Here is a 57,671-nt window from a genome sequence, read left to right on the forward strand (position 1 = left end):
GGAAAAGTGAAACCGACAATTACAATTTTTAAGCAATATCAAGGTGAAGAAAATAATATACGAATTTATAATCACCAATTAATTCGATATGCAGGATATAAAACAGAAATGGGAGTGATTGGTGACTCTCATTCTACTGCGTTTACGGATTTTTGTCAGGAACTTGGCTGGCAAGGAGAAGGCACGAATTTCGATGTATTGCCACTGGTGTTTTCTGTTGATGGAAAAGGACCTGTATATAAAGAAATTCCTAAAAACGAAGTGAAAGAAGTACCAATTGAACATCCAGAGTACCCAATTTCATCTTTAGGAGTCAAGTGGTATGGAGTACCGATGATTTCAGATATGCGCTTAGAAATTGGTGGTATTTCCTATACAGCAGCTCCGTTTAATGGATGGTATATGGGTACGGAAATTGGGGCGCGTAACTTAGCGGATCATGATCGTTATAATTTACTTCCGGCAGTTGCGGAGATGATGGAGCTAGATACATCGAGAAACGGTACGTTATGGAAAGACAAGGCATTAATTGAATTAAACGTGGCTGTTTTACATTCCTTTAAAAAACAAGGAGTTAGTATTGTTGATCATCATACTGCTGCACAACAATTTCAGCAATTTGAGAAGCAAGAAGCTGCTTGTGGTCGTGTTGTAACGGGCAATTGGGTGTGGCTCATTCCGCCATTATCTCCAGCTACCACTCATATTTATCATAAACCGTATCCGAATGACATTTTGAAGCCAAATTTCTTTCATAAATAGTTTGTAGTATAGGGCATTTTCTATAAAAATATAATTTTTTTAATTACCGTTATGTAGCAAATGGAAGCCTTTACTATCGGTTATTTTTGGAAGGGGCTTTTTGAACCAAGGAGTTCCTTATGTTATAATCAAATTTCTGTTTCGAAGACCTTATAGAAATATAGGGTCTTTTGTTTTGCTTTTTTATGTAATAGGAATAGAAATTTCCTTTTAAATAAGGGATTTAGCATATTTTTAGGGACAACATAAGCGTGTGTGAAAATGAATGAATTATTATGCTTATATAATTATTATGTTTTGGGTGTAAACAATAAAACTTAATAAAGTTGTTTTTTTAGATTGCTGAGGAAGGAGGAAGTGTAAATGAGGATGAAGAGTCGAAAAACGGATTGGCCTGTATTTCTTATTAGTGGTGGCTCGCTTTTATTATTTGTAATTGCGGTTTTCTTAAATAAAAGTTACGTAGAAAGAGTCATTAATAGCAGTTTTGCAGCTTCAATTAAATATTTTGGTGCCTTTTGGCAGGTTTTGTTAATTGGTACATTTATTGTGGCAATGTGTATGGCGTTTTCAAAATATGGGAGAGTTAAACTTGGGGGATTAGAAAAACCTGAGATTAGTACGACAAAATGGCTTGCTATTATTATGTCTACATTACTTGCCGGAGGTGGTGTTTTCTGGGCAGCTGCAGAGCCGATGTATCACTTGATGACGGTGCCACCAATACATGAAGGTATAACTGCTGGAACGAAAGAAGCGGTAATGCCTGCTTTAGCACAAAGCTACATGCACTGGGGTTTCCTCGCTTGGACGATTTTAGGTACAATTAGTGCGGTAGTTATGATGTATGGGCATTATCATAAAGGCATGCCTTTAAAACCTCGAACGCTTTTATATCCTATTTTTGGAGAAAAATTGCGAAAGAGTTGGCTTGGAACAATGATCGATGTATTTGCCATTATTGCAGTAGCAGCAGGGACGATTGGTCCAATCGGATTTTTAGGGCTACAAGCAAGTTATGGCCTACAAGCATTGTTTGACATTCCTGATGTGTTTACTACTCAATTAGCAATTATCATTTGTGTAGTTGCGGTTTCTACTATATCTGCGGTAACGGGAATTGATAGAGGGATTCAAATTATAAGCGATTTAAATGTTAAATTAGCAATTTTATTGATGGTATTTGTATTATTATGTGGACCAGGTGGATTTATTATTGATTCATTTGTTTCTTCGTTTGGATTTTATATAAATGAATTTATTCCAATGAGCACATATCGTGGTGATATAGGTTGGTTAGGGTCGTGGACAATCTTCTTCTGGGGATGGTTTATTGGGTATGGACCGATGATGGCAATTTTAGTGAGCCGTATTTCAAGAGGAAGAACAATCCGAGAAATCATCGTTGCAATCGGAATTATTGCACCTATTATTACAACGTTTTGGTTTACTATACTAGGGGGATCAGGTGTGTTTTATGAGTTAATGAATCCTGGTTCTATCTCGAACGCATTAAGTGAATCTGGTATGCCAGCAGCTATGATTGCAATTACAGAGCAACTGCCACTCTCTTATATTATTGGACCGGCATTTCTTTTATTAACAGTCTTATTTGTAGTGACAACAGGAGATTCGATGGCTTATTCGATTTCAATGGCAGTGACTGGCGATGGAGATCCTAGAATTAGTTTGCGAGTGTTTTGGTCGCTTATTATGGGAACAGTTGCAGCGATTCTTTTATACATGGGTGAGGGCAGTATTAATGCGTTGCAATCATTCATCGTAGTAACGGCTGTCCCGGTATCCATTCTGTTATTCCCAATGCTATGGCTAGCGCCTAAAGTTGCAGGAGAATTAGCATTAAAACAAGGCATTGTAAAAGAAGAAGACAAAACTAGCTTCTTGTTCCAAAAAGCTAGTAGATCAAAATAAATAATTGTATTTATATAAAAAGAGGAAGCATTTCATTTGAGATGCTTCCTCTTTACTATTTATTTAACTACGATCATACGCTGTACAGTTTCAATCTATTCTAATACTTTATCTTTCGTCTCTGGGACACATAGTAGCATTGTAACTAAACCGATTGGATAGATAATGAAGATGAGAGATAGTGCTCCCATTAAATTTCCACCTGCAGCAAGCAAGCCGATAATAACAGGGCCAAATCCAGCTAAACCGCGTCCCGTTCCGAAAATAAAGTTCTCTGCTGTCGAGCGAGCTTCGGCAGGATAGTTTTCGGCTAAAACTGCTCCGAATCCTCCCATCATGCCATTTGCAAAGAATCCAAGTAATGCACTTCCCCATAACAATAATGTTGAGTCTGTGAATAAGAAGAAGTAAATGAGACAGTATATAGTACCACCAACATAATAGATTGTAAAAGCTTTACGTCGACCAATTTTATCGGCTAGAATACCAAAAGTTGCAATTCCAATTAGCATGCCAATTGTAGAAATAAACATCCAACCGCTCGCCTTTGCTAATGTGTAGTTATACTTATTTGCCAAAATAGTTGGCATCCATGTGAAAATCCCATAATATCCGAAGTTCTGGATGAATGACATAATAATAAGACCAATTGTTGTCATCGTTACTTTTTTATTTGCAAACAACTTTCGAAGTGGGAACTTTTTCATTTGCTTTAGTTGCTCTGCCTCAGTAGTGGTTAAATTACCTTCAGCTTCTTTTTGTAACAACTCTTTTTTGTATCGTTGTTTTTGTTCCCATATTTTTGGTTCACTTAAACTTTTGCGTACATAGACAGCTAGTAGAGCGGGAATGAGTCCAAATAAGAACACAGCTCTCCATCCGAAATGTGGGACTATAAATGCCGGTAGGAGTGAAGCGACTAGTACGCCAAATTGCCATCCAAGTGCCACAACGGATGTTGCCTTTGCGCGCATTTCTTTCGACCATGTCTCAGTTACGATGGCCATTCCAATCCCGAATTCACCACCAACCCCCATTCCAACTAAAAAGCGAAGAATTAATAATTGCCAATAATCTGTTGCGAAATAAATGAGTGCTGTTGCGAGTGAAAATAGTAAGATTGTGGAGGCCATCGTACGGATACGACCAAATAAATCAGCAATAAATCCAAATAAATAAGACCCGATTAGCATTCCTATTGTGGTAGCTAATGTTAAGTTTCCACCTTCAACAGGGCTTAAATGAAATTCTTTTAAAATGTAGACGAGTACGAAAGATAAGAGCAACATATCTAAACCTTCTGCTGCATATCCTAGCGCAGAACCAAATAATGTTTTATATCTTTTCTCTTTCGTCTCCTCTGTTGTTGATTGTACATCAGTAGTGACGTTCATCATTACTCCTCCTCATTTTCTTTCTACAGTCGCTATGGAAGAATAACAAAAGGCCTTCTCACCTGATATGATGAGAAGGCCAAAAATTTATACGTATCCCTAAAAAGGACCATACGTATAGAGTATATTCCGACTTCCTTCTCAACCTCACGGGGTTGGGTTAAAGGACTGTATTATATTACTTTATTTTTAGCACTCTTCTATTGCATTGTCAAATAATGAGGGAATTGTTATCTGTAATATATTTCAAAAGATATTCCATTCTTCTTGACGCACACTTCATTATTTTCCCATAATAAAACTAACTCATATAAAAAGGAATGAATCACAGATGCTAAATTTAGTACTTATGATGATTGAACGTGTCGGACTTATTGTTATTTTAGGATTTTTACTTTCTCATATTAAAACGTTCAGGCGCCTTCTTCATAAGCAAGATGGATATGTAGATAAGTTTAAGCTTATTTGTATTTTTTCAGTGTTTACAATTGTAAGCAATTACACAGGAATTGAAATTGCCGGGAATACAATTATGAAAGAAAATTGGCTACAAGGTGTTTCGTCAGCTAGTACAATTGCGAATACACGTATTATGGGTGTTGGAATTAGTGGGTTGCTTGGTGGTCCTATCGTCGGCATTGGAGTAGGATCGATTGCGGGTATTCACCGCTATATGCTTGGCGGGACGACAGCGTTAAGCTGTGCTATTTCGTCAATTTTAGCAGGTGTTATAACGGGATATATTGGATACATTTTCAAAAAATATAATCGTACAATTACGCCTAAATTTTCAGCGATTTTAAGTGTGTTTATTGTTTCTTTAGAAATGATTATGATCTTATTAATCGTAGAGGATGGGAGTAGTATCGTGAAAACAATTGCTATACCAATGATCCTTGTAAATAGTTTCGGGAGTTTTATTTTACTTTCTATGATACAAGCTATTTTGCGTCAGGAAGAAAATGCGAAAGCCCTACAAACGCATAAAGTATTACGAATTGCTGACAAAACATTACCATATTTTCGCCGCGGATTAACAGAAGATTCTTGTAAACATGTGGCACAAATTATTCACCGCTTTACGGGAACAGATGCGGTATCCTTAACAGATACAGAGAAAATATTAGCCCACGTTGGATTAGCATCAGATCATCATATTCCTTCACATAGTTTAATAACGGGTTTATCGAAAGAAGTGTTGAACACAGGAAAAATAATGAAAGCAAAATCGCGTGAGGTTATTAATTGTCAACATGAAAGCTGCCCTTTGCAAGCGGCGATCGTTATTCCACTAACTTCACATGGAAATACAATTGGGACATTAAAACTGTATTTTAAGAATTCTAACCAGTTAAGTCGTGTAGAAGAAGAATTAGCAGAAGGGTTAGCAAAAATATTCTCTACACAACTTGAATTAGGTGAAGCGGAGTTGCAAAGTAAATTATTGCAAGATGCAGAGATAAAAGCATTACAAGCACAAATTAACCCACACTTTTTATTTAATGCAATTAATACAGTATCAGCTTTATGCCGAACAGATGTAGAGAAGGCAAGAAAGTTATTATTACAGCTTAGCGTGTATTTCCGTTGTAATTTGCAAGGGGCACGCCAATTACTTATTCCATTAGAACAAGAGTTAAATCATGTACATGCATATTTATCTTTAGAACAAGCGAGGTTTCCAAATAAGTATGAAGTGAAAATGTACATTGAGGAAGAGTTAAAGACGACCTTAGTTCCACCATTTGTACTTCAGCTATTAGTTGAAAATGCATTGCGCCATGCTTTTCCGAAAAAGCAACCGGTGTGCCAAGTTGAGGTACATGTGTTTGAAAAGGAGGAGATGGTTCATTTTGAAGTACAAGATAATGGACAAGGAATTGAGAGTGAACGTCTAGGACAATTAGGAAAAATGGTAGTTCCCTCAAAAAAAGGGACTGGAACAGCTTTATATAATATTAATGAACGACTTATCGGGTTATTTGGGAAAGAGACAATGCTTCAAATTGAAAGTCAATTAGAGCAAGGGACAAAAATCTCCTTCGTAATCCCGAAAAAAGTAGGGGAGGAAAAACGGAGTGTTAAAAGTATTAGTAGTTGACGATGAAATGTTAGCACGTGATGAATTGAAATATTTATTAGAACAAACAAAAGAAGTAGAAATAATTGGTGAGGCTGATTGTGTAGAGGATGCATTAGAAGAGCTAATGCAAAACAAACCAGATATTGTTTTCCTAGACATTCAGTTATCTGATGATAACGGATTTGAAATCGCAAATATATTAAAGAAGATGAAAAATCCCCCTGCAATTGTGTTTGCAACTGCCTACGATCAATACGCATTGCAAGCATTTGAAGTAGATGCGTTAGATTACATTTTAAAGCCATTTGATGAAGAACGTATCGTCCAGACATTAAAGAAATATAAAAAGCAAAAACAAATAAAATTAGAAACAAAACAAGAAATAAAGAGTGTAGATGTAACGACGGAGATGCATAAACTAGCACTACCAATTGAGGAATCAATCGTACTTGTAAATATTGAAGATATTATATATGTAGGACTTGTGGACGGAAAAGTGACGGTAAAAACGATGAGGGAAACATATGTAACACACGATACACTTGTAATTTTGGAAAAGAAGTTGCCGCAAGCAAGTTTTATGCGTGTCCATCGTAGCTTTATTGCAAATATTAATCATATTACAGAAATACAACCGTGGTTCAACTCTACTTATAACTTAATTATGAAAGAGGGATCAAAAGTACCTGTTAGCCGAACATATGCAAAAGAACTCAAAAAGCTACTTCGTATTTAAGGAGTAGCTTTTTGCATTTCATCTGCCTATTTTTGTAACTAATTTTATATATTTGACGTTTTATTATGTAAACGCTTACAACTTTATTTATATCTTATACAATAAAGGTACCAAATCGAAAGAGGTGGCCAAAATGAGTACGAAAAAAGTATATAGTTTCTTATCACAAGCATTCATATTTTCAGCTATTATGTTAGTTTCTAATATTATTGCAACACATTTACCAATTCCAATGCCTTCATCGGTGATCGGGTTAGTCATTTTATTTAGCCTACTATGTTTAAAGGTTATTAAATTAGAGCAAGTTGAATCACTTGGAACAGCTTTAACAGGTATTATCGGATTCCTTTTCGTCCCATCAGGTATTTCAGTTATTAACTCTCTTGGTGTAATGGGACAGTATTTCGTACAAATTCTAACTGTAATTGTTGTAGCAACAATTATTTTACTCGCTGTAACAGGGTTATTTGCACAATTCATTTTAGGAAAAGACGATAAAGAAACAAAAGATACAAAAGAATTGAAAGTAGTAAATAAAGGACGCAAGCACGGAAAAGTTGCGTAACCAATTTAGTATATATTGTTTGGAGGGAATGAACATGGCAAGCACAATGACTCCATATTTCGGAATTGTCGTTTCGTTAATTGCATACGGAATCGGAACATTATTATTTAAGCATTCAAAAGGATTCTTCTTATTCACACCATTATTCGTAGCGATGGTATTAGGGATTGTCTTTCTAAAAGTAGGTAACTTTACTTTTGAAGAATATAATACTGGCGGAAAAATGATTAGTTTCTTCTTAGAGCCAGCAACAATCGCGTTTGCAATTCCATTATATAAACAAGTAGACAAGTTAAAAAAATATTGGTGGCAAATTTTATCGGCTATCGTAGTTGGCTCTATTTGCTCAGTAATTGTCGTATTCATTGTTGCAAAAGCAATTGGTTTAGATACAGCAGTAATGAATTCAATGTTACCACAAGCAGCAACAACAGCAATTGCATTACCAATCTCTGAAAGTATTGGTGGTATACCAGCAATTACATCATTTGCAGTTATTTTTAACGCAGTTATAGTATACGCGTTAGGAGCATTATTCTTAAAAACATTTAGGGTAAAACATCCAATTGCAAAAGGTTTAGCACTTGGAACAGCAGGTCACGCATTAGGAGTGGCAGTAGGAATTGAAATGGGTGAAGTAGAAGCAGCTATGGCAAGTATTGCTGTAACAGTAGTTGGGGTTGTAACAGTAGTTGTCATACCGATGTTTATGCCATTCATTGGCTAGTAAAACTTACTTGGAAAAATGAGAAAAGCAAGCTATTTGTAGGACAGATTTCTACTGATAGCTTGCTTTTTATGTTACAGTAGTGGTAAGACCTATTTTAACAAAATGTAAGTTTTCTTAAATCTTTATTAATACTGTGTAGAATACGTTTTGAATTAGGTCATTGTATTGTAAAATAAGAAGTAAGCTACTATAGGGTCTGCTAAGGAAGACATATAATAAGCTTATAAAAATCTTCATATGAATGAATAATTAAAGGTAGAGAAGAGAGAAAAAATCTACTTATTAACGTTTTACTTTATAGGACAGGAGAGAGTACTCGTCGATTATGCAAATAAAAAACCTGTTTCAAAGCAAAGGATTTCAGAGGTTACTCGTATTAGTAATACTTGCTCTCGTGTTATATGGGCTGCAAAGTATGTTGAATTTAATTTTAATTACGTTTATTCTTACGTATTTAATGGATCGATTCCAAAAGTTTATTTCCCGCAAATTAGATCATTTCATGCCCATTAATCGAAAACTCATTATAGCATTTCTATATGTCATGTTAATTGGCGGAATTGCTATTACGCTATTTAAATATTTACCAGTATTAACGATACAAATTTCACAATTGATTTATCAATTTAACGTATTCTTAAGAAATCCACCAGATAGTGAATTAATTAAGTATGCAGTTAATGCTGTCAATCATATGGAACTATCGAAGTATGTAGGACAAGGCGTAGACATTTTGTATAAATCGATTACGAATGTTGGAAAATTTGGCCTTCAAGTGTTACTTTCTTTAATTTTAAGCTTATTTTTCTTATTGGAAAAAGCTCGTATCGTTGCCTTTACCGCAAAATTTAAAGAAAGCCGACTTGCAATTTTCTATACTGAAATTGAGTACTTCGGTAAGAAATTTGCACGTTCATTCGGAAAAGTAATCGAAGCACAATTTTTAATTGCAGTTGTTAACTGTGTTCTATCCGTTATTGCACTATGGATATTAGGGTTCCCGCAATTATTAGGTTTAGCGTTAATGATCTTCTTACTCGGTTTAATTCCAGTAGCTGGGGTTATCATTTCGTTATTCCCGCTTTGTATGATTGCTTACAATATCGGCGGTATTATGTACGTTGTTTATATTTTAGTTATCGTAACAGTCATTCATGCGCTTGAAAGTTACGTGTTAAATCCGAAGTTTATGTCTCAAAAAACAAACTTACCGATTTTCTATACGTTTATGGTATTAATCTTCTCAGAACATTTCTTAGGTGTATGGGGATTAATTATCGGTATTCCAATCTTCATTTTCTTATTAGACGTCTTAGATGTGACAAGTGATGAAATGGAGAAGGAAATCGGGAAAAAAATAAAGTGAAGTAAGAAAAAGCACCGATGCTCGGTGCTTTTTCTTTTATAACATGATGTTCCTTATGCCATACTGTAAGAAGAACATAGAATAGGGGTGAAAGAATGACTGTAAATGAAAAGGTAGAGTTAGCTACATTTGCTGGAGGATGTTTCTGGTGTATGGTTTCGCCATTTGAAGAGATGGAAGGGATTATAAAAGTTGTTTCGGGTTATACAGGTGGTCATAAAGAGAATCCAACATATAAAGAAGTATGTTCAGAAACGACGGGACATTATGAGGCAGTACAAATTACATTTGACGCAAATAAAATGCCGTATGAGGAGTTATTAAATATATATTGGAGACAAATTGATCCGACCGATGTAGGTGGGCAATTCCACGACCGCGGACAGTCTTACGAAACAGTGATTTTTTATCATAATGAAGAGCAACATAAAAAAGCAGAGGCCTCAAAAGAAGATCTTGCAAAGAGTGGACGCTTTTCAAAGCCAATTGCGACAAAAATATTACCAGCTACTACGTTTTATCCGGCTGAGGAATACCATCAAGGATATCATAAGAAAAATACATTTCGCTACGAGTTATACCGTAAAGGCTCGGGACGAGATGCTTTTATTAAGCAACATTGGCCAAAGGATAACGCTCAGTTAAAAGAAAAACTAAATGAGATGCAGTTTTATGTAACGCAGGAAAATGGTACAGAACCACCATTTCGAAATGAGTATTGGAATCATAAAGAAGAAGGTCTTTATGTAGACATCGTTTCAGGAGAACCGTTATTTACTTCTTTAGATAAGTTTGATAGTGGGTGTGGATGGCCTAGTTTTACGAAGCCAGTTATGTCAGCTAGTGTGAAAGAAAAAATGGATGTGAGTCATAATATGACGCGTACAGAAGTGAGAAGTAAGGAAGGGGATTCACATCTTGGGCATGTATTTCCAGACGGTCCAGGACCAAATGGACTTCGTTACTGTATTAATTCTGCAGCCCTTCGATTTATTCCAAAAGAGGAATTAGAGAAAGAAGGATATGGTGATTTTCTAGTCTTGTTTGGAAATAAAAAATAACCTCGCTAACTGCGAGGTTATTTTTTGTTATTTTGCTTTTTTCTTTTTAAATTTGCTTAATACTTCATAAACGATTGGAACAATAAGAAGTGTTAATAACGTTGAACTTGTTAATCCACCAATTACGGTTACACCAAGTCCTTTAGAAATTAAGCCGCTACCTTCAAATCCTAATGCAAGCGGGATAAGAGCCCCAATCGTTGCAATTGCAGTCATTAAAATTGGACGAAGGCGTGTTGCACCAGCTTCTAATAAAGCTTCACGTGTTGATAGACCTTCATTTTCTTTATGAATAACTCGGTCGATAAGCACGATTGCGTTTGTTACAACGATACCGATTAACATAAGCGCACCAATCATTGCAGAGACACTTAACGTTTCACCAGAGATTAATAAGGCAACAAGAGCTCCGATAATTGTAAATGGTAGCGAGAATAAAATTGCGAATGGTGCAAGGGCACCGCCAAACGTAACGACAAGAACGAAGTATACAATGGCAATCGCAGCTAACATCGCTAAGCCAAGTTGCTTAAATGATTCTTCAATATCTTTTGTAACGCCGCCCATAGAAACATCTACGCCAGAAGGAAGATCCATTTTATCTACTTCTTTTTGAACAGCTGCAGATGCTTTTGAAACGTCATCAGATGTAAGTTTTGCACTTACTTCCGCATAAACACGGCCATCGCGGTGTTTCACTGTATTTGAAGTTTCCCCTTCTTTTACAGTCATCACATCTTTCACAGCCACTTCATTACCAAGTGGCGTTGTAAGTTTTCGATTTGTTAAGTCATCGATTGTTTCATAATTTTGTTTTTCAGCTTCTACATATACATTGACGTCTTTACCGTCTTTTTTAATTGTTGTCAGAACAGGGCGATCATGTTGATTAGAAAGTCCCATTCCAATTTGTGCTGCCGTTAGACCCATTTTGCTTAGCTTTTCCTGATCTGCGACTAAAGTGTATTCTGCGTATGTTTTTGCAATACTAGAGTCTATATCTTTTAAGTCTTTGTTTTTCTTCATTATGTTTTGAATATCCTTTACGACAGGCTTAATGTCTTCCGAGCTATCTCCGTAAACGTATAGTTTAATTTCGTTACTACCGCCACTTGCTCCGAAATCTTGGTTTTTCCATTCGCCTTTTCCAGACATCTTCTGTAAATCTTTAACGACCTGTTCTTTCTCTTTTTCGAAGTTTTTCGTGTCGTTATCATATTGCACGAAGAACATTGCCTGGTTTGATTGACCAGGACTCATTGGGTTTTCGCCACCTAATGAGAATTGAATTGTTTTGACGTCTTTATTATCTTGGAAGTGCTTCTCAGCTTTCGTTGCAATTTTCTCAACGTCTTCTAACGTTTGACCTGGTTCAGGATTGTACGTTGCAATGATCATTTTTTCTTCTTCAGATGGTAAGAAACTTACACCGATAACTGGAACAAGTGCAAGACTACCAACTAATAGAAGGATAGCGATACTTGATGTAATAATTTTATGATTTAAAGCCCATGCAAGTATGCGTTTATAAATGTTTGCTAATTTACTTGGTTTTTCTTCATGATGTACTTCTTTTTCCCTCATACTCTCTTTTTTAAATAAAGAGTGAGCTAGCATTGGTACGATTGTAACTGCCACTAGTAACGATGCTAATAAAGCGAAGACGATAGTTAAGGCGAATGGTAAGAACATTTCACCAATCATACCTTTTACTAGTCCAAGCGGTAAAAATACTGCAATTGTTACGATGGTAGAAGACATAATCGGGATAAACATTTCTTTCGTAGCTTCACGAATTAAATCTTTTCCGCGCAGCTTCTCTTCTGATAATGACATACGTCGGTAAATATTTTCAATAACAACAATGGAGTCATCCACAACGCGCCCGATAGCGACTGTCATTGCTCCGAGTGTCATAATGTTAAGTGTAATATCCATTTGCTTTATAACTAATACAGCAATTAATAAAGAAAGTGGTATGGAAACGACAGAGATTAATGTTGTTCGAATATTTCGTAGGAACAGCATAATAATAACAATCGCAAAGATAGCGCCGAAAATAGCTTTGCTCAGCATTGTTTCTACTGATTTCTCAATAGGTGCACCTTGGTCAAATGTTGAAATAATCTCTAAGTCTTTATACTTCTTCTCAAGCTCTTTTACTTTATCTTTTACTGCATTTACGACATCAACTGTATTCGCATCAGCAGCTTTTACGATTTGAATTCCAATTGCTTCTTTTCCATTTGTTCGAGAAATAGATTCAGCTTTTCCGACTTCTTTAATGTCAGCAATTTCGTCTAACGTAACTGTTGGAATTCCGTTCATAGCGGCTGGATTCATTTGCGGCGTTTGTGCACCGGCCCCAGGGTTTTGACTACTTTGACCGCTAGGTGATGAAGGGATAGCCGGTATTTTTAACTCTTTTAATGCTTTCATTGTTGTAATGTTGCCATCTACAACAACTGATTTTTCTGTGTCTTTAAATGTATATAAACCAAGTGGTAAAGATACGTCCGATCCTTTAATTACATTTTTTACAGTATCTTCACTTAAACCTAATTCTTTCATCTTATCTTTCTTGAAGACAAGTTGTACTTCATCTACTTGTTGACCTGAAATTTGAACAGATGCAACACCATCAAGTCCTTTTAATCCTGGCACAACATTTTTCTCTACGTTTTCAGTTAAGGTAGCTAAAGATTCATTTTTACTTGCTACGCTTAATGAAATAACAGGAAAGGCATTGAAGTTTAAACGTGAAACTTTCGGATCCTTTACGCCTTCTGGCAGTTTCACATTTGCGAGTGCTTCTTTAATTTCTGTTTCAGCCTTTTCCATATTTTTATCAAAATCATATTCTACTTGAATAGAAGATGCATTTTGAAAAGATGATGAACTAACAACGTTTACACCACCTAAATTTTGCAGTTGCTCTTCCATCGGTTTTGAAACCTTATCAGCTACTTCTTCTGGTGTAGCACCAGGATAAACCGTGGTTACTGTTACAACAGGTGTTGTAATATCAGGAATTGTTTCCAGCTTCATATTTAGCCCAGAATAAATACCTGCAATGGTAACAATAATGGTTAGTAGCCAAACTGCGAACTTATTTTTTAACGAGAAATTAATGATTTTGTTCATGTTTGCGCTCCCTTTGTATTGTATTGACCAACTGGTCAGTCTAATACATAATATAACTGACTGATTGGTCAGCCGTCAATGAAAAGGGATGGTATAATACATTCATGAAAAGATGCGAGATTAAGTTTAGGAGAGACATAATATGAAAGAAAAAGAGCGTTTAATTATAGAGATGGCTATGAAGTTATTTGCGACTAAGGGTGTAAATGCGACATCAGTACAGGAAATTGTGACCGCTTGTGGCATATCTAAGGGAGCTTTCTATTTATACTTTAAATCAAAAGAGGAGCTTTTATTAGCGACACTTCGATATTATTATGACAAAATCCAAAAGAAAATGCTGGATATTGAACAAGAGTCTTTATTACCACGTGAAAAATTTGCAAAACAATTACATTGTCAGTTTAATGATATACAAAAGCATAAAGAATTTATTATTATGCATGCGAGGGAAAATGCGATTCCTTTTAATAAAGAAGTGGAAGAATTTATGATGCGGATGAAGTTAGAGTCTCACGCATTTTATCGGAATAGTTTATTGTCTATTTATGGTGAAAAGGTTATGCCATATTTATTGGATTTAGTAATTATGGTAGAAGGCATATGCCGTGGGTATTTAGAATTAATTATTTTACAAGCGCCGGAAATTGATTTGTCATATGTCGCTGCTTTTATTTTAAAAAGAGTAGATCATCTAGTTGACGGCTTAGTAGGATCTTCAGAAGAACCAATTTTACATGAAGAAAAGCTTGGAGAATTTCTTTGTAAATCAGGGCTTATTAAGGAGCAGGTTAAGGAACATTTTTTAAAAGAGATTATTGTATTTAAGCGAACTTTAGCTGATCAATTAGAGGATGAAGAATTGCTTGTTACATTGGATGTTTTGGAGGCGGAGATGAGATTGTCTAATCCTAGAATTCCAGTTATCCAAGGGATGTTGTTTAATTTAGAGGCATATCCAGCTTTAAAAGAGTTTCGTTTGAGACTTATGGGCTATTACAATATAAAAAGGTAACAATGATAGTTTTCATTGTTACCTTTTTTATTATTTAGGTCTTTCATCTGAATTCACTAGCTTAGAAGTATCGAAATTCCGTATTTCATTAGAGAAGTTAGTTAATCTTTGTTCGTAATCTTGTTTATTAGTAATCGGTTCAGTTGTCGCTAATTGTTTTACAATCCAATCATTTATATATCTGTAATAATGCGTTTGATCAGACATATAATTAGAAAGATTATACGTAACTTCTTTTTGATCTTGGAAATCATAGAGTTTTACATTTTTTAGTTGTGCTAATTTAGTGTATACTTCTTTTTTAAATAAAATATTTTCCTTTGTATGCTTTGGGTCGTTTTTATCCATAACTACGTGATATGTTACTGGATATGGCGCATAGAAAAATATAAACTGTACTTCTGGGTTTTGTTTTACAAATTCAATAATATTAGAATCAAAAGATTTAAGCATTTGTTCATGATACCAACCATCACTGATTGATTGATAAGGTGTTCCATCAACAACCCTTTTAGCTATATCTACTGAGAATTTTGGCTCGTCATCTCCAAATTTGTATAGCCAATAGGGGTCCTGCGGAGATTTTGTTGGATCTAATTTTAATTTCATATTCTGTAATGCTACTTTTCGAGAATACGGGCTAATTAAATACTGGATATCATTCAACTTATTTGTATCATACATGTAAGTTGGAAATGGTGAAGCACCTTCTGATACCCATTCAGGTTTTCCAGAGAATGAGTATAAATTAAGCTCCCAAATAATATTTTTAACAGTTTTTGAATGAGTAGCTAACTGGGCTGTCATATTTTGCTCCCTAGCTGTTGAACCTGGAAGAGAGCCATTAAAGCTGGTAGTATGAAGTAATTTATTAGCGTCAGGTTCAAGGAAATTTCTTCCCATAGAAGTTCCTACAAATAAGGTATCATAATCCATATGTTTAATAAGTCCAGGCATTTGATAGCGTTCAGTAGCATAAAAATAATCGTTCTTCTTAAACTTATATACATACAATGGGTCAAGCTTATAAACAATAGAGCAAATTATTCCAGATAAAATGAAAAGGAATATAATAAACCAACATATAAAACGTTTATACATATTTTTCACCTACGGTTATTAGAAATTAAAGTATAAGAATGAACTTACACGATTTAAATACATCAAAGAAAGTATAAACATGCTAGCTAATGCAAGAGCATAAATCGGTTTTGGATGGAAAGATTCTAATTTTTCTATAGAATTTTTTGTGAATAATACAATAGTGATTCCAATTGCCAGGTATAAAATAGTTTGGAAGTTAAAATGATCACCAGTCACTTGGAACGGGAATAAATTACAAATTGAATAAATTAAATTATCCATTATAGACACACCAGTTAATGTTTCTGGACGGAATTGAATAAGTGCTGTTTGGATGTGTAAGTAATTTACGTTGAACATGCGATTTAACATAGTTAATGCATCTTCTACAGAAGTAGCTCTGAAGAACACCCATGTTACATGTACAAATCCCATTGTTAAAATCCAAGCAATTAATTTAGGCATTTTTCCACCTAAGTTTTTAAATAATCGATGTATTACAATAGCTAATCCGTGTAAAACGCCCCAAATAACAAACGTCCATCCAGCACCATGCCAAATTCCACTTATGAGAAAAATTATAAATAAATTCAAATAAGTGCGAATTTGTCCTTTTCGACTCCCACCTAATGGAATATATACATATTGAGTGAAAAATCGTCCTAATGTCATATGCCAACGTCTCCAAAAATCTTGAATACTTAAAGATTTATAAGGGGAAAAGAAGTTAATTGGTAGTATAATGTTGAATAACAATGCTGCACCTATTGCCATATCACAATATCCACTAAAATCAAAATACAATTGCAATGTATATGCAAGTGATGAAACCCATGCATCGGTCGTAGATAGTTGATTTACATTGCTAAAGCCAAAATCAGCCCATTGCGCTAGTGAATCAGCAATTACTACTTTTTTAGTAAGACCAATTCCGAATATATAAAGTCCCTTTGTAATATTTTCAATGCTCGGACTTCTTTTAGATTCATCTTGAAATTGAGGGAGGACCTTACTATGATGGACAATGGGTCCTGCAATAAGTTGCGGGAAAAACGTTACGAACAAGCAAAAATCAATAAAATTAAACTTTGTTAATTCCCTTTTATAACAATCTACTAAAAAACCTATCTTTTGGAAGGTAATAAAACTAATCCCTAAAGGCAGTAATAACTTTAATAAGGGTACATCAGTTCCAAATAAGGCATTTATATTATCTAAGAAGAAATCAGAGTATTTAAAGTATCCCAGTAATGTGATGTTAAATACTAAACCCACTGTTAAAAATATTTTTCGGGTTTTTTGATTAATTTTTTGTATAATTTGTTGGCCTATAAATGCGTTTGTAAATAATGAAATTCCTATTAGCAATAAGTATTTCACCTCAAAATATGCATAAAAGTAAAGGGACATACCTATCAAAAAAAGTTTCGCGAAATTTTTGTTAACTTTTTGCAATAGGAAATATCCAATTACTGCTATAGGCAAGAATAAAAGCATAAATTCAAAAGAATTAAAAAGCATAATGTAGCCCCCAGCATTAATAAAATCTTACTCTATAAAAAACGTGACAACAGAACAAGATGTTGTCACGCAAGGTATAGTATAGCATAAAATATGGATAAAAATCTTATATCCATTAATTTTTATTTTGAGACCATTCTTCTACGTTCCAAACCTTTGTAATCCAATCTTCATAAAAGTCCGGTTCGTGACATACAAGGAGAATTGTTCCTTTATATGCTTTCATAGCTTTCTTAAGTTCCGCTTTTGCTGTAACATCAAGATGGTTTGTCGGCTCGTCAAATAATAGCCAGTTACTTTCTTCACCCATTAGTTTACATAAACGAACTTTTGCTTGTTCTCCACCGCTTAATTGACTTAATGGGCGAGAAATATGTTCATTTTTTAATCCGCATTTTGCTAACATTGCACGGATTTGGTGCTGGTCTAAGCCAGGGAATGTATTCCATACATCATCAATGGGTGTTATATTATCCGCTTTAACTTCTTGTTCAAAGTATGCAGGTTCTAAGAAGTCACCAAGACTTGTTTTACCGCTTAAAGGTTTAATTTTACCTAAGATTGTTTTTAATAACGTTGATTTACCAACACCGTTACATCCAACAATAGCAATTTTTTCACCACGTTCAATTGTCATTGATAGTTTTGGTAGTAGCGGATGCGTATATCCGATTTCTACATTTTCACCTTCAAAGACGAAGCGACTACTTGCGCGACTTTCTTTAAATGAGAATTCAGGTTTAATTGCTGTTTCCGGGCGATCAATAAGTTCCATACGGTCAAGTTGTTTTTGACGACTCTTTGCACGACCTGTCGTTGAATAACGAGCCTTGTTCTTTGCAATGAAGTCTTCTTGCTTTTTAATAAACTCGCGCTGCTTTTCATAAGCGTTTATATGTTGATTTTTATTGATTTCTGCTAGTTCTAGGAATTTTTCATATGTCGCTGTATAACGCGTCATTTTTGTGAATTCTAGATGGAAAATAACATCAACACATTTGTTCATAAATTCCGTATCATGAGAAATCAATAAGAATGCATGTGGGTATTCTTTTAAATAATTTGTTAACCAATGAATATGTTCAACGTCTAAATAGTTAGTAGGTTCATCAAGCAATAACACTTCTGGCTGTTCAAGTAATAGCTTTGCAAGCAATACCTTTGTACGTTGTCCACCACTTAGTGCTGAAACATCACGATCTAAACCAATTGCATCAATTCCAAGACCACGTGCAGCCTCTTCAATTTTCATATCTAGTAAATAGAAACCACCTGCTTCAAGTGCATCTTGTATTTCTGCCATTTGCTCAAGAAGTTCCTCTAGTTCTTCTGGTGTAGCGGTTCCCATTTTTTCTGTAACTTCATTTAAAGCTTTTTCCTTTTCAAATAGCGGTAAAAATGCATCCGCTAGTACGTCACGAATTGTACGTCCAGGCGTTAAAACCGTATGCTGATCTAAGTAACCGTAATGTGTGCCTGGTGTCCATTCTACACGACCTTGGTCATGAATAAGCTGACCAGTAATGATATTCATGAATGTTGATTTACCAACACCGTTTGCACCAACTAATCCAACGTGCTCACCTGCTAATAATCGCATAGATACATCTTTAAATAATGTACGATCGCCAAATGTATGTCCTAATTTTTCAACTGTTAATAAGCTCATAGTATCCTCCGTCCAACTTGAAATAGTACCTTGAATCATGATACTAAATTCTTTCATATAATGCCATCATTTCAAAATGTATATTTTTTCAAAAAAAGGTTCGTATTAATTTTCTGAAAATATATAATATAATTGAACAATGGTTAATTAAATGTGTGAGGTATGAAATATGTCGCCAAGGAAAGCAGTTAAACAAGAACTAACAAGAGAAATGATTCAATATATATGGGAATTAACGGGTTCTACGAAACGAGTAATAACTGTAAAAAGAAGAATGATCCAGTTCATTGGTTTGTTTGATAAGCAGATGAAAGAATTTGTGGAAATGCTATATTTGACGGAAGAACCAGTTATATTAAGTGGAGAGAAATACGAGAAATGTATTGGAGAGTTACCAAAAACTTCTTATTATGATGGGTTAAAAGAAACAATTATGTATATGCAAAAAAGATGTAAATAAAGAAGTTAAGTTCCTTTTCATGATTTTGAAAAGGAACTTAACTTTATATTACCTTTTTACCTAATTTTTGTTTTATAAACCCTAAAACGAATCCGCGTATTTGAGGATCAATTACAATTCCGATTATACCGTATAGTATGCCAGTAAGAGTTAAAGCAACTAATGGTGGTAAGTTGATTAATGCAATTCGGTATATACCGTAACTAATAATAAAGGCTAAGGAATTAAATATAATTCCTTTAACTAATAATTGCATGCCTTTACGAATAAAGAGGGTAAATCCGATTAATAGTGTAATTTCGGTAAGGATAGCTGCGGTAGCTGCTCCCATCATTCCATATTTACTACCTAATACAATATAACCTATAATGGCAACAACTAATCCAATAGTCATTGTTGTTGCACGTTTCCATTGCTGGCCAATCGTTGTTAAATTATCGGCTAGTGGATAGTTAATGGATTGTAAAATAACCATAAACGCTAGAATAGCAAGAGCGTCACCAGCGGGAGCGTATTCTTCTCCTAATAAACTAACAATCCAGAAACTTGGATCAGCAATAAAGGGGATAGAAATTCCCATTCCTAAAAAAGACATAAGTTTTAATTCAAAACTTGATAATTTTCTATGTTCTTCAATATTTTTCTCATTACCAAAAGCAAAAAGCCTTGGATAAAAGGCAGCTGCAATTACTCCAGGTATTTGATATAGTACAGCAGGTATTTTAGATGCAGCACCAAAGAATCCAACTTGCTTATATGTTGAAACCTTTTCTAATATAATAGGGCCCAATTGTGGTAAGAGCATAATAATGATTCCGTTGATCGTGAAAATAAGTAGTTGATCTAAAATGCCTTTATCCCAACCCTTATGGACTTTCGTATAACGTATTGTCATTATAAAGGCGATAACACCTGTTACAAGACTAGATACCCCGTACATGGCAGCAACCATCATAAGTGACCATTGGAAAGACATCCCTAGTAATAGGGCAGCAGCAGCTGTTATACCTTGTAGTACAGAAATAATAGCTGTAAATTGCATGCGTTCTGTTACTTGGAAGTAAGCCATTCCAACACCTTGTAAGGTTGCTCCGAACATTGTTGGTAGAACAACCCAATATACCATCGCACGTAAGTAAGCGTCGGGATAGAAGAACTGGGCAAAAATAGCGAAAAGTACAGAAATTACGATAGCTAATATTAAACGAATACGTAGATAACTACTTATTAGCACGCTAATATTAGCACCGCTTCTCGTTCCTTCACGCATAAACGTATGTGTCAAACCTGCATCTGTAAAGTAACAAATAACAGCTGAAACTGCTAACGCAGTTGTAAACATACCGTAATCACTTGGAGAAACATATCTTGCAAAGAAAATTGTTGCAATAGCCAGTACAAAACGGACAGTAATGTTTCCTACAAAGAGGTAGGATGCGTTTTTTAGAATTTTATTTGTTTTCATGAGAAAAGACCTTTCTATTCTTTAGGACCCGGTTAGCTTGTCCTATTTGTAAATTTGATTTGTTCACAGAAAGAGAGAGTATCATTATATTTTCAGTTTAAGAAAACAGAAATTTAATTCGTACAAACCAAAGCATTGCATATAGTTTTTTACTACGCTTTCCATTCTTTGAATAGATTTTGCGGCAATATTTCTTGATATCTTTTTTGATTAATTGAACTTGTGATTTATCTAATTGAGAGTTTCCCTTAATATATATACAAGCGTTATTGATGACTGTATAAGGGAATAAATAAGTCTCAAGAATCTCAATAAGTGACTGAGGGTCTTTTGTAATGAAATCTTGAGACTTATTATGTACCCAGTCCTTCATACGATTAAATACTTCCAGCTCTTTTGTCGTTTTTAATTCATAATCTTTATATTTTGAAGAAAGATTTCCTTCTGATAAGATTCTATAATAAGTTAAGTATTCATCAACATAACATACATTTGTTACACTCATAAGTTTAAATAAAAACTCCAAATCTTCGCCCCAACTACATCCCGGTGTAAAACGAATGTTATGATCCATTACGATGGATCGTTTGAAAATCCAAGTACTTGTTTGAGCAACAACTTGATGTGTTAGGAATGCTTTTGACATATCGCCTTTAATAAAATTTGTTGTATGTTCAACCTTCTCGCCTGTTTCTTCGTAGAAATTCATATAACCACAATAGCACGCGTCCATGTTGTTTTTATGCATACTTTCGACTTGCTTCTCAATTTTAGTTGAATGCCATAAGTCATCACTATCAAGGAAAGCAATATATTCTCCACTAGCATTTTCAATTCCTGTATTACGAGCTACCGAAACACCTTGGTTTTTTTGATGAACATATTTTACTTGCCCTGGGTATTTTTCAGCCAGGTTTTTCACGATAGAAGGTGATTGATCTTTACTTCCATCATCTACAATTACAATTTCAATGTTTTTATATGTTTGATCTAGTATTGACTGCATCGTTTCTTCAATATATTTTTCCGTGTTATACAGAGGTATGACAACAGAAACAAGTTGCTTTTGTTCCATCATAGACTTTTTATCTCCTCAAGTTTTTTATGTCTTGCATCATATATATAAGCCTTTTGAAAGGAAGAAGATTACAAGAACATCTGTATAAGTTTAACGCATATAAACTTTGTAAATCAACTTTCTATTAAAAAGGTGGTGTGAAATGAGATTCTTATGGTTAATTCTCGTATTTTAAACAGTTTTAACATGTCTAGTACATATAAATTCTTATTCATACCATTTTAACTTATTAGTAAGTAGGATATATTTATCGTAAGGATTGTGAAGACGAATAAATTATTATTGAGAATAAAAAACCTCTTAATTTTTTGAAATAAATTAAGAGGTTTTTTATATTAGCTTTGAAATATTAGGTTAGTCTTTATCCGGCTCAGTTGCATTTAATTTTTGCTTTAGTAACGCATAATCTTGCGTTAATGTTACAAGTTGATGATGTTGTTTAGAAATTTTTCTTGTTAGGTCAAAAATTAGGATGAAACAGAATAATAGTCCAAATAAGAATAAAATGGAAGGAGGATATTCTACTTTTAATAGTTTTCCAATCCAGTTTATAATTTTATCGGTAGAACTTAAAATAGCCATTGCAATACAAACAAAAATCCATAAAACAGCATATTTTGTTTCTAAAGTTCCACGACGAATTGAATTAATAATTAATAATAATAATAATAAAATAAAGATGAATGAAAAGGTAATTATAGGCATTTATTATCAACCTTTCACGATTTTTTGCATCAATATAGCAAGACTTACCTTAATCATGTAATATGCAGATTTAAAAGGGGTGATGGAAGATTGTCCACCTTGTCGCTCTTGCATATTTACAGATATTTCATTAATGCGAAGTTTTTTCTTTTTTAAATGAATAAGAACTTCTGGTTCTGGATAATCTTTTGGATAGTTGTGTGCAAAAATTGTAATTACTTCTCGATTGATAGCACGATATCCAGAAGTTGGATCCATAAATGTTTGTTTTGTTAGTAATTTCAATAGGGCAGTAAAATAAAAAATACCGATTCTTCTGGAAATACTACCTTTATATGCTGTTTTTTCTGTAAAACGTGACCCTAGCACCATATCGCATTCATCTTCAGCGATTGGCTTTATAATTTTATATAAATCATCTGGATTATGTTGTCCATCAGCATCGAACTGAATCGCAATATCATATCCGTTCTCATATGCGTATTTATATCCAGTTTGTACAGCTGAGCCTATACCTAGGTTATATGGTAAATTCACAAGGTGAACAGGAAAATCTTTTACGATTTGAGCTGTTTTATCGTGTGATCCATCATTAATAACGCAAATGCTTAATCCTGTAAAATGCTGTTTTAATTTTAATAATCTTGTTAATGTATCTGCAATTGCTTCTTCCTCGTTATACGCTGGAATAATAATTAACGTTTGTGGTATTGAAATTGGTACTTCAATAGTCATTACCGCACCATCCCTTATATACTTAATCATATTATGGTTATTTTAAAACGAACTTTATTTAATATACCATTAATAGTATAACAAAATAAAGGAAAAGCTGGTGCATGATTTTGGGGAACAGATCGAGAATAAAATAGTGATAAATGGTATTTTATATAAAAATACATGCAAGGAAGAAAAACCTATGCATGTATATAGGAGAGTATTGTATTAAATATTCCAAGGTTTATTTAAAGTTAAAACCTCAGCCATTTCTTTACTTTTTAAACGTCCTTTTTTTCTATTTTCCGCGCGTTCTGAACCGGTTGTGTGTAACCAATGTTCTTCCTCAGTTTCAGGAAGTACTTGTGGTACGGACGAAGGTTTTCCATCTTTTATTGCCACAAATGTAATGAAGCAAGTAGCGGCAATTCTACGCTCGCCTGCTAATAAATTTTCTGCGATTACTTTTACGAAAACTTCCATTGAAGATTTTCCTGTATAACATACAAATGCTTCATAACAAACAGAATCAGCTTGGTGAATTGGAGTTAAAAAATCAACTGAATCAATAGATGCTGTTACGCAATGTTTACGACTATGTCTTGCAGCCGCAATTGACGCAATACTATCAATTTCTGCTAATAATTTCCCTCCAAAAAGTGTTTGGTGATTATTTAAATCGTTAGGAAAAACACGTGTTGTCTTAATTGCTTTAGATTCTCGCATGAATTTCTTTTCCATATTTTCAGCCCCTATAGTCTGTTTTCAATCAGAATAATATGTGTAAGCGGAGTACTCATATTAGATATTTAATGAAGTAAAGTGTATTCCAAAAGAGGATTATTTAAACTTCTGTATTTGTATTCATGTAACTGAAAGAAAATTTATTTTATCTAAAATGTAGTGTAAAAGAGGATTCGCTTACATTGCAAGAAAAAAGTAATGACTATGTATTTGTCATAGGAATTTTCTATCAGCCGTGTACCCATCCATGATAGAATCATTTTGTTATGAATGGAAATAGAGGTGCAATGGACATATGAATCATATACAAACAAATTTTTCATCTTTCTTCAATAAAATTACAATCGGTGCAATGCTCGCATTTTTTGTTTATAGTTGTTGGACCGCATTTGAGACAAGTACGCAATTTTTTGGAGGAAGTACAACAAGTGTAACAATCATATTGGCAATTTTCGTCATACTCATTTTGTTAGTGGCATCAATTCTACAATATCGTTTTACAGATAAACAATTTCTTATTTTTCTTATAAGTATATCTATAGTTGTGAGGCTTAGTATGCTGTTATTTGTAGACGCTCCAATAATTGGTGATATGAAAGTGATGTATGAGTCTGCAAAGGGGATTGCAATTGGTAATAATATAGGGACTGTAACTCATTTGCCTTTTATTATATATGAGTCAGTAATTATTCGTATATTTGGTGATACAATATTCGCTTTACAACTATTTAATGTGTTATTTTGCGCAGGAACTGCATTTTTTATTTATCGTATTGCAGCAATGGTTTTTGGAGAAGAATGCGGTCGTATTGCTTCCATATTTTATGCTCTGTATATTCCAAATATATTCATGAGTTCCGTATTAACTCCTGAGTCACTTGCAATATTTTTATTTTATTTTGCTTGTTACATACTTGTATATAAAGGATTAGATCATCCTTATATGTGGGGGTTTTCAGCGATTTTATTTGCATTTAGTAATATGATTTTCCCAATAGGATTATTTCTTCCTATTTTTATTGCTGTATATGTGTTGTTAATTGAACTCTTTCAATCAGCAATGAAGCAAAAAGTATTATTAAAGATGATAGGGATACTTATTCTATTTTATAGTGCTCATTTTGGTGTGAGTTATGGCATTCAGACGATGGGAATGCCGCAATATACGATTTCAAATGAGACGTATGTTCAATCTGTTTTAATTGGAAAAGGTAAAAATGAGGAAAAAATAACAAAGAATCAAAGTATGACAGAGCATATAGATCAAAAGCTTACAGAGATGGAAGAAGAAAGATTTAAACTTTTACAGCCGGTAATTAATCAATTCTCCAGTGAGGGAATACATTCCATTCTATTTAAATATGAAAAACTTATCTATATAGCGGTAACGTTATTTATGTGTATAGCTTTATTACACTTTCTTATTAAGAAACAACAAAATGAAGGATATATGTTGTTCTTATTGTTAATGAGCGGGTACGTATCGTTAAGACTTTTCCGAGTAGAAATGGTATATTACAATCTAATCGTGCCAGCCTTGTTTATTTTGCAAAGCCTTGGTGTTTATATGAGTTACGTGTATTGTCAAAAAATATTCTTCAGAAAATAAAAAGAATCCAGTTTGGATTCTTTTTTTATGGATAGAAGATGAAAGCTAAGAGTCAGCAGGGATAAAATATCTCTACTGACATAAACTTCACTCTATCGATTTAATTCCAGTTGTAAACTATCAGCTGTTAGAGCCATTTTTGAGGAATCGTCTTGAATTCCTTTCATTACTTGTGAAATGGTTTCTAGTTCGTTCTCAATTTTTTTATTCTGTTCTTTCGAGTTAGACATGTCTTTTACGATTTCTTGGAAGTATTGATCCGTTGCAGACATACTATCAGTTCCTTCAGATACGAGAGAGCTAATTTGTTTCACGGAAGAAGAGACACGAATAATCTGTTCATTTGTTTTTTCAACGAGCTTTGTAACGTTAAATATAGATTCTTTCGTTTGCTCTGATAACTTTCTAATTTCCCCAGCTACAACAGAAAAGCCTTTGCCAAATTCCCCAGCACGCGCAGATTCAATTGCAGCATTTAGTGCGAGTAAATTTGTTTGCTCGGCAATTGATTTTACAATATCTATAATTTCGTTAATTTTGTTAGAAATATCGAGAAGTTCCTGCGTATCTGTAATAATCGTTTCCATGTTCGTTTGAATGTATTCCATTCGTTTATTTTGCTCATTTAATTGTTCTTTACCTTTATTTGCTTTTTCTTCTGATGTTGTAGCTAATGACGTACCTGTTTTAGCAATTTCTACAATCGTTTCAGATTTAGCGGTTAACCGCTGAATAGAAGCGCTTGTTTTTTCAGATACAGATGCTAGCTCTGTTGCAATATGCGTAATGGTCATAGCTGTTATTTCTTTTTCTTTTTCAAGTTCTTTTTGCATTCTTTCATATTCAGATTCATAAGCCGCAATAACGAGTTCTTGTTCAAGAGTTAATAATTTATTTATTACGTTTATGGAATAAGAAAAATCGTCAATTGTTGTAATTTTCGTTTTTAAAATCTTCATGATAGAGCGGAATAATTCTTGATAAGCGGCAGTATACCATTTTCTATGTAACCCAATTTGTACATGTCTTTTGGCAATTCTAACACGTTGTTCAATAAAGTCTTCATGCATATCTCCGCTAAATAATTCTTTTATATGTATTTTTAAAGTTTGCTTTAGTTTTGTAATAGAGCTATAACGCTCGATAATCGTAATTAAATTAGGCTGTTTTGTAATATTGGAATAGAATTTTTCAGTAATCCAATCAATTTCTTCATAAATAAAGGGCTGTAGTACTTTTACGATTTGTAAATCTTCTTTTGAAATATGTAGCATATCCATTTGAATTTTTAGTTCAGAATTAGTAGGAACGTTAAAAGTGATTTGTTGATTCTTACTTAATTCAAGTATACTGACGTTTGTTTTACTGTTATGTTTTTTAAAAACCCCAAGCATCGTTCTTCCCCCTGTTTGTAAAGCGTTTTCATTTTTGGTTCTAATATAATTATATATTTTTATATACAATTACTCTATATTAGTGTGTGGAATAGTATATAAATTAAGAGAATTCTATATAGAATTCTCTTAATGGCCTTTATTAATTTTAGCATGTGTTTTAAAGAAAACTGGGAAATGTACATTATATATGACAGTGACAACACGAATAATGAATGTTACTAGTAAACAAACATAGAAAGCCAATACGTGTGCCCCCATTGTATATGTGATTAGGAAACTAATTGCCCCTAAAATAGAAGCGATGGCGTAAATTTCTTTTCGGAATACGTAGGGGATATCTTGAGCGCAAATGTCACGCAAAATACCTCCTCCAATACCTGTAATGACTCCCATTGAAACAACTAAAAATGAGGCGTCAACATGATGTGACATTGCCGCATTTGCACCAATAGCTGTAAAAACGCCTAAGCCAACAGCATCAGAAAGCATAATAACGACTTGCAGTTTATTGATACGCTCAAAAAACATACAAGTAAATAACGCTGATAATACGCTTACGAAAAAGTAAATGGGTTTAACAAATGCGACGGGAGGCAGGTTACCGATCATAATATCACGAATAATACCGCCGCCGAGCGCAGTAGCTACAGCTAAACAAAGGACACCGAATAAATCTAAATCTTTTTTTAAACCAACTAATGTACCAGAAATAGCAGCGGCGATAATGCCAAGAAACGTAAATATGTCGATTAATAACATTGCTGTAATCCCTTCCTCCTAAAGATGTTCCAGAGAAAAAATATACACTAAAGTATTGGAAATAACAATTACTTTTCGCTACATGTAGAAAAACGGATAAAATACATAAAGAAAGCGTTTGAAAATGTTTGGAAAATAGCTATAAAGTAATTTGAAAAAGATATGAAAAGATTAATTTTACATTTTTGGTGTTACCTATTTGGTAAAATGTTACAATGTTAGGTTTGTTCTTTGTATCTGTATAAAATGATAAAAAAATATGTATATACTAACAAAAATAAGGGGATGGTTGTTAGATAGCTTTTGTAAAAATAGGGAGTATAGCTAAAGAACAGTAATTTCTATTACTGATTAATACTTGTCCTGGCTAGTTTTAGCAAGAAAAATAGTTCTCGATTTGAATATGAGTTATGTTATAATTGCTAGGTGTGTTTGAATGATAAAAAATTATGATTAAAAGATAATGTTAAGATTTTGTATGGAGGTCTTGGAATGTTAGCAAATCAAGCTAGGGTTAGATTTGAGCGTTTTTTGCTCTTTTTTATTATTTTACAGCCTGTTTTAGATTTATTAACGTCTCTTAGCATCACTTTATTAAAGTCAAGTGCTACGGTTGGAATTTTAGTAAGATTCCTTATTATGGCTGTTGGTAGTATTTACATTTTAATTCAGGCAAAAGAGAAGGGAAATAGAAAGTTTTTAATTTATCTTATATTATTAGCCGGAGTTTTAGGGGTAGGATTTATTAATAACAAACTAGTTAAGGATCCTATTGTACTTAGTGAAGAAGTTAAATTCGTTGCGAAAGCATTATATATATATATCATGCTGGGATCATATATTTTAGCTTTAAAATCATTGAAAAAGAAAGTTAATATTAGTGATAAGGTTCGAAATAGTATTGTATATTCTACATTAATCATTAACGCAATTATGGTTATTTCTATTTCAACATCTACTGACTTTGGTAGTTATGAATGGATGAAGGTGGGTTCTCGAGGTTGGTTCTATGCAGGGAATGAACTAGGTTCAATCTTAGCTATTATTTTCCCTATTGTGGTACTATATTCTATTCAAAAAACAAAGAGCTGGAAACACATTTTATATTGGATTCCATCACTTTTAATGATTTATTCGCTAATTCAAGTTGGTACAAAAGTAGGGATGGGCTCAATTGGTGCTACGTTAGCGGCAGCAATCGGGATTATTTTACTACAATTATTATTTGATAGGAAAAATCCGAACAAAAAATCCCTTGCACTTAATGCAGTAATTGCTATTGTCCTATTAGCTGGTGTAGTTGGAACGTTTAAACAAACGCCATTAGCACAAAATATGGGTATTCACAATAATTATTTATCAGAGCAAAATGTGGCACAGCAAGGTCAAAAAGAAAAAGAAATTAAAGAGAAGCTGAAAAAAGAACAAGAACTTAAAGCAAAAGAAGAAAAGCATCATAAAGGTGAAAAGCCAGAAGAAAAGGCGAAGATAGAAGAGGAAGTTAAGAGAGAGCTTGAGAAAGAGCAAAAGAAAGAAAATCAAGAAAATCTTATTTTCAGTGGACGTCAAGTATATGAAGAAAGACATAAGCAGTTCTTTAAAGAAGCACCAGTGTCACAAAAGTTATTAGGAATGGGTTATGCAGGTAACTTTAAATACAATGAACAAAAGCAGCCAGATCCAAAGCTAATTGAAATGGACTTCCACGATTGGTTTTATGACTTCGGGATTATCGGTTTTGCATTACTAATGATTCCATTTATTTATTATGGCTTAAGAATCCTACTAGTATTTATTACAAGGTTTAAAGAGATATTTAATATAAAATATGGAATGATTGCAGCAAGCTTATTGTTAGCATTAGGTATTGCTTATATTGCAGGACATATTTTTACAGCACCAGGAGTTGGGATTTACTTTGTAGTGGTGTTAGCTTATCTAATTGTAGACTTAGAAATTGAATGATCAAAATAAAAGCTAACTTTTGTTAGCTTTTATTTTTTAGTACAGTAAAATAAAGATAGATGGAAATGTAGCGAGGATTTAAAGGAGGAAAAAATATGAGGATATTGCATATGAATGCAGGAGCAGAAGATGGGGGAGGGAAAACACATATTATTTCACTTCTCGATCAGTTTCCAACTGGTGAAGTAGAATTAGCAGTATTTGAAGATGGAATTGTTGCGAAGGAAGCAAGGGAGTTAGGAATAAAAGTCCATGTGTTTTCACAAAAATCGCGCTATGATTTATCCATTTTAAAGAATATAAGTGAATTTATTAATAAAGAAAAATTTGATGTAGTTCATACGCATGGTCCTAGGGCTAATTTCTATGTTTCTTTAATGAAAAAGAGAATAAAGGCAAAATGGGTAACGACTATTCATAGTGATCCATTTCAAGACTTTACTAAACAAGGCTTAAAAGGTTGGATTTTTACGAAATTAAATTTGAAAGCCTTAAAAAATATAGACTTATTTTTCGTTGTAACAAATAGATTGAAAAAAAGCTTGGCAGCATTAGGTATTTCAAATGAAAAGATGCATGTTATTTATAATGGAATTGAATACGATAAGGAAAAAGCAGAAGGCTATAATAAAAAGGAAATGTTCAATATTGATGAAGATGTATTTACGGCAATCCAAGTAGCACGATTGCATCCTGTGAAAGGACATGAAGTTCTATTTGATGCGTTACAACAAACAAAATTAGAGAAAATTAAAGTATTGTTAGTTGGCGATGGCCCGTTAGAAGAAAATCTAAAGTCATTGGCTACCGAAAAAGGGATTAATAATAAAGTTGAGTTTTTAGGGCATCGTCAAGATGTAAAACAATTATTTGCGTCGTCACATGTAAATTTATTAACCTCCCATAGTGAAGGGTTCCCACTAGTTTTATTAGAAGCGGCAAATCAACGCGTACCATCAATTGTGACTAGGGCTGGAGAAATTGAACCATTAATTGTAGATGAAACGTACGGATGGATTGTGCCAACAGGTGATGGAAAGGCATTAGCATTAGCTTTAGAAGAAGCGTATGATAAGTGGAAAACTGGAGAATTAGCAGCAATGGGGAAACATATTTATGAGCATGCTACTATGAACTTCTCACTTCAAAAACTATATGAAGATACAAAGGAAACATATAAGCAATTAATAGCGAAAAACTTGTAATGATAGAGAGGATAGTTAACTATGGCAGTACAAACAGTTGATATTCTAGGCGTTCCTTTTTCTACAATGAAAATGGATGAAACGGTCCAATATTTAAAAGAACAACTAGAGGTGGAGCGAACAAATACTTTTCAGGTAGTAACAGCAAATCCTGAAATTGTTATGTGTGCAAAAAAGGATGAAACATTCCATCAAACATTATTAAATGCAGATTTAATTACACCTGATGGTATTGGAGTCGTAAAAGCAAGTGGTATGTTAGGTACACCTGTAAAGGAACGTGTAGCAGGTTTTGATTTAATGTGTAATTTATTGGCGAAGCTATCAGAAGAGAATAGACCAGTATCTGTTTTCTTACTTGGTGCAAAACCGCATGTTGTACAAGCTGCAGCAGATCATCTAACGAAGACATATCCAGCTGTATCTATTGTTGGTATACAAGATGGGTATTTTAAACAAGAAGAAGAAGAGAATATTGTTTCTCGTATTCAAGAAGCAAAGCCGGATTTATTACTTGTCGCACTTGGTTTCCCAAGACAAGAGAACTTTATTCAAACGAATAAGCATCGTTTAGAAACGAAGCTGGCTGTTGGAGTGGGCGGAAGTTTAGACGTATGGGCTGGAGAAGTAAAACGCGCACCAAAATGGATTCAAGCAATCCATTTAGAGTGGTTTTATAGATTGTGTAGTAATCCAACACGCTGGCGTCGTCAGTTAGTATTAGCGGAATTTTTAAAAGAAGTCATGCGTTCGAAAAAGTAGCGTCCTATCGCTACTTTTTTATTTGGCCATTTTTGATAAAGTAAGGTTTTTATCATCTATCATTCATTACTCCAGCTGAATTTTGAGGTAAGGGTCTTACTGGGTGCTCAAATAGTGGGATAAGTATTTTGTTTTTTGGGAATGATGAAGGAGAATTTTTTACACGAAAGTATTTTACTTATACAATTCACACATGTAAAATGATGTGTAAAGACAGCTGTATAAGGAGGACTTCTTGTGAGGAAGGTGAAAGAAATTTCGAAGCGAAAGCTACTTGGTATAGCAGGGCTTGGATGGTTATTTGACGCAATGGATGTTGGAATGCTTTCATTCGTAATGGTTGCGCTGCAAAAAGATTGGGGATTAAGTACGCAAGAAATGGGCTGGATAGGCAGCATTAATTCAATTGGTATGGCAGTTGGAGCGCTCGTTTTTGGAATACTATCAGATAAAATAGGACGGAAATCGGTCTTTATTATTACATTATTATTATTTTCTATCGGTAGTGGTTTAACTGCTTTAACGACAACACTTGCGATGTTCCTTGTTTTACGATTTTTAATTGGTATGGGGCTTGGCGGAGAACTTCCAGTTGCTTCTACATTAGTATCGGAGAGCGTTGAAGCACATGAACGTGGGAAAATAGTTGTGCTATTAGAAAGTTTTTGGGCAGGTGGATGGCTAATTGCAGCTCTTATCTCTTATTTTGTTATTCCGAAATATGGTTGGGAAGTTGCAATGGTGTTGAGTGCGGTTCCGGCACTATATGCTTTATATTTAAGATGGAATTTACCGGATTCTCCAAGATTCCAAAAGGTTGAAAAAAGACCGTCCGTTATTGAAAATGTAAAATCAGTGTGGTCTGGGGAATACCGTAAGGCAACAATTATGTTATGGATTCTATGGTTTTCTGTTGTATTTTCTTATTATGGGATGTTCCTTTGGTTACCTAGTGTTATGGTATTAAAAGGATTTAGTCTAATAAAAAGTTTCCAATATGTACTGATTATGACGCTAGCTCAATTGCCAGGGTATTTCACAGCTGCTTGGTTTATTGAACGTCTTGGTCGTAAATTTGTTTTAGTTACGTATTTAATCGGTACAGCGTGTAGTGCTTATTTGTTTGGAGTGGCAGAGTCATTAACGGTATTAATCGTAGCAGGCATGTTACTATCCTTCTTTAATTTAGGTGCTTGGGGTGCATTGTATGCTTATACACCTGAACAGTATCCAACAGTTATTCGTGGTACAGGTGCAGGGATGGCTGCAGCATTTGGTCGTATTGGCGGTATTCTTGGGCCGTTATTAGTAGGGTATTTGGTTGCTTCACAGGCCTCACTATCACTAATATTTACGATTTTCTGTGGGGCTATTTTAATTGGCGTACTTGCTGTAATTGTACTTGGACAAGAAACGAAACAACGAGAATTAGTATAAGGTGAGACTTTAATCAGTGAGGGATTTATTCCCGCGCTGATTATTGGCCCTTATCAATAGCGGCATAAAAAGGCAGGGGGGACCGTGAAGGTTTCCTTTTTTCTGTTTTTTTAGATAAATAATGGTATAGTAAGAAAAAGGGAATGTTCTTTATAAAAGCGAATGTATACAACAAGACATACGGACAAAAGAATTAGGTGGTTGAAGAAATGAAAATTTTACTAATCATGGAAGAAGCAGAAGAGCGAAGAAGTTTAGCTGAAAAATTCACTGAAAATATAAGAAATGTAGAATGTTTTGAAGCAAACACAGGAACAGAATCATTATTTATCATGAAAAAGCATACACCAGATTTTGTTTTTTTGAATTCTAAATTACTAGATGGAACCGGTTTTGAATATGCAAGTTTATTACGTGAAGTAAATTGTTATACGAAATTTATTTTTATGGGTGGGGATATAGAAGAGTCGATTACGGCATTTCGTTTTCAAGCATTTTATTATTTACTACGCCCATTTCGCGAAGAAGATTTGCAATTCCTTTTATATAGAATGGGGAAAGAGCAAGGCGAGAAAGCAAAGAGTTATTTGCGAAAACTACCGATAGAAGGTCAAGAGGGAATTCGGTATATTTTCCCTGAAGATATTGTATATGTAAGTAAAAACAAGGAAAATAAAACGGTTTCAATTTATACAACAAATAATCAGTATATTTCAACATATACACTTCAGGAGCTGGAAAATAAGCTAAATGCATATGATTTTTTACGTGTGCATAAAAGTTATTTAATTAACATGTCATATGTACAAGAGCTAAAACCTTACTATAATGGCACATATAATCTATATTTAGATAAATATGATGAGCAACCGATTCCAGTTAGTCGTAATTATGTGAAAAAACTCCGAAATAAAATTGAATTATAGCAGATAATGCGAATTTTTTAACATGATAAACTAAAAATCCTTCATGATAGGGAGGATTTAAGTTAAATATTCAGAAAATTTAGTACAATCCCACTAAGAAATAGTATTGGGGGGATTGTATGTGAGAACATTGAAGTCGATTTTGCTTTGGGGAGTTATTGCAGCGGTAGGAGCAGGCGCTTTTGGTGTAATAGCTTTATCACAAGGTGAAACTATTAATGCAGTGTGGATCTTAGTAGCTGCGGTATGTGTGTATGCAGTTGCTTATCGCTTTTATAGTAGATTTATAGCGAGAAAGGTATTCGGTTTAGATAATAATCGGCAAACGCCAGCCCATACATTAAATGATGGAAAAGATTATGTTCCAACAAATAAGTGGGTATTATTTGGGCATCATTTTGCAGCGATTGCAGGAGCAGGGCCTTTAGTAGGACCGATTTTGGCGGCACAAATGGGATATTTACCAGGGACAATATGGATTATTGTTGGGGTAGTGGTCGCTGGAGCTGTGCAAGATTTTGTAATTTTATTTGCTTCGATGAGACGGAATGGTAAATCTTTAGGGGAAATGATTAAAGATGAGATCGGTCCTGTTACAGGACTTATTGCAATGATCGGTATTTTAGGCATTATGATTATTTTATTAGCGGTATTAGCATTAGTAGTAGTAAAGGCGCTTGTCGGAAGTCCTTGGGGAATGTTTACAATAGCAGCTACGATTCCTATCGCTATTTTAATGGGAGTGTACATGCGCTACATTAGGCCCGGACGGGTTGGTGAAGGCTCAGTAATTGGAATTATCCTACTTATACTGTCTCTTATTGGAGGGCAGTATGTAGCGGAAAATCCAACGCTTGCAAGTATGTTCACGTTTAGCGGTGAAACGATTGCTATTATGCTTATTGTATATGGATTTATCGCATCAGCCTTACCAGTTTGGATGCTTTTAGCACCGCGTGACTATTTAAGCACATTTTTAAAAGTTGGAACAATTGTAGGATTAGCAATCGGCATTTTAATTGTAGCACCAGATTTACAAATGCCGGCAGTTTCGAAATTTATTGATGGAACTGGTCCTGTGTTCTCCGGAAACTTATTCCCGTTCTTATTTATTACAATTGCTTGTGGTGCAGTATCTGGATTCCATGCTCTCGTTTCGTCAGGTACGACGCCGAAGATGATTGAGCAAGAGGGACACGCACAGCCAATCGGTTACGGGGCGATGTTAATGGAGTCGTTTGTAGCGGCCATGGCAATGATTGCAGCCTGTGTATTAACACCAGGAACTTATTTTGCAATTAATAGTCCTGCAGCACTTATCGGTACGGATGTCTCACAAGCAGCTCAAGTTATTTCTTCATGGGGATTTGCTATTACACCAAATGAACTAAAAGATCTCGCTGTGAACGTTGGAGAGCAAACAATTTTATCACGTACAGGTGGTGCGCCAACGTTAGCGATAGGTATGGCATATATTTTCTCACAAGTAATAGGTGGAACGGCTATGATGGCCTTTTGGTATCATTTTGCAATTCTCTTTGAAGCGTTATTCATTTTAACAACAATTGATGCTGGAACGCGCGTAGGTCGATTTATGATTCAAGATATTTTAGGGCATGTATATAAGCCATTTGGGAAAACGGATTCTACATTAGCAAATGTAATAGCTACAACGTTATGTGTATTAGGATGGGGTTATTTCTTATATCAAGGGGTAGTTGATCCGCTTGGTGGAATCAATACATTATGGCCACTTTTCGGTATTGCAAACCAAATGCTAGCAGGTATTGCATTATTACTTGGAACGACAATTTTGTTCAAAATGGGGAAAAAGGCATATGTTTGGGTGACGCTGATTCCGACTGTCGGATTGCTTATTGTAACAATGACGGCGGGTTATCAAAAGCTATTTCATGAAAACCCTAAAATAGGATTTCTATCTCATGCAAAGGTATTTCAGGGAGCGTTAGATGAGGGGAAAGTGTTAGCACCAGCTAAAAATGTCGCTCAAATGAAACAAATTATTTTTAATGATTATATTGATGCAGCGCTTTGCGGGATTTTTATGATCGTTGTAATTGCTGTGTTAGTTTCTGCAATTCGAATTTGGATTCAAGTATTAAGAAATAAGCCAATGCCGCTAAAAGAGGCACCATATATACCTAGAGATGAAAGTGAGTCGAGAAACTATGCTTAAAAGGTTACGACAAGTATGGGGACAAAGAAAACACTTTATTAGTTTGCTCGTTGGGGTACCAAGCTATGAAACATATGTAGAGCATATGAAGAAGCATCATCCAGAAGAAGAAGTTGTATGTCAAAAACAGTTTTTTGCAGAAGCGCAAGAAGCTAGATTTAATGCAAAGGGTGGAAAGATATCACGCTGTTGTTAATAAAAGGGCGAATTTTCGCCCTTTTTATTTTTGCTGTTTCACGTGGAACAGCAAAAATAAATAAAAAGCTTTGGGAATTATAGGTATTTCGTATACAATAAAATAAGGAAAAGGATAGATAGAAAAGTAAGGAGATTATTTTATGTTAAAGGACTTATTTGTAAATACAACGATCATTCTTTCCTTTATTTTTGTTGGAGGTCAGATTTTAAGAGATAAACCGTTAAAAGAAGGGCTCTCTTTTTGGCAGAAATGTGTAGTAGGTATTATTACTGGAATATTAAGTGTATTGTTGATGTACTTTGGTGTACATATTGAAAATATTATGTTGGATCTACGTTATTTAGCGGTTATTTTGGCAATTATAATCGGAGGTCCGATAGCTAGTAGTATAACAGTTACTATTATTTTGATCACCCGATTATTTTTAACTGAGTATTCTTTAGCCTCTGAATTGGCTTGTTATACTATTATATTGATAGGTGTTGGGGTTACTTTCATTTGGCGGATGAAAGCTTCTATACTTACAAAGTGGATCTGGTTTAATGTATATAGTTTATTTATTTTAGCAGTGCCACTTTCTATTTTATTTAAGGATATATCTATAGTAGCACTATATTTAGTTGGTAGTAGTGTTGCAGCATATATCACATTTATAAGTGCAAATTATGTATTGCAATCCAATGAGTTATTTCAAACGATGAAGCAGTATGCAACGATAGACGCATTGACAGGTTTAGGAAACGTAAGACAATTTGATTTAGAAATGAATCGTCATATTGGTAATAAGCGTATGACAAATGATTCACTTTGTTTACTACTTATAGATATTGATCATTTTAAGTGTGTAAATGATACGTATGGGCATCCTGCAGGAGATGAAGTGTTAAAACAAATAGGTTATATTTTAAGAGAAGTTTCACAGTTCCCAAATTTGGCCTTTCGAAAAGGCGGAGAGGAGTTTGCACTTTTGATACCAAAAAAGGGAATAGCTTATGGAATGCGTACGGGGGAACAAGTTCGTACAGCTGTTGAAAACCATTCATTCCAGTTATTAAATGGGACAAAAATAAAAATTACAGTTTCAGTTGGTATTTCAGTGTATGAAGAATCTCCAGAGCAATTTATTCAAGCTGCTGATGATGCATTATATTATTCCAAAAGAAATGGTAGAAATCAGGTTAGTTCTGCCTCTTAAAGGTAAGATGACCAGAAGAGCTTATAAAAAAACACCCACAGAGAGGGAATATATACACTCTGTGGGTGTTTTCAGTTATATATTAGACAAGTTCTTTTGATGCAACGAATTTACGATATGCACCGTGATGTGTTGGGCCTACGTATTCGTTGATCTTGAATGAATAACGGATAGCAGCTGTGATAAATTCTTTAGCAGTTTTTACTGCTTCTTTCACAGGTTTTCCTTTTGCAAGTTCTGCTGTAATTGCCGCAGAATATGTACAACCTGCGCCATGTGTATTTGTCGTATCAATCTTTTCTGATTCTAGAAGTTCGAATGCTTCTCCGTCATATAGGACGTCGATTGCAGTTTCCGTACCAAGCTTGCTACCGCCTTTAATTAGGACGTATTTCGCACCTAAAGCGTGGATTTTTTTCGCTGCTTCTTTCATGTCTTCAAGAGAATTAATTTTTACGCCACTTAATTGGTAAGCTTCAAATAAGTTTGGAGTTACAACTAATGCTTTTGGAACAAGAACGTCACGTAAGCAATCATTCGTTTCAGGATGTAATGCTTCATCAGCACCTTTACATACCATAACAGGGTCAACTACTACATTTTTGAAATTATGTTTTTCGATTGTTTCTGCAACCATTTCAATAATTTCTACTGATCCAAGCATACCTGTTTTTAAAGCATCTACTCCAACACCTTCAATTGTCGTTTCTAATTGTGGTTTTAATGTAGAAGCTGGGATTGGGAATACGTTATGTGCCCAACCGTTATGTGGATCCATCGTTACGATTGTCGTAAGAGATGTCATTCCGTATACACCAAGTTCTTGGAATGTTTTTAAATCTGCTTGTATACCAGCACCGCCACTTGTGTCAGAACCAGCGATAGTAAGTGCTTTATTTAATGTCATTATGAAAGCCCCCTTAGGTGATATAATGAAAACTATGTTTTCACCATTATATCAATGTTACGAATAAGTACAAAGTGAAAAGTAGATGATTTATGTTAGAGGTTATGTAAAATCTTGTATGTAGGAGACGAATTATGTTTCAAGAGAATCGTACAAATGAATTAGTGATATTAAAAGAAATCGCAGAAACACTAAATACATCAAATGATACATATCATGTATTGCAAGCAGTGCTAGAAAAATTACTTAGTGTAACAGGTTTAACGACAGGATGGATTTTTCTGGCGGATGAAAATGGGAGATATACGAAATTAATCGATTACCAGTTGCCAGAGGCACTTACATATGAAAACAAACGCCCGATGTGTGAAGGGGAGTGTTGGTGTTTACGAGGCTTTGTGGATGGAAAATTAGAGCGAGCTGTTAATATTATTGAATGTAAAAGAATTAATAACGCAATTGAATATAATTGGGGAGATACGGAAGGGATTCTTCATCATGCTACGGTCCCTTTAAAGGCTGGAGGAGAAAAATTTGGTTTGTTAAATGTGGCGAGCCCAGGTAAAACACATTTTTCAGAAGAAGAGCTAGTGTTGCTCCAATCAGTTGCTTTTCAAATTGGAACGGCTTTAAAACGAGCGAAGTTATATGAAAATGAGAAGCGAAGAGCGCATTATTATGTGAAATTAGAAAGATTTATTCAAGTTTTAAGAACGATTCATCAATTTAATATATTGCCTGAAAAAGTTGTAAATCAATTAGGTGAAGTGTTTCAGTGGAATCAAGTCGTATTCTTTATTAGGGAAGAGAAAGAATTATCCTTGCGGGCATCTTATTGCCAGGCAGAATTACAAGAGGATATAACAGAAGCAGCAAAAGAAGCGTTAGAAAAAAGTGAACCAATTTTATTAAATCATCAAACCCATCATAAGGTAGCCTCTAATAGAACGGTTATTGCTACACCAATACAGATTCAAAGTCATATATTTGGTGTTTTATGTGTTAGTTCAAATAATGGTGAATTTGATGTGAATACGATAGATGTACTGCAAGCAATAACAAATCATATTTCCTTTGTGATAGAAAATATAAGATTAAATGAGCAACGACGTGAACTTGTACGAATGGAAGAAAGAAACCGATTAGCAAGGGATTTACATGATTCTGTTTCACAAAAATTATTTTCATTAACCTTTATGACAAAAGGTGCTGAGGCGGTTTTAAAAGGTCAAAATGAAAAGGTAGACCAATCTTTGCATGAGATGCGTGAATTAGCGCAAGGAGCGTTAAAGGAAATGAGGACGTTAATTTGGCAATTACGTCCAGCTGGTTTAGAGAAAGGATTACTACCAGCTTTAAAGCAGTACGGTGAAAGCCTGGGGCTGAAAATTAGAGAACAAGTTACAGGTGTCCGTGATTTGCCACGCGTAGTAGAGGAAGCACTATGGAGAATTGGACAAGAAGCTTTAAATAACGTAAGCAAACATGCGAATGTTAGGGAAGCGACGATTTATTTCAAAGTGACGGAGAAGAATGTATCATTAGAAATAGTCGATCAAGGAAACGGATTTGTAGAAAAGGATATAAAAGAGAAAAAATCACTTGGCATGACTACGATGCGAGAAAGAGTAGAATTAGTCGGTGGAACAATTAAAATTGTAAGTGGTAAGAAAAGGACAAGTGTAAAAGTAAGCGTACCATTATGATGTGAAAATGAGGGAAGTTCGTGAAAATAAAAGTATTGTTAGTCGATGATCATACAGTTGTTTTAAAAGGGTTGGCATTTTTCTTAAGTACGCAGGAAGATTTAGAGTTAGTTGGAGAAGCAAGTAATGGAAAAGAGGCATTAGTGAAAGTAGGGGAGACAAATCCTGATGTTGTACTAATGGATTTATACATGCCCGAAATGGATGGTGTTGAGGCGACAGCGTGTATTAAAAAAGAATATCCAAATGTGAAAGTAATTGTATTAACTAGCTTTTCTGATCAGGCGCATGTTTTACCAGCATTAAGGGCGGGAGCAAGCGGGTATATTTTAAAAGATGTAGAACCGGATCAGCTTGTTGAAGCGATTCGAAGCGCATATAAAGGAAATATTCAATTACATCCCGATATAGCAAATGCCCTTCTCTCTCAAACGTTACCTGTGGAAGAAAAAGAAGATGAACCTTCTATTCAAGTAGATGTGCTAACAGCAAGAGAAAATGAAGTGTTGCAGCTATTAGCGAAGGGGATGAGTAATAAAGAAATCGCTTCTGTTTTAGTTATTACAGAAAAAACGGTAAAAGCTCATGTCAGTAGTATTTTGAGTAAGTTGAATTTATCTGATCGTACGCAAGCGGCGTTATATGCAGTGAAAAATGGAGTTGTATAAGACAAAAGTCGTAAGACCTAGTTCGCCTTTAGAAGGTGGACTTTTTTTATAGAAAGATACGTCTATGTGAGGACGAAATTATCTTGATATAAAGATAAAATACATTTGTAAGCAACAAAACAACAATTACAAGGGATACCTTTTTTGAAAGCATATAACAACATAAGAGTGAGTAGTAGGAGGAAAAAACAATGGCAACAGTTTTATTTGTAAAAGCAAACAACCGCCCAGCGGAACAAGCAGTTAGTGTGAAATTATACGAGGCATTTTTAACAAACTATAAAGAAGCGCATCCAAATGATACAGTAGTAGAGCTGGATTTATATAAAGAAGAACTACCATATGTAGGCGTCGATATGATTAACGGTACATTCAAAGCAGGTAAAGGATTTGACTTAACGGAAGAGGAAGCAAAAGCAGTAGCAGTTGCTGATAAGTATTTAAATCAATTTCTAGAAGCTGATAAAGTTGTTTTCGGTTTCCCGTTATGGAACTTAACAATTCCAGCAGTGTTACACACATATATTGATTATTTAAACCGAGCTGGTAAAACGTTTAAATATACGCCAGAAGGTCCAGTTGGTCTAATTGGAGATAAGAAGATTGCATTATTAAACGCGCGCGGCGGCGTATATTCTGAAGGTCCAGCAGCTGAAGTAGAAATGGCTGTTAAATATGTAGCGAGCATGATGGGCTTCTTCGGCGCAACAAACATGGCAACAGTAGTTATTGAAGGACATAATCAATTCCCAGATAAAGCAGAAGAAATCATTGCAGCTGGTCTTGAAGAAGCAGCTAAAGTAGCAAGCGAATTTTAATTGAAAATACAATCGTCACTCGAAAAAGTAGCATTAACAGGTAAACGTTAATGCTACTTTTTTTATATTTTAAGTTCGTCAGCCAGTTTTTCCAATTGCATTCGATCTTGTATGTAATAGATTCTTCCGTCTTTTTTTAAATAACGTTCTTGGCAAAACTGGTTTAATACATATAAAAGATGGCGGTAGCTGACATTTAAATATTCCGAGGCCTCGGTATGCTTTTCTGTATAACTGTTATTTTGTTCTGTTAATAGAATAAATGCCGCTAAGCGGTTTTCGAATGGATAACTATTATTTTTGGCGTAACTTTCGGTTCGGGTAATTGTTTTTTCACCGATAAATTTGCATAGTTTCTGTAGAAAGGTAGCATCTTGCAACAAAAGATGCTGACAACCTTTAAGAGGAAGCGCTAAGCACATACAATCTTCAATCACTTCCACTGTTTTCGTAACAGATTCTACACCAATTAACCCTAATTCTCCAATGAACGAAGGTGCTTGAATAAAATCAATTAAGGAGACCCTTCCATTTTTGTGACTCATATATATTTTCCCTTTCCCGGAAATTAAGTAATAAAGATAAGGGACATCAACTCCTTCCGTACATATCCTGTCTTTTTTTTGAAAGGAATGTAGTTCAGCATACGGTAAGACGTTAAAGGAAAAAAGAGTATGGAAGTTGTAAGTTTGCATGTAATGAGAGATTTCTTCGCTATTTTTGCTGACTTTCATGTTTTCACCTCATGTTTAGTATGAGATATCTCCTATTATGTTTACAAGAAAGAATGATACGATTTACGTAAATTTATTTTTGTAGAAAAGAGAGTGTGAGGGGTCTATGAAAAAATATAAAACACTGCTATTTGATGTAGATGATACATTGTTAGATTTTCAAAAGGCAGAGAAGTTGGCATTACGTATGCTTTTTGAAGAGAAAGGGATTCCTCTAACGAGCGAGATCGAGGCGCAGTATAAAAAAATTAATAAAAGTCTTTGGGATGCTTTTGAAGAAAGTAAAATAAATCGTAACGAAGTCGTAAATACACGGTTTTCGATTTTGTTTAAAGAATACGGGGAAGAAGTAGATGGGATATTATTTGAAAATAATTATCGCAACTACTTAGAGGAAGGGAATCAACTCATACAAGGTGCATTTGAATTTATAAATCAGATTCAAGGGGAGTATGATTTATATATAGTGACAAACGGTGTTTCTAAGACGCAAGATAAACGTTTGCGTAATGCAGGATTACATTCAATGTTTAAAGATATTTTTGTTTCTGAAGATACAGGTTATCAAAAGCCAATGAAAGAGTATTTTGATTATGTTTTTGAAAGGATTCCTAATTTTTCTCTTGAAAAAGGGCTCATTATTGGGGATTCGTTAAGTGCTGATATTAAAGGTGGATATGTAGCGGGAATTGATACTTGTTGGTTTAATCCAGAAAAGAAATCAAATCATAGTGAGATTGTGCCAACATATGAAGTGCAAAATTTTGAAGAGCTATATGCACTGTTGAAGCAACATGTGTAATAAAAATAGGAGTGGAACTTTTGTCCCTACTGCCTATTTTATTATTTTGTAGTTTCGTTATGTTTTGGGAGCAGAAAGGTAATCTCTATTGGTAATAATAGAGTGAAATTTTAAAAGGTATTTTTCAAATAGATATGGAATATACTTCTTTTATTATGTACATAAAATTCTTTGTATTTAATTTAGAACATTCAGAAAAACTGATTGACATTAGGAAATTATTGCTATAAAATCAACGGTAATTGCATAGTCTTATCAAGAAAAGGTGGAGGGACAGGCCCGATGAAACCTTGGCAACAGCCGTATAACGGAATTGTGCCAAATCCTGCAGGTAATAATCCTGAAAGATAAGAAAGAGCCTTTAGAGCGTGTTTTCAAACTGCTCCTTTCTTGTTTTCAGGAAAGGAGCAGTTTTTTATTTTGTATAAAAGAGAGGAGAATGAGAGATGGGAGAATCATGGGGAAAAGGAACAATTTGTGTGCAAGGTGGCTATACGCCAAAGAATGGTGAACCGCGTGTTTTACCGCTTTATCAAAGTACAACGTATAAATACGATACTTCGGATGATTTAGCAGCCTTATTTAACTTAGAGGCGGAAGGATATATATATACGCGTATTGGAAACCCTACTTTAGCTGCATTTGAGCAAAAGCTAGCGGATTTAGAGGGTGGTGTAGGAGCTGTTGCAACGGCTTCTGGGCAGGCTGCTATTATGCTTGCTGTTTTAAATATTTGTAGTAGCGGAGACCACTTGCTTTGTTCTTCCACAGTTTATGGTGGGACGTTTAATTTATTTGGAGTGAGTTTGCGTAAGCTTGGTATTGATGTTACATTCTTTAATCCGAATTTAACTGCTGATGAAATTGTGGCCCTTGCTAATGATAAGACGAAACTCGTTTATGCAGAATCGCTAGGAAATCCAGCGATGAACGTTTTAAATTTCAAAGAACTTTCAGATGCAGCGAAAGAGTTGGAAGTGCCTTTTATCGTGGATAATACATTAGCAACTCCTTATTTATGCCAAGCATTTGAACATGGAGCAAATATTATCGTTCATTCTACGACGAAATATATTGATGGTCATGCGAGTTCGTTAGGCGGCATTGTCATTGACGGAGGGAACTTTGATTGGACAAATGGGAAATATCCTGAACTAGTTGAACCGGATCCAAGTTATCACGGCGTAAGTTACGTTCAAAATTTTGGTGCAGCAGCTTATATTGTGAAGGCACGTGTTCAATTATTAAGGGACTACGGAAACTGTATGAGCCCATTCAATGCCTATATTAGCAATATCGGTTTAGAAACACTGCATTTACGAATGGAGCGTCATAGTGAAAATGCTCTTGCAGTTGCTAAGTGGCTTGCTAACCATGATCGTATTGAATGGGTGAATTATCCGGGATTAGATAGTAATGAAAATTATTCGTTAGCACAAAAGTATTTGAAGAAAGGTGCTAGTGGGGTTTTAACATTCGGCATTAAGGGAGGATTAGAAGCAGCGAAAGAATTTATCGCAAATGTAAAACTAGCAACTCTCGTAACGCATGTAGCTGATGCGCGAACTTGCGTTATACATCCCGCTAGTACAACACATAGACAATTAAGTGCTGAAGATCAACGTTTAGCTGGCGTTACATCAGATTTAATTCGTTTATCGGTTGGTATAGAAGATGTTTCGGATATTATTACCGATTTAGAAGCAGCGTTAGTCGGAGGCAAACAACATGCCGATCATAATTGATAAAGATTTACCAGCTTGCAAAGTGTTGCAGGAGGAAAATATTTTTGTAATGACGAAAGAGCGAGCAGAGACACAAGATATCCGGGCTTTAAAAATTGCTATATTAAATTTAATGCCTACAAAGCAAGAAACAGAAGCGCAATTACTTCGTTTAATTGGCAATACACCGTTGCAATTAGATGTTCATTTACTTCATATGGAATCACATTTATCCCGTAATGTAGCACAGGAACATTTAACGAGTTTTTATAAGACATTCCGTGATATTGAGAACGATAAATTTGATGGACTGATTATTACAGGAGCACCAGTTGAAACCCTTTCTTTTGAAGAGGTAGATTATTGGGAAGAGCTTAAACATATTATGGAGTATTCAAAAAAGAACGTAACATCTACGCTTCATATTTGCTGGGGGGCACAGGCTGGTTTGTATCATCATTATGGAGTTCCAAAGTATCCTCTTGAGGAAAAAATGTTTGGTGTATTTGAACATGAAGTTCGTGAGCAACATGTGAAATTGTTACAAGGGTTTGATGAGTTATTTTTTGCCCCGCATTCTCGTCATACGGAAGTACGAGAGAGTGACATTAGAGAAGTGACAGAGTTAACGTTATTAGCAAACTCTGAGGAAGCGGGTGTTCATCTTGTTATTGGGCAAGAAGGAAGACAAGTGTTTGCACTCGGTCATAGTGAATATAGTTGTGATACGTTAAAGCAAGAATACGAACGAGATCGTGACAAAGGGTTAAATATTGATGTGCCGAAAAATTATTTTAAGCATGATAATCCAAATGAGAAACCGCTTGTAAGGTGGAGAAGCCATGGAAATCTATTATTCTCTAATTGGCTAAATTATTACGTGTATCAAGAAACCCCTTATGTATTATAAAAAAGATTGTGTAACACGTGGCAACGTTTTCTTTGCAATGATTAACTTATATTTTTCCGAATGTTCGAAAAATATTGTTTTTCGGATTTTTTACTCATATAATTTCATCTAAACACAATTTTTGAGGGGTGGACAGTATTATGAAAGAAATTCAAGTTGGTTTATTAGGTCTTGGGACAGTTGGTAGCGGAGTAGTTCGTATCATTACAGATCATCAAGAGCGACTCATACACCAAGTAGGTTGTCCTGTAAAAGTAACGAAAGTACTAGTACAAAATATTGAAAAAGAGAGAGAAGTAGAGGTACCTTCTACTCTATTAACGCAAAATGTAAATGAAATTTTAGATAATCCCAATATTGATGTTGTCATCGAAGTGATGGGTGGCATTGATGATGCAAAATCATATATTTTGCAAGCTTTACAAAGCGGGAAGCATGTTGTGACTGCCAATAAAGATTTAATGGCGTTACATGGAGCGGAACTCTTAGCGGTAGCAAAAGATAATAAAGCAGATTTGTTTTATGAAGCAAGTGTAGCCGGAGGGATTCCGATTTTACGAAGTATCGTAGAGGGGCTTTCTTCAGATCTTATTACGAAAGTAATGGGAATTGTAAATGGAACGACAAATTTTATTTTGACGAAAATGTCAGATGAAGGGAGAGCATACAACGACGTGTTAAAAGAAGCCCAACAACTTGGATTTGCAGAAGCAGATCCAACATCAGATGTAGAAGGTTTAGATGCTGCAAGAAAAATGACGATTTTGGCTACCCTTGGTTTCTCTACAAATGTAGAGCTTGGAGATGTGAAGGTAAAAGGAATTACTTCTATTACAGAAGAAGATATTGAATACAGTAAGAGTTTAGGATATACGATTAAATTAATCGGTCTTGCGAAGCGAGATGGTGAAAAATTAGAGGTTACAGTTGAACCGACACTACTTCCAAATACACATCCTCTTGCAGCCGTACAAAACGAATATAATGCTGTATATGTGTATGGAGAAGCTGTTGGAGAAACGATGTTTTATGGACCGGGTGCCGGAAGTTTACCAACAGCAACAGCTGTTGTTTCAGATTTAGTAGCTGTAATGCAAAATATTCGATTGGGTGTAAATGGAAATAGTGCGGTATCCCCGCAGTATAAAAAGGTATTAAAAGAGCCAGACGAAATTGTTGTGAAGAAATTTTTAAGACTTCATGTGAAAGATGAAATTGGTGTGTTTGCAAAAATTACTTCGTTATTCTCCGAGCGTGGCGTTAGCTTTGAAAAGATTATTCAAATGCCACTTGAAGAGAAAGGAAAGGCTGAAATTGTAATTGTAACGCATCGTGCGTCTCTTGCTGATTATGATTATATTCTACATACATTGCAATCGTATGAAGAAATAGATTGTTTGAAAGCAAATTACCGAATTGAAGGGGATGCAAAGTAGCATCTCTCACCATAAAACAGAAAGAGCCTATTAAGCAGCTTGCTTAATAGGCTCTTTTCTATTTAAAATCTTCGTACCAACTTGAATAAATGCTTGAATAATCCAGCCTGTTGTAAAAGATAAAATGATTGTTCCAAAATAGATAGGTCCATCTAATAAAAAGCTTAATGTTAAAAATAAAAACGCTAACGAAATTTCTGTTCTTCTAAATGTCCACTTCTTTTTCTCAGCAACTGTTAAAACGAAAGCTTCTTGAGGTGCTGCGCAAAGATTTGTAGAGATGTAAAGACCAATCCCAGCTCCAACAAATAGATTTCCACAAATAAGTGTTATATATTTTGGAAGAGAACGGATAGCGTCCATAATAGTTGTAATGGAGCCAATCCAATCAACAAAAAGAGAAATAAGAACCATTGTTACAATGGTACCAATCGTAATTTGTTTTTTATTCCAAAAGAGAACGATAAGGGTAAAAGCAAAATTAATCATGAAAATCCAAAAACCGATACTAATCCCGAAATTTTGATATAGTGCAATAAAGAAGGAATCATAAGGGCTTAATCCAAAGGAAGTAATTGTCGTCATCATATTAATGCCGATGGCTAGAATGAGTAGACCGCCAATGAAAAATATATATTGTAATTTGAATCGAAGCATAGTTGTATATCCTTTCAAAAAGTATTTGCTAGGAAAGGATATATTGTGGAAAGCTTACCAGGTCAAGGGAGAATTTTTGCGGGGAAGGGGAAAATGAGATGACGAATATAAGGAAGATTGCTGAGCTTGCTGGGGTATCTGTTTCAACTGTTTCACGTGTACTAAATAATCATCCATATGTGAATGAACAGAAACGAAAAAAAATTTTAGCAATTATAGAAGAATTAAATTATACGCAAAATGTGAATGCAATTCATTTAGTGAAAGGAAAAACGAATGTAATTGGCGTTTTATTACCGCACGTAAATGATCAATATTATAGCGCTATTATCGAGGGAATATCAAAGAAAACAGCAAAGAATAATTATAATATGATGCTTTGTCAGACGAATTATAGTGAGGAAAGGGAATTAGAAATTTTGAATATGTTAAAAATGAAAAAGCTTGATGGGGTTATTATATGTTCGCGAGCAAATAGTAAGGAAAAGCTTGAAGAATATACAAAATTCGGCCCTATTGTTATGTGTGAAGAAATCGACTCGAATTTCATTTCGAGTGTGCATATTGATTACTATAAAGTGTTTTCGTGCGGAATGAAAAGCTTAATAGATGCGGGGCATACAAGTATTGGGTATTGCATTGGAAGAAGTAATAGCATTAATAGTCAGAGAAGAAAACAAGCATATGAAGATTCCCTTCAACAGATTGCTGTAACACCGATAGAGGCTTGGAAGTTTAAAGGCTGTTTTACAGTGGAAGATGGGCGTAATGTAATTAGGGAATGGACCCGTATGTCAGTAAAACCAACAGCGTTTCTTGTATCTTGCAACCATATTGCCGCGGGGATGGTAACGGAAGCGAAAAAACAAGGTATTCGTATTCCGGAAGATATTACGATTATCGGTTGTGATGATCAAGATGTGGCAGATATTTTAGACATTACGACGATTTCGTATTGTAGTAAAAATGTTGGTGTGAAGGCATTTGAATTATTATATGAAAAGATTAATGATGGGCAAATCGATGTAAAGCACGTAGAGTTATTGCCAGAATTAGTACATAGGGAAACAACATAATAGATAAGGTTTGAAAATCGCTTTTCAAAATGGCGTTTGGTATAATTATGGACAATCTATGAGGGCTAAAAGGGGTTTTGATATGAGATCAAAAGTAGTAAAAGTAATTCTACTCATTACAATTGCATCTTTCTGTTTATTTGCATATGGCTTTGTTTCAGGTGTAAATGATGTATTAAATCCGAAAGCTTCAAATTTAATTAAAAAGACCGATGTAGTGGCAAAAGAGAAAAAGAAAACGGGAATGTTACAAATCGTTAGTTTAGGTGATTCATTAACACGCGGTGTTGGTGATAAAGAAGGAATTGGTTATGTTGGACGGATGAAAGAAGATTTACAAAAAGATTATAAGCAAAAGGTTGCTCTAACTAACTTAGCGGTTAGTGGTGCGAAAATGCCTGACTTATTAAAACAAATTGAGAGTAGTGGCGCTCAATATTCAATTAAGCAAGCAGATGTAATCGTTTTAACGATTGGAGGAAATGATTTATTTCCAGGTTGGGACTCGCTTGGAAAGATAGATTTAGAAACATACCGTCCTGATACAGAAACATTCCAGAATGAAGCGAAGAAAATTATAGAAGAAATTCGTAAGCTAAATACAGATAGCCCAATTTTTTGGCTAGGTTTATATAATCCTTTTGAAGATGTAGAAGATTTAAAAGGGTCTTCAAACATTGTTGTAGACTGGAATGCATCTTTAGAAAAATTGGCGATAAATAATAAAAATGTGTATATTACACCGACATTTGATTTATTCCAAAACCGTGGGAAAGATTTATTATACTCCGATCATTTCCATCCGAATGAAATAGGATATACATATATGGCGGACCGATTAGTTCAAAATGTTGCGAGTAAATTAAAACTAGAACAAGGAGGGGTAAAATGACGACGATACTTTCCGTACGAAACGTGAAGAAGGTAATTGGAAAGAAGACGATTGTAGAGAATATTTCCTTCGATGTAAAACAGGGAGAAGTGTTTGGCTTCCTAGGTCCGAATGGTGCCGGAAAAACGACTACCATTCGAATGTTAGTTGGATTGATTAAGGAAACAGAGGGCACGATTTCTATCGGTGGTTATTCTATTAAGGAAAATTTCAGAGAAGCGATGCGTCAAATTGGGAGTATCGTTGAAAACCCAGAACTGTATACATATTTAACGGGATGGGAAAATTTAAAGCAATTTGCCCGTATGTTAGGTGGTATATCAGATGAACGTATTATTGAAATCGCTCAAATGGTTCATTTGGATGAAAGAATTCACGATAAGGTAAAAACATACTCACTCGGTATGAAACAGCGTCTTGGCATTGCGCAAGCGCTTCTTGGAAATCCCAAATTGCTCATATTAGATGAGCCGACAAACGGTTTAGACCCAGCTGGGATTAGAGAACTTAGGGGATTTATACATAAGCTTGTGAAAGAAGAAAATATGAGTGTGTTTATTTCAAGTCATTTGCTAAGTGAAGTGCAAATGATATGTGATCGCGTTGCTATTATTCATAAAGGGAAGATGATAACAGTTGCACCAATTGAAGAATTAATTAAAACAGCAAGTGATCGCGTAGAATGGATTGTTACACCAATTCTTAAGGCAAAAGATATGCTAGAAGATGCTGAGGAAGTAAGAGAAGTGAGTATAGAAGGTAATCGATTACTATGCCGCATGAATATTACATCTATAAGTAATTGGAATAAACATTTTGTAGAAAACGGGATAGATGTACATAGCGTTAAGGAACTTGTATTTACGCTAGAAGATTTATTTATTGAACTTACAAGGGGTGAGCAGCATGCATGAATTTGCGAATCTCATTTTAAATGAATCAGAAAAGATTTACCGCAAGAAACGTATTTTTGTTGTCATGCTTATTTTAGCAATCTTGATTCCGCTTTTTGTGTACGCGCAGTATCGTGAAATAGAAACAACACAAAAAAGACTCGGTACAACTGATTGGAAGGTTTCATTACAACAGCAAATTGTTGATTCTCAAAATCGATTGAACAATTCTAGGTTGCCGGAAGAATGGCGTGATTGGCTAAAAGTAAGAGTGGAGCAGCAACAATATTATTTAGATCATGATATTAATCCGATGGCACCAGGTGCACCGACTTTTGTCAGAGCATTTATTGAACAAGGAATTACGTTATTTATTCCGCTTCTCGTAATGATTGTCGCCATTGATATCGTTTCAGGAGAACGAAGTGATGGGACGATGAAGATGTTACTTACGCGGCCGATTCGGCGCTGGAAAATACTCCTTAGTAAGTACGTGACGATGTTATTTTTCATTTCACTCATACTGCTTCTTGTCGGTGTGTTTGCTTACGTATTATCAGGTCTTGTATTTGGATACTCGGGATGGAATTTACCTGTTTTAACAGGTTTTGTTATTGATAAGGAAACGTTAAATACGAATTTTGTACATCTTATTCCGCAGTGGCAATATATTTTGATGGCGTATGGATTAGCTTGGTTTGTTGCCATAGTTGTCGGAACGATATCCTTTATGGTTTCTGTTTTGATTCGAAATACGCCAGCTGGTATGGGCGTTATGTTAGCCGCATTAATCGCAGGTGGTATTTTAAGCTCATTCGCAACGTCTTGGGAAGGTGCGAAATATATTTTTAGTGTGAATTTATCATTAACAGATTATCTATCAGGAAAATTACCTGCATTACAAGGGTTATCGATGGGGTTTTCTTTAATGAATTTAACTGTATGGGCCGTTGTGTCCCTTATTATTTCATTTGTAGTATTTACAAAGCAGGATATGGTGAATTAATTGGACGGGAAGTGAAAGCATGAAAAATGTTTTGAAAAATGATTGGGGGCCATTATTGGCACCGGAATTCGATAAAGAATACTATCTTACTTTAGCTGATTTTTTGAGAGAAGAGTACAGCACACATGCTGTTTATCCGAAAGTAGAAGATATTTTTAACGCTCTAGAATATACAAGTTATGAAAATACAAAGGTCGTTATTTTAGGACAAGACCCATATCACGGACCGGATCAAGCACATGGTTTAAGCTTTTCGGTACAACCTGGTATTAAAACGCCACCGTCATTGCTAAATATGTATAAAGAACTTCGAGATGAATATGGATATGAAATCCCGAATAACGGTTATTTAGTAAAGTGGGCAGAGCAAGGAGTTTTATTATTAAATACTGTACTAACAGTTCGACAAGGTGAAGCAAATTCTCATAAAGGGAAAGGATGGGAGCACTTCACGGATCGCGTAATTAAGCTATTAAATGAACGTGAAAAGCCAGTTATTTTCATATTGTGGGGACGTCATGCACAGGCGAAGAAAAAGTTAATTACAAATACGAAGCACCATATTATCGAATCTGTACATCCAAGTCCACTATCAGCAAGACGTGGTTTCTTTGGGAGTAAACCATATTCTAAAGTGAATACGATTTTAGCTAATATGGGTGAAAGAGAAATTGATTGGGAAATTCCAAATCTGTAAATAAAAAAGGTAGTTAACAGTCGTTAACTACCTTTTTATTATTGTTGTTCGTTCTTTAATTTTGCATCTAGTACAAATGTACCAAATGGGATAACTGATGAAATGAATGCGCCAAGTGCCCATAAAATTGATTTACGGTGTGCGATTGTTACTTGAATTACTGCAAAGATGAATAGAATAAATAGAACACCATGAGCCATGCCTGTAATTTTAACAGCCGTTGCAAATCCTGCGAAATATTTCAATGGCATTGCTACAAATAATAGTAATAGGAAAGAAATACCCTCAACTAGTCCAATTGCTCTTAATCGTCCGATTGGTGTAGATAACATAAAGCAACCTCCTTTAACGTATGCTTGTATATAGTAAATTTGTATTCTTTTTCAAAATAAAATAGTCTATTTTGTTTCATTATATACAAAAAGAAAGTTTACACTACGAGAATAGTGCAAAGTTCAAAATATAGTCACAAAAGCATGAGAATTTAAATAAAAACCTATTTGAAGTATTTGACTTCAAATAGGTTTTATGGGTGAAAATATTAAACAAGCGCTTCTCGTTTTAGTACGAACTTCTCTACAACTTTTGCAACGCCATCGTTCATATTTGTATCTGTTACGTAGTTTGCAATTTCTTTAATATCATCAGGTGCATTACCCATTGCAACGCCAAGACCAGCAAATTCAATCATTGCTTGATCGTTATAGCTATCGCCCATTGCGATAACTTCTTCACGCTTAATGCCAAGCTTTTGGATCAGTTTGTTTAAGCTCGTTCCTTTTGTAACACCGGCTTCAGTAAATTCTAAGAAGAATGGTTTAGAACGCATCACGCTTAATTGGCCTTCTAGTTGTTGTTGTAGTTGCTTTTCTACTACAACAAGACGTTCAGCTTCCTTATTCATTAATACTTTTACTACAGGCTCTTTAACAGCAGCCGTAAAGTCATCTACTACAACAATTGGCATACCAGTAATATCGCCCTCAATTTCAGTATAAGGATTATTTTCTTCCGTTACGATATCATCGCCCATATAAGTATGAATCCATACATCTTCAGCTTTACTAATTTCAAATAGGTTGTGAACGATTTCAGGAGATAGCGTACTACTAAAGATTTCTTCGTTTGTTTTACAGTTAATAATTTTTGCACCATTAAAAGATAGAATGAAACTGCCGTATTCTTCTAAACGAAGTTCTTTCGCTACATTGCGCATACCAAACGTTGGGCGCCCAGAAGCAAGCACAACTTTTACACCTTGCTCTTGTGCAGTCATTAGAGCCTCTTTCGTACGAGGTGAAATAGTATGGTCATCACGTAATAAAGTATCATCTAAATCTAAAACAATCATTTTATAAGTCATATTGAAAATTCCTCTCTTTGTTGAAATAGAAATAAAAATAAAGCTTTATGAAGATATTGGGGAATATATAGTAAGACATCGAACCTCTTTATCCCACATTAACTGCCCGTAAAACCCCCACTGATTAAAGTTTCACTTTATGTGAAGTTAGGAGAAGTTCTATATTGTTAGTATAAATTACCATGAGCGTGTTGCCCATGATAATTTATACTGTTAACTCCTGATTAGCTTTCAATTTATTATTATCGTAACAACTCTATAGGTAGAGTGCAATAATGGAAGTTTTCCAATTTACGATCGTTGTTTTTCTGTTGAACGAGAAAATAGTATTTCGAGCAAAATTGCCATTACAGATCCAAGAACGAGACCGTTACTTAAAAATGACGCTAGAAATGGTGGGAGCGTAGAAAATGCTCCTGCTGGAACGAACATAACGCCGACGCCTGTAAAGATTGAAAGACCCGCTACTTTAAATAATCGTTCTTTATTCTGCACGGTTTCGTATTCGCGGAAGGCAAGACCAATCATGCTTGCAAATACAGGATAAATGGCAGCGTATCCAACTGCGACAGGTATCGCCGCAAAGAATGAAGTAATCTTTGGGAATATACTAACGAGAATAATAAAGCTTGATCCTAACATAAATGGGAGTCGTTTATAAATATTAGTCGTTGCAATAAAGCCTGCTGATCCAGAAATAGCGACAGGTCCAATCGCTGAAAAAAGACCTCCTAGCAATTGATTTATTCCCGTTATAATGCCGGCTTGTTTGAAACGATCTGGTGCAGTATTCTCTTCATATTTAGAAACAACCTTTTGCACAACACGAATGCTTGCTAACATATTTGTTAGAAGTAATAGTGTAACGAAAACGACCGTAATGGCCATGTTCCACTCAATACGAGGCATCCCGAAAACAAATAGAGACGGAAAACGGATTATATCTGTCACAGGCGTTACTGGATTGGATAATCCGAAGCATGCGAATAATATCCAGCCACAGACGATACTGAAAAGAACAGAATATTGCCCAATAATAGGTAGCTTCATGATAAAGAAGGATAGTAAAATAACAATCAGTGATAGAATAAATACGTCAGCTTGTACTTCTGTGTGTTGTCCGTCGAGGCCAAACATTCCCTTTAAGAAGGACCCACTCAGTTGTGCGACAAGAAGAAATAAATATGTTCCAATGACTGTCGGTGTAAAATAACGAACTAGTTTGTCGATAAGTCCAAAAATGCTAAGAATAATACAAATGATTCCGCTTAATAGGAAAGCGTACTGAAGGACCTTAAGTGTTTCAGTGCTGGATCCAAATAATACGACACCTAAACTTGCATAAAGGGAGAAAATCCCCCACCAAAGCCCTGCAGGACCTTCTTGTATAGGAAGTTTATGCCCAAATATAGCTTGCAGTAGGCCAGCAAAGCCAAGAACAAATAATGTTCTTTGGACGAATGCAATAGCTTCAGCACCATCGAGACCGTAACTAGTTGCGACGCTAATTGGTACAATAAGACTTCCAGCTAAAATAAATAGCGCCCATTGTAAGGCGGAAAGAAATGTTTTCATTATATCAACCTCTTTCATAGATTCCGTATCTAGTATATATGTATTTCATTTCCACTGGCAAAGATTGTAGATAGAGAAAAGAGTTGAAACAAGATATGAATGCACGTAGGCAATTATGGATAGCAGTTATATGTATGACATTTGTTGTAATTCTAGGAACGTTAGGATTTATGACGATTGAAGAGATTAGTTTGTTTCAAGCATTTTGGATGACGATGATTACTGTATTGACTGTTGGGTACGGAGATGCCGTTCCCGTAACACAAGCGGGGAAAATATTTGCACTTCTTATTATACCTGTTGGCGTCGGTATTGTTACGTATGCAATTGGTGTAGTGGCAGCTATGATTATTGAAGGGAATTTATTTCATGCAGTGCGGAGGAAGAAGATGGATAAACAAATAGCGCAGTTACAAAATCATATTATCGTATGTGGTTGTGGTAGAGTCGGGCTTCAAGTTGTACATGAATTGCAAGAAAAGAAAATTCCATTTGTCGTCGTGGATAAAGAGGAAAGCATATTAGAGAAGGAAAAACTTTTGTATGTACACGGAGATGCAACGGAAGACCAAGTGTTACATCATGCTGGAATTTCAAAGGCAGCGGGTTTAGTTGCTATCGTTGCAAATGATGCTGAAAATGTATTTATTACATTAACAGCAAGGGGATTAAACGATGCAATTAAAATTGTGGCAAGAGCAGAAAAACCAGAAACCGAAGACAAATTAAAGAGGGCTGGGGCAAATAAGGTGATTAATCCATCTAGCATGGCAGGAATTCATATTGCAAAAGGTATTGCGAATCCGCTAACAGTTCATTATATTGATACAGTACTGTATGGCGTGGAGCAGTCATTTGTAATTGAAGAGATTGCAGTCGGCGAGGGCTCTATTTTAGCTAGTAAATCATTACTCGAGAGTGATGTGAGAAATCAATTTGACGTAACAATTTTAGCGATTTTGAGAAATGGGAATGTTATACATAATCCAACGGGGCAGGAAAAACTACAAGAACATGATATGATAATAGTATTTGGTTCAGTAGAGAAGCTGGGACAATTTGAGAAAGAACTACAAAGTAAGAGGTGACAAGGAATGCAAGTATCGAGTGATAAAATTTTAAATAAAATGGCGAATGAAATTGCAAAAGCAAAAAGCAGTGAAGGACAAAAATCAAAAGAACATGTATTAGTTGTGCGTGCTTTATGCGATTTACTATTAGATGAACAAGTGGAATCTTCTACGTATAGAGAACCACAAATTCAATCACAAATCATCGGATCACAACCAATAACGATGCAACCAATCTCCCCGGTTTCTGATGAGCCAGTATATATAAAAGAAAGTGATGCAAACGGTAATTCTTTATTTGATTTTTAGAAGATAAATCGTTTGGCTTATGTGAAAAAATTGCTTATGATAAAGGTAAAAAAGGGGAATTAAGATGAAAATTTTCTTTTTACTAGGTTGTATCGCGGCAGGGCTATCTGTTGCTTTAGGGGCTTTTGGAGCACACGGTTTAGAAAATAAAATTTCTGCAAAAATGTTAGAAGTTTGGAAAACAGGCGTTACATACCAAATGTTTCATGCAGGTGGACTATTTGTAGTTGCTTTATTGATGGATAAAATTCAATCATCACTTTTAACTACTGCCGGCTGGCTTATGGTAGCTGGGATTATTATGTTTTCAGGCAGTTTGTATGCATTAAGTACGACAGGTATTAAGTTCTTTGGCCCAATTACACCTCTTGGTGGCGTAGCATTTATTGTGGCGTGGATCTTGGTCGGAACTGCAGTTGTAAAAGGATTATAAAAACAAAAGCTGGCATATGCCAGCTTTTTTTATGGTCTTGGAGCATAAGTTGCTTGTTGGCCAGGCAAATACGTAATTCTTTCTGGAAACTCTACATAATCTAAGTAAATCATG

General features: G+C 34.9%; 52 protein-coding genes, 2 pseudogenes and 1 riboswitch (2 of these 55 cut by a window edge). Of the genes and pseudogenes, 34 read left to right on the forward strand and 20 right to left on the reverse strand.

Going from position 1 to position 57,671, the window contains the following annotated elements; translation table 11 throughout:
• Both Q9B79_RS17520 and Q9B79_RS17525 read left to right on the forward strand, forming a co-directional pair.
• Positions 1 to 762 carry the 3' portion of a nitric oxide synthase oxygenase gene (locus Q9B79_RS17520; protein WP_306186263.1) on the forward strand. It extends 309 nt beyond the left edge of the window, so 762 of the gene's 1,071 nt are visible here — the last part of the coding sequence; the start codon falls outside the window, past its left edge; the stop codon is at positions 760 to 762.
• Between the two features lie 363 nt (positions 763 to 1,125).
• The gene (locus tag Q9B79_RS17525) at positions 1,126 to 2,694 is read left to right on the forward strand and encodes a BCCT family transporter (RefSeq protein WP_306186264.1); all 1,569 of its coding nucleotides are present in this window, start codon (positions 1,126 to 1,128) and stop codon (positions 2,692 to 2,694) included.
• Between the two features lie 95 nt (positions 2,695 to 2,789).
• On the opposite strand, the gene Q9B79_RS17530 is transcribed toward Q9B79_RS17525, so the two are convergent.
• Positions 2,790 to 4,088 (reverse strand): MFS transporter, encoded by a 1,299-nt coding sequence (locus tag Q9B79_RS17530; protein WP_306186265.1) that lies wholly within the window; start codon positions 4,086 to 4,088, stop codon positions 2,790 to 2,792.
• 331 nt (positions 4,089 to 4,419) lie between these two features.
• Here Q9B79_RS17530 and lytS point away from each other — a divergent pair, with 331 nt between their 5' ends.
• The 6 genes from lytS to msrB all read left to right on the forward strand — a co-directional run bounded on the left by lytS (position 4,420) and on the right by msrB (position 10,629).
• Positions 4,420 to 6,189 (forward strand): two-component system sensor histidine kinase LytS, encoded by a 1,770-nt coding sequence (gene lytS / locus Q9B79_RS17535; RefSeq protein WP_306186266.1) that lies wholly within the window; start codon positions 4,420 to 4,422, stop codon positions 6,187 to 6,189.
• Positions 6,167 to 6,907, forward strand: a complete 741-nt coding sequence (locus Q9B79_RS17540; RefSeq protein WP_306186267.1) for a LytR/AlgR family response regulator transcription factor — start codon at positions 6,167 to 6,169, stop codon at positions 6,905 to 6,907. The genes lytS and Q9B79_RS17540 overlap by 23 nt, the downstream gene beginning before the upstream one ends.
• A 133-nt stretch (positions 6,908 to 7,040) precedes the next feature.
• Entirely contained in the window at positions 7,041 to 7,472 is a 432-nt protein-coding gene (gene lrgA, locus Q9B79_RS17545; RefSeq protein WP_016085373.1) for an antiholin-like murein hydrolase modulator LrgA, read from the forward strand.
• A 34-nt stretch (positions 7,473 to 7,506) separates the two neighbouring features.
• Positions 7,507 to 8,199, forward strand: a complete 693-nt coding sequence (gene lrgB, locus Q9B79_RS17550) for an antiholin-like protein LrgB (protein ID WP_000168869.1) — start codon at positions 7,507 to 7,509, stop codon at positions 8,197 to 8,199.
• Positions 8,200 to 8,527: 328 nt separating this feature from the next.
• Entirely contained in the window at positions 8,528 to 9,568 is a 1,041-nt protein-coding gene (locus Q9B79_RS17555) for an AI-2E family transporter (RefSeq protein ID WP_306186269.1), read from the forward strand.
• Between the two features lie 95 nt (positions 9,569 to 9,663).
• Complete coding sequence (msrB, locus tag Q9B79_RS17560) at positions 9,664 to 10,629, forward strand: peptide-methionine (R)-S-oxide reductase MsrB (RefSeq protein ID WP_306186270.1); 966 nt, start codon at positions 9,664 to 9,666, stop codon at positions 10,627 to 10,629.
• 27 nt (positions 10,630 to 10,656) lie between these two features.
• On the opposite strand, the gene Q9B79_RS17565 is transcribed toward msrB, so the two are convergent.
• On the reverse strand, positions 10,657 to 13,773 hold the full coding sequence (locus Q9B79_RS17565; protein WP_306186271.1) for an efflux RND transporter permease subunit: 3,117 nt from the start codon (positions 13,771 to 13,773) through the stop codon (positions 10,657 to 10,659).
• 142 nt (positions 13,774 to 13,915) lie between these two features.
• On the opposite strand from Q9B79_RS17565, the gene Q9B79_RS17570 reads away from it, so the two are divergent.
• Entirely contained in the window at positions 13,916 to 14,788 is an 873-nt protein-coding gene (locus Q9B79_RS17570) for a TetR/AcrR family transcriptional regulator (RefSeq protein WP_306186272.1), read from the forward strand.
• Between the two features lie 30 nt (positions 14,789 to 14,818).
• Here Q9B79_RS17570 and Q9B79_RS17575 read toward each other — a convergent pair whose 3' ends face one another.
• From Q9B79_RS17575 to Q9B79_RS17585, 3 genes are all read right to left on the reverse strand, one after another.
• A complete protein-coding gene (locus Q9B79_RS17575) occupies positions 14,819 to 15,889 on the reverse strand; it encodes a hypothetical protein (protein ID WP_306186273.1) in 1,071 nt (356 codons plus the stop codon).
• 18 nt (positions 15,890 to 15,907) lie between these two features.
• Positions 15,908 to 17,392, reverse strand: a complete 1,485-nt coding sequence (locus tag Q9B79_RS17580) for an MBOAT family O-acyltransferase (protein WP_306186274.1) — start codon at positions 17,390 to 17,392, stop codon at positions 15,908 to 15,910.
• Between the two features lie 115 nt (positions 17,393 to 17,507).
• Positions 17,508 to 19,061, reverse strand: coding sequence for an ABC-F family ATP-binding cassette domain-containing protein (locus Q9B79_RS17585; RefSeq protein WP_000055411.1), 1,554 nt, complete (start codon positions 19,059 to 19,061; stop codon positions 17,508 to 17,510).
• A gap of 208 nt (positions 19,062 to 19,269) precedes the next feature.
• Between Q9B79_RS17585 and Q9B79_RS17590 the strand changes: the two are divergent.
• Positions 19,270 to 19,521: pseudogene (locus Q9B79_RS17590) on the forward strand (NADH-ubiquinone oxidoreductase subunit 6); the annotation flags it as partial.
• A 43-nt stretch (positions 19,522 to 19,564) separates the two neighbouring features.
• On the opposite strand, the gene Q9B79_RS17595 reads toward Q9B79_RS17590, so the two are convergent.
• From Q9B79_RS17595 to Q9B79_RS17615, 5 genes are all read right to left on the reverse strand, one after another.
• Positions 19,565 to 20,986, reverse strand: coding sequence for an oligosaccharide flippase family protein (locus Q9B79_RS17595; RefSeq protein WP_306186275.1), 1,422 nt, complete (start codon positions 20,984 to 20,986; stop codon positions 19,565 to 19,567).
• Positions 20,987 to 21,083: 97 nt separating this feature from the next.
• Positions 21,084 to 22,064 carry a glycosyltransferase family 2 protein gene (locus Q9B79_RS17600; protein ID WP_306186276.1) on the reverse strand — a complete coding sequence of 327 codons (981 nt, stop codon included), beginning with the start codon at positions 22,062 to 22,064 and terminating at the stop codon, positions 21,084 to 21,086.
• A gap of 354 nt (positions 22,065 to 22,418) precedes the next feature.
• Positions 22,419 to 22,769 (reverse strand): DUF2304 domain-containing protein, encoded by a 351-nt coding sequence (locus Q9B79_RS17605; protein ID WP_001121774.1) that lies wholly within the window; start codon positions 22,767 to 22,769, stop codon positions 22,419 to 22,421.
• 6 nt (positions 22,770 to 22,775) lie between these two features.
• Entirely contained in the window at positions 22,776 to 23,504 is a 729-nt protein-coding gene (locus Q9B79_RS17610) for a glycosyltransferase family 2 protein (protein WP_088067709.1), read from the reverse strand.
• A gap of 210 nt (positions 23,505 to 23,714) precedes the next feature.
• Positions 23,715 to 24,227, reverse strand: a complete 513-nt coding sequence (locus tag Q9B79_RS17615; protein ID WP_000412121.1) for an acyl-CoA thioesterase — start codon at positions 24,225 to 24,227, stop codon at positions 23,715 to 23,717.
• Positions 24,228 to 24,525: 298 nt separating this feature from the next.
• Here Q9B79_RS17615 and Q9B79_RS17620 point away from each other — a divergent pair, with 298 nt between their 5' ends.
• On the forward strand, positions 24,526 to 25,839 hold the full coding sequence (locus Q9B79_RS17620) for an ArnT family glycosyltransferase (RefSeq protein WP_306186277.1): 1,314 nt from the start codon (positions 24,526 to 24,528) through the stop codon (positions 25,837 to 25,839).
• A 92-nt stretch (positions 25,840 to 25,931) separates the two neighbouring features.
• On the opposite strand, the gene Q9B79_RS27005 is transcribed toward Q9B79_RS17620, so the two are convergent.
• The 3 genes and pseudogenes from Q9B79_RS27005 to Q9B79_RS17630 all read right to left on the reverse strand — a co-directional run bounded on the left by Q9B79_RS27005 (position 25,932) and on the right by Q9B79_RS17630 (position 27,995).
• A complete protein-coding gene (locus tag Q9B79_RS27005) occupies positions 25,932 to 26,672 on the reverse strand; it encodes a methyl-accepting chemotaxis protein (protein WP_372339558.1) in 741 nt (246 codons plus the stop codon).
• A 63-nt stretch (positions 26,673 to 26,735) separates the two neighbouring features.
• Positions 26,736 to 27,233, reverse strand: a pseudogene (locus Q9B79_RS27010) (protoglobin family protein); the annotation flags it as partial.
• Positions 27,234 to 27,362: 129 nt separating this feature from the next.
• A complete protein-coding gene (locus Q9B79_RS17630; RefSeq protein ID WP_306186279.1) occupies positions 27,363 to 27,995 on the reverse strand; it encodes a trimeric intracellular cation channel family protein in 633 nt (210 codons plus the stop codon).
• A gap of 492 nt (positions 27,996 to 28,487) precedes the next feature.
• On the opposite strand from Q9B79_RS17630, the gene Q9B79_RS17635 reads away from it, so the two are divergent.
• The 8 genes from Q9B79_RS17635 (at position 28,488) to Q9B79_RS17670 (ending at position 37,881) form a co-directional block, all read left to right on the forward strand.
• The gene (locus Q9B79_RS17635) at positions 28,488 to 29,960 is read left to right on the forward strand and encodes an O-antigen ligase family protein (RefSeq protein WP_306186280.1); all 1,473 of its coding nucleotides are present in this window, start codon (positions 28,488 to 28,490) and stop codon (positions 29,958 to 29,960) included.
• Positions 29,961 to 30,055: 95 nt separating this feature from the next.
• Positions 30,056 to 31,165, forward strand: coding sequence for a glycosyltransferase family 4 protein (locus Q9B79_RS17640; RefSeq protein ID WP_306186281.1), 1,110 nt, complete (start codon positions 30,056 to 30,058; stop codon positions 31,163 to 31,165).
• 21 nt (positions 31,166 to 31,186) lie between these two features.
• Positions 31,187 to 31,927 (forward strand): WecB/TagA/CpsF family glycosyltransferase, encoded by a 741-nt coding sequence (locus tag Q9B79_RS17645; protein ID WP_306186282.1) that lies wholly within the window; start codon positions 31,187 to 31,189, stop codon positions 31,925 to 31,927.
• Positions 31,928 to 32,164: 237 nt separating this feature from the next.
• Positions 32,165 to 33,364 (forward strand): MFS transporter, encoded by a 1,200-nt coding sequence (locus Q9B79_RS17650; RefSeq protein ID WP_306186283.1) that lies wholly within the window; start codon positions 32,165 to 32,167, stop codon positions 33,362 to 33,364.
• Positions 33,365 to 33,573: 209 nt separating this feature from the next.
• A complete protein-coding gene (locus Q9B79_RS17655; RefSeq protein ID WP_306186285.1) occupies positions 33,574 to 34,290 on the forward strand; it encodes a LytR/AlgR family response regulator transcription factor in 717 nt (238 codons plus the stop codon).
• Between the two features lie 121 nt (positions 34,291 to 34,411).
• Positions 34,412 to 36,487 carry a carbon starvation protein CstA gene (gene cstA / locus Q9B79_RS17660; protein WP_306186286.1) on the forward strand — a complete coding sequence of 692 codons (2,076 nt, stop codon included), beginning with the start codon at positions 34,412 to 34,414 and terminating at the stop codon, positions 36,485 to 36,487.
• Positions 36,480 to 36,683: a YbdD/YjiX family protein gene (locus tag Q9B79_RS17665; protein WP_000919824.1), complete on the forward strand. Its 204-nt coding sequence runs from the start codon at positions 36,480 to 36,482 to the stop codon at positions 36,681 to 36,683. The genes cstA and Q9B79_RS17665 overlap by 8 nt, the downstream gene beginning before the upstream one ends.
• 142 nt (positions 36,684 to 36,825) lie before the next feature.
• The gene (locus Q9B79_RS17670; protein ID WP_306186287.1) at positions 36,826 to 37,881 is read left to right on the forward strand and encodes a GGDEF domain-containing protein; all 1,056 of its coding nucleotides are present in this window, start codon (positions 36,826 to 36,828) and stop codon (positions 37,879 to 37,881) included.
• A gap of 82 nt (positions 37,882 to 37,963) precedes the next feature.
• Here the strand turns inward: Q9B79_RS17670 and pdxK are convergent, their stop codons facing one another.
• Positions 37,964 to 38,788: a pyridoxine/pyridoxal/pyridoxamine kinase gene (gene pdxK / locus Q9B79_RS17675; protein ID WP_306186288.1), complete on the reverse strand. Its 825-nt coding sequence runs from the start codon at positions 38,786 to 38,788 to the stop codon at positions 37,964 to 37,966.
• 134 nt (positions 38,789 to 38,922) lie between these two features.
• On the opposite strand from pdxK, the gene Q9B79_RS17680 reads away from it, so the two are divergent.
• The 3 genes from Q9B79_RS17680 (at position 38,923) to Q9B79_RS17690 (ending at position 41,980) form a co-directional block, all read left to right on the forward strand.
• Positions 38,923 to 40,494 carry a GAF domain-containing sensor histidine kinase gene (locus tag Q9B79_RS17680; protein WP_306186290.1) on the forward strand — a complete coding sequence of 524 codons (1,572 nt, stop codon included), beginning with the start codon at positions 38,923 to 38,925 and terminating at the stop codon, positions 40,492 to 40,494.
• 20 nt (positions 40,495 to 40,514) lie between these two features.
• Positions 40,515 to 41,162, forward strand: coding sequence for a response regulator (locus Q9B79_RS17685; RefSeq protein ID WP_306186291.1), 648 nt, complete (start codon positions 40,515 to 40,517; stop codon positions 41,160 to 41,162).
• A 191-nt stretch (positions 41,163 to 41,353) separates the two neighbouring features.
• Positions 41,354 to 41,980 (forward strand): FMN-dependent NADH-azoreductase, encoded by a 627-nt coding sequence (locus Q9B79_RS17690; protein WP_306186292.1) that lies wholly within the window; start codon positions 41,354 to 41,356, stop codon positions 41,978 to 41,980.
• 62 nt (positions 41,981 to 42,042) lie between these two features.
• Here the strand turns inward: Q9B79_RS17690 and Q9B79_RS17695 are convergent, their stop codons facing one another.
• Positions 42,043 to 42,714: a transcriptional regulator YeiL gene (locus Q9B79_RS17695; protein WP_306186293.1), complete on the reverse strand. Its 672-nt coding sequence runs from the start codon at positions 42,712 to 42,714 to the stop codon at positions 42,043 to 42,045.
• Between the two features lie 106 nt (positions 42,715 to 42,820).
• Between Q9B79_RS17695 and Q9B79_RS17700 the strand changes: the two genes are divergently transcribed.
• From Q9B79_RS17700 to Q9B79_RS17715, 4 genes are all read left to right on the forward strand, one after another.
• Positions 42,821 to 43,516, forward strand: a complete 696-nt coding sequence (locus tag Q9B79_RS17700; RefSeq protein WP_306186294.1) for a YjjG family noncanonical pyrimidine nucleotidase — start codon at positions 42,821 to 42,823, stop codon at positions 43,514 to 43,516.
• Between the two features lie 249 nt (positions 43,517 to 43,765).
• Positions 43,766 to 43,870, forward strand: a riboswitch (SAM riboswitch).
• A gap of 92 nt (positions 43,871 to 43,962) precedes the next feature.
• Complete coding sequence (locus tag Q9B79_RS17705) at positions 43,963 to 45,261, forward strand: bifunctional O-acetylhomoserine aminocarboxypropyltransferase/cysteine synthase (protein ID WP_306186296.1); 1,299 nt, start codon at positions 43,963 to 43,965, stop codon at positions 45,259 to 45,261.
• The gene (gene metA / locus Q9B79_RS17710; protein ID WP_306186297.1) at positions 45,245 to 46,150 is read left to right on the forward strand and encodes a homoserine O-acetyltransferase MetA; all 906 of its coding nucleotides are present in this window, start codon (positions 45,245 to 45,247) and stop codon (positions 46,148 to 46,150) included. The genes Q9B79_RS17705 and metA overlap by 17 nt, the downstream gene beginning before the upstream one ends.
• A 140-nt stretch (positions 46,151 to 46,290) precedes the next feature.
• Positions 46,291 to 47,586 (forward strand): homoserine dehydrogenase, encoded by a 1,296-nt coding sequence (locus Q9B79_RS17715; RefSeq protein WP_306186298.1) that lies wholly within the window; start codon positions 46,291 to 46,293, stop codon positions 47,584 to 47,586.
• Between the two features lie 30 nt (positions 47,587 to 47,616).
• Here the strand turns inward: Q9B79_RS17715 and Q9B79_RS17720 are convergent, their stop codons facing one another.
• Positions 47,617 to 48,243 (reverse strand): YczE/YyaS/YitT family protein, encoded by a 627-nt coding sequence (locus Q9B79_RS17720; protein ID WP_306186299.1) that lies wholly within the window; start codon positions 48,241 to 48,243, stop codon positions 47,617 to 47,619.
• Between the two features lie 98 nt (positions 48,244 to 48,341).
• Between Q9B79_RS17720 and Q9B79_RS17725 the strand changes: the two genes are divergently transcribed.
• The 5 genes from Q9B79_RS17725 to Q9B79_RS17745 are packed head-to-tail and all read left to right on the forward strand — an operon-like array spanning position 48,342 to position 52,807.
• Complete coding sequence (locus Q9B79_RS17725; protein ID WP_306186300.1) at positions 48,342 to 49,319, forward strand: LacI family DNA-binding transcriptional regulator; 978 nt, start codon at positions 48,342 to 48,344, stop codon at positions 49,317 to 49,319.
• Between the two features lie 10 nt (positions 49,320 to 49,329).
• Complete coding sequence (locus Q9B79_RS17730) at positions 49,330 to 50,211, forward strand: SGNH/GDSL hydrolase family protein (protein WP_306186302.1); 882 nt, start codon at positions 49,330 to 49,332, stop codon at positions 50,209 to 50,211.
• Positions 50,208 to 51,125: an ABC transporter ATP-binding protein gene (locus Q9B79_RS17735; protein WP_306186303.1), complete on the forward strand. Its 918-nt coding sequence runs from the start codon at positions 50,208 to 50,210 to the stop codon at positions 51,123 to 51,125. The genes Q9B79_RS17730 and Q9B79_RS17735 overlap by 4 nt, the downstream gene beginning before the upstream one ends.
• Complete coding sequence (locus tag Q9B79_RS17740; protein ID WP_306186304.1) at positions 51,118 to 52,110, forward strand: ABC transporter permease subunit; 993 nt, start codon at positions 51,118 to 51,120, stop codon at positions 52,108 to 52,110. Before Q9B79_RS17735 ends, Q9B79_RS17740 begins: the two co-directional genes overlap by 8 nt.
• 19 nt (positions 52,111 to 52,129) lie before the next feature.
• A complete protein-coding gene (locus Q9B79_RS17745) occupies positions 52,130 to 52,807 on the forward strand; it encodes a uracil-DNA glycosylase (protein WP_306186305.1) in 678 nt (225 codons plus the stop codon).
• 38 nt (positions 52,808 to 52,845) lie between these two features.
• Here the strand turns inward: Q9B79_RS17745 and Q9B79_RS17750 are convergent, their stop codons facing one another.
• From Q9B79_RS17750 to Q9B79_RS17760, 3 genes are all read right to left on the reverse strand, one after another.
• Positions 52,846 to 53,139, reverse strand: coding sequence for a DUF3817 domain-containing protein (locus Q9B79_RS17750; protein WP_306186306.1), 294 nt, complete (start codon positions 53,137 to 53,139; stop codon positions 52,846 to 52,848).
• Positions 53,140 to 53,348: 209 nt separating this feature from the next.
• The gene (locus Q9B79_RS17755) at positions 53,349 to 54,170 is read right to left on the reverse strand and encodes a Cof-type HAD-IIB family hydrolase (RefSeq protein WP_306186308.1); all 822 of its coding nucleotides are present in this window, start codon (positions 54,168 to 54,170) and stop codon (positions 53,349 to 53,351) included.
• A gap of 291 nt (positions 54,171 to 54,461) precedes the next feature.
• Positions 54,462 to 55,745 carry a purine/pyrimidine permease gene (locus Q9B79_RS17760; RefSeq protein ID WP_306186309.1) on the reverse strand — a complete coding sequence of 428 codons (1,284 nt, stop codon included), beginning with the start codon at positions 55,743 to 55,745 and terminating at the stop codon, positions 54,462 to 54,464.
• Positions 55,746 to 55,840: 95 nt separating this feature from the next.
• Here Q9B79_RS17760 and Q9B79_RS17765 point away from each other — a divergent pair, with 95 nt between their 5' ends.
• The 3 genes from Q9B79_RS17765 (at position 55,841) to Q9B79_RS17775 (ending at position 57,557) form a co-directional block, all read left to right on the forward strand.
• On the forward strand, positions 55,841 to 56,833 hold the full coding sequence (locus tag Q9B79_RS17765) for a potassium channel family protein (protein WP_306186918.1): 993 nt from the start codon (positions 55,841 to 55,843) through the stop codon (positions 56,831 to 56,833).
• Positions 56,834 to 56,839: 6 nt separating this feature from the next.
• Positions 56,840 to 57,124, forward strand: coding sequence for a YwdI family protein (locus Q9B79_RS17770; RefSeq protein ID WP_306186310.1), 285 nt, complete (start codon positions 56,840 to 56,842; stop codon positions 57,122 to 57,124).
• 64 nt (positions 57,125 to 57,188) lie between these two features.
• Positions 57,189 to 57,557 (forward strand): DUF423 domain-containing protein, encoded by a 369-nt coding sequence (locus tag Q9B79_RS17775; protein WP_000688311.1) that lies wholly within the window; start codon positions 57,189 to 57,191, stop codon positions 57,555 to 57,557.
• A 29-nt stretch (positions 57,558 to 57,586) separates the two neighbouring features.
• Here the strand turns inward: Q9B79_RS17775 and gerQ are convergent, their stop codons facing one another.
• Positions 57,587 to 57,671 carry the 3' end of a spore coat protein GerQ gene (gerQ, locus tag Q9B79_RS17780; RefSeq protein WP_306186311.1) on the reverse strand. The gene runs 347 nt beyond the window's last position, so 85 of the gene's 432 nt are visible here — the last part of the coding sequence; its start codon lies off the right edge, out of view; its stop codon occupies positions 57,587 to 57,589.

It is taken from the genome of Bacillus sp. MHSD_36 (genome assembly GCF_030757775.1).
Lineage (GTDB): Bacteria > Bacillota > Bacilli > Bacillales > Bacillaceae_G > Bacillus_A.

What these genes read in the sequence shown, in the direction of transcription:
- Q9B79_RS17525 (WP_306186264.1), top strand. Translation starts at nt 1,126, where the DNA reads ATGAGGATGAAGAGTCGAAAAACGGATTGGCCTGTATTTCTTATTAGT.
- Q9B79_RS17530 (WP_306186265.1), bottom strand. Translation starts at nt 4,088, where the DNA reads ATGAACGTCACTACTGATGTACAATCAACAACAGAGGAGACGAAAGAG.
- lytS (WP_306186266.1), top strand. Translation starts at nt 4,420, where the DNA reads ATGCTAAATTTAGTACTTATGATGATTGAACGTGTCGGACTTATTGTT.
- lrgA (WP_016085373.1), top strand. Translation starts at nt 7,041, where the DNA reads ATGAGTACGAAAAAAGTATATAGTTTCTTATCACAAGCATTCATATTT.
- lrgB (WP_000168869.1), top strand. Translation starts at nt 7,507, where the DNA reads ATGGCAAGCACAATGACTCCATATTTCGGAATTGTCGTTTCGTTAATT.
- Q9B79_RS17555 (WP_306186269.1), top strand. Translation starts at nt 8,528, where the DNA reads ATGCAAATAAAAAACCTGTTTCAAAGCAAAGGATTTCAGAGGTTACTC.
- msrB (WP_306186270.1), top strand. Translation starts at nt 9,664, where the DNA reads ATGACTGTAAATGAAAAGGTAGAGTTAGCTACATTTGCTGGAGGATGT.
- Q9B79_RS17565 (WP_306186271.1), bottom strand. Translation starts at nt 13,773, where the DNA reads ATGAACAAAATCATTAATTTCTCGTTAAAAAATAAGTTCGCAGTTTGG.
- Q9B79_RS17570 (WP_306186272.1), top strand. Translation starts at nt 13,916, where the DNA reads ATGAAAGAAAAAGAGCGTTTAATTATAGAGATGGCTATGAAGTTATTT.
- Q9B79_RS17575 (WP_306186273.1), bottom strand. Translation starts at nt 15,889, where the DNA reads ATGTATAAACGTTTTATATGTTGGTTTATTATATTCCTTTTCATTTTA.
- Q9B79_RS17580 (WP_306186274.1), bottom strand. Translation starts at nt 17,392, where the DNA reads ATGCTTTTTAATTCTTTTGAATTTATGCTTTTATTCTTGCCTATAGCA.
- Q9B79_RS17585 (WP_000055411.1), bottom strand. Translation starts at nt 19,061, where the DNA reads ATGAGCTTATTAACAGTTGAAAAATTAGGACATACATTTGGCGATCGT.
- Q9B79_RS17595 (WP_306186275.1), bottom strand. Translation starts at nt 20,986, where the DNA reads ATGAAAACAAATAAAATTCTAAAAAACGCATCCTACCTCTTTGTAGGA.
- Q9B79_RS17600 (WP_306186276.1), bottom strand. Translation starts at nt 22,064, where the DNA reads ATGATGGAACAAAAGCAACTTGTTTCTGTTGTCATACCTCTGTATAAC.
- Q9B79_RS17605 (WP_001121774.1), bottom strand. Translation starts at nt 22,769, where the DNA reads ATGCCTATAATTACCTTTTCATTCATCTTTATTTTATTATTATTATTA.
- Q9B79_RS17610 (WP_088067709.1), bottom strand. Translation starts at nt 23,504, where the DNA reads ATGACTATTGAAGTACCAATTTCAATACCACAAACGTTAATTATTATT.
- Q9B79_RS17615 (WP_000412121.1), bottom strand. Translation starts at nt 24,227, where the DNA reads ATGGAAAAGAAATTCATGCGAGAATCTAAAGCAATTAAGACAACACGT.
- Q9B79_RS17620 (WP_306186277.1), top strand. Translation starts at nt 24,526, where the DNA reads ATGAATCATATACAAACAAATTTTTCATCTTTCTTCAATAAAATTACA.
- Q9B79_RS27005 (WP_372339558.1), bottom strand. Translation starts at nt 26,672, where the DNA reads ATGCAAAAAGAACTTGAAAAAGAAAAAGAAATAACAGCTATGACCATT.
- Q9B79_RS17630 (WP_306186279.1), bottom strand. Translation starts at nt 27,995, where the DNA reads ATGTTATTAATCGACATATTTACGTTTCTTGGCATTATCGCCGCTGCT.
- Q9B79_RS17635 (WP_306186280.1), top strand. Translation starts at nt 28,488, where the DNA reads ATGTTAGCAAATCAAGCTAGGGTTAGATTTGAGCGTTTTTTGCTCTTT.
- Q9B79_RS17640 (WP_306186281.1), top strand. Translation starts at nt 30,056, where the DNA reads ATGAGGATATTGCATATGAATGCAGGAGCAGAAGATGGGGGAGGGAAA.
- Q9B79_RS17645 (WP_306186282.1), top strand. Translation starts at nt 31,187, where the DNA reads ATGGCAGTACAAACAGTTGATATTCTAGGCGTTCCTTTTTCTACAATG.
- Q9B79_RS17655 (WP_306186285.1), top strand. Translation starts at nt 33,574, where the DNA reads ATGAAAATTTTACTAATCATGGAAGAAGCAGAAGAGCGAAGAAGTTTA.
- Q9B79_RS17665 (WP_000919824.1), top strand. Translation starts at nt 36,480, where the DNA reads ATGCTTAAAAGGTTACGACAAGTATGGGGACAAAGAAAACACTTTATT.
- Q9B79_RS17670 (WP_306186287.1), top strand. Translation starts at nt 36,826, where the DNA reads ATGTTAAAGGACTTATTTGTAAATACAACGATCATTCTTTCCTTTATT.
- pdxK (WP_306186288.1), bottom strand. Translation starts at nt 38,788, where the DNA reads ATGACATTAAATAAAGCACTTACTATCGCTGGTTCTGACACAAGTGGC.
- Q9B79_RS17680 (WP_306186290.1), top strand. Translation starts at nt 38,923, where the DNA reads ATGTTTCAAGAGAATCGTACAAATGAATTAGTGATATTAAAAGAAATC.
- Q9B79_RS17690 (WP_306186292.1), top strand. Translation starts at nt 41,354, where the DNA reads ATGGCAACAGTTTTATTTGTAAAAGCAAACAACCGCCCAGCGGAACAA.
- Q9B79_RS17695 (WP_306186293.1), bottom strand. Translation starts at nt 42,714, where the DNA reads ATGAAAGTCAGCAAAAATAGCGAAGAAATCTCTCATTACATGCAAACT.
- Q9B79_RS17700 (WP_306186294.1), top strand. Translation starts at nt 42,821, where the DNA reads ATGAAAAAATATAAAACACTGCTATTTGATGTAGATGATACATTGTTA.
- Q9B79_RS17705 (WP_306186296.1), top strand. Translation starts at nt 43,963, where the DNA reads ATGGGAGAATCATGGGGAAAAGGAACAATTTGTGTGCAAGGTGGCTAT.
- metA (WP_306186297.1), top strand. Translation starts at nt 45,245, where the DNA reads ATGCCGATCATAATTGATAAAGATTTACCAGCTTGCAAAGTGTTGCAG.
- Q9B79_RS17715 (WP_306186298.1), top strand. Translation starts at nt 46,291, where the DNA reads ATGAAAGAAATTCAAGTTGGTTTATTAGGTCTTGGGACAGTTGGTAGC.
- Q9B79_RS17720 (WP_306186299.1), bottom strand. Translation starts at nt 48,243, where the DNA reads ATGCTTCGATTCAAATTACAATATATATTTTTCATTGGCGGTCTACTC.
- Q9B79_RS17725 (WP_306186300.1), top strand. Translation starts at nt 48,342, where the DNA reads ATGACGAATATAAGGAAGATTGCTGAGCTTGCTGGGGTATCTGTTTCA.
- Q9B79_RS17735 (WP_306186303.1), top strand. Translation starts at nt 50,208, where the DNA reads ATGACGACGATACTTTCCGTACGAAACGTGAAGAAGGTAATTGGAAAG.
- Q9B79_RS17740 (WP_306186304.1), top strand. Translation starts at nt 51,118, where the DNA reads ATGCATGAATTTGCGAATCTCATTTTAAATGAATCAGAAAAGATTTAC.
- Q9B79_RS17745 (WP_306186305.1), top strand. Translation starts at nt 52,130, where the DNA reads ATGAAAAATGTTTTGAAAAATGATTGGGGGCCATTATTGGCACCGGAA.
- Q9B79_RS17750 (WP_306186306.1), bottom strand. Translation starts at nt 53,139, where the DNA reads ATGTTATCTACACCAATCGGACGATTAAGAGCAATTGGACTAGTTGAG.
- Q9B79_RS17755 (WP_306186308.1), bottom strand. Translation starts at nt 54,170, where the DNA reads ATGACTTATAAAATGATTGTTTTAGATTTAGATGATACTTTATTACGT.
- Q9B79_RS17760 (WP_306186309.1), bottom strand. Translation starts at nt 55,745, where the DNA reads ATGAAAACATTTCTTTCCGCCTTACAATGGGCGCTATTTATTTTAGCT.
- Q9B79_RS17765 (WP_306186918.1), top strand. Translation starts at nt 55,841, where the DNA reads ATGAATGCACGTAGGCAATTATGGATAGCAGTTATATGTATGACATTT.
- Q9B79_RS17770 (WP_306186310.1), top strand. Translation starts at nt 56,840, where the DNA reads ATGCAAGTATCGAGTGATAAAATTTTAAATAAAATGGCGAATGAAATT.
- Q9B79_RS17775 (WP_000688311.1), top strand. Translation starts at nt 57,189, where the DNA reads ATGAAAATTTTCTTTTTACTAGGTTGTATCGCGGCAGGGCTATCTGTT.